The organism is Micromonospora sp. CPCC 205558, from assembly GCF_036902955.1.
Classification (GTDB): domain Bacteria; phylum Actinomycetota; class Actinomycetes; order Mycobacteriales; family Micromonosporaceae; genus Micromonospora.
The window spans coordinates 227,764-284,789 of record NZ_JBAKHR010000002.1 but is presented as its reverse complement, the minus strand read 5'-3'; the positions used below and the strand labels follow the sequence as shown (position 1 = coordinate 284,789).

Below are 57,026 nucleotides of genomic sequence, written 5' to 3'. Positions count from 1 at the left end.
CGGCGGCGGTGGCGGTGTTGCAACCCGCCGGCGTGTACCGCAGCGCCGCCCAGTCAGCGGAGGGGGACGGCGCGGGCGTCGGGGCCGCTTGCGCCCGGGTGCCGGGCAGCGCGGTGGCGAGCAGCGACAGCGTCACTGCCACGACCAGCCCACGGAGACGACCCTTGTGGGCCCGCCTCCGCTGTAAGGGCTCAACCATCCAGTTACTCCTTAACAGAAGATTCATGGACACGGCTCGCCGTTGAGGCCGCGAACGCACCACCCGCCAGGCCGGGCGTGATCCCTGACACGAAACCGGCGTACGTCGAGGCGTGATCTTGGCATGGGCGCGAAAGCACGGACAATGATCCGGGACATTCATGTTCCGGACAGCTGGCCGGTTTCCGACGGAGGCTTCGGATGTGGCATGCGGTGGGCGTGCCCGAGCCCGAAGGGCTCGTGTACGAGGCGCTGGCCCTTCGACGCCAGGCGACGCTCAACGACCTCCTCGGTGACGTCGCGCTCTCCCGGTCGCAGTTGAGAAGCGCGCTCGGCCGCCTGGTCGACAGAGGTCTGGCCAGCCGGCTACCCGGACGCCCGGCCCGCTATGCGGCGACGTCACCCGACCAGGTCGCGACCTTCCTGATCGCCGAGCAGGAACGCGACCTGCTCCGGCTGCGCCGGCACGCCGACGAGTTGGCCAAGGACATCCGGCGGCGTGAGGGGCCGGGGCGACACCCGGCCGAGCTGGTCGAGGTCATCGAGGGGGCCGCGAACCTCCGCGCCACCCTCATCCGACTGCAACGCGAGGCGCGGGTGCAGATCCGCGGCCTGGACCGACCGCCCTACCTGGACAATCCGACCAGCGGCAACACCGAGGAGACCCAGCAGCTCGCCGACCGTGGCCTGACCTACCGGGTGATCTACGACCGGTCGGCGTTGTCCATTCCGGGGCGGATGGCGGAGATCTGGCGGGGCATCCAGTCCGGCGAACGCGCCCGGGTCGCCAGCAACGTGCCGATGAAGATGCTGCTCTGCGACGACCGGTTCGCGCTCATCCCCGTCATGGCGGCCGGGCAACTGACCGACGCCGCGTACCTGGTCCACCCGTCGTCGCTGCTGGACGCGGTCGGCGGGTTGTTCGAGGCGCTCTGGGAGCGGGCCGTCGCCATCAACCGCTCCGTCGGCGGCGGGCGGAACGGCCCGCTCGAACGGGTCGAGGACGGCGGCGGCCCGACCACCGAGGAGCAGCCGGACCGGATCACCGACAGCGACATCGAACTCCTCGGACTGCTGGCCGGCGGGGCCACCGACGAGAGGATCGCCCGGACCCTGGGCTGGAGCGTGCGGACCGTGCACCGACACGTCCATCGGATCATGGCGATGGTCGGTGCCGAGACCCGATTCCAGGCCGGGATGGAAGCGGTCCGGCGGGGTTGGGTGTGACCCCCGGGTCGATCAGCGGCCGGTGAAGCCCGGCTTGCGCTTTTCAACGAAGGCCGCCATGCCCTCCCGCCGGTCATCGGTGGCGAACAGCGCCGCGAAGAGCTGACTCTCCCAGGCTAGGCCCGAGTTCAGATCCATGTCCAGGCCGCCGTCGACCGCCAGCTTCGCCGCGCGCAGCGCCTGCACCGGCCCGGTGAGGTACGGGGTGATCAGCGCGACGGCCGTGTCGTACACCTCCGCGGCCGGGGCGACCCGGTCAGCCAGGCCGATCCGCAGCGCCTCCTGCGCGTCCACCATCCGCCCCGACATGATCAGGTCCTTGGCGCGGGCCGGGCCGACCAGGCGGGCCAGCCGCTGGGTGCCGCCGGCGCCCGGGATGATGCCCAGCTTGATTTCCGGCTGGCCGAGCTTGGCGTCCTCGGCGACCACCCGCCAGTCACAGGCCAACGCCAGCTCACAGCCGCCGCCGAGGGCGTACCCGGTGATCGCGGCGACCACCGGCTTGGGGATCCGGGCGATCGCGCCGAGGGCGCTGGACAGGTTCGCGGCCCGCTCGGCCATGTCCACGTACGACATCTCGGCCATCTGCTTGATGTCCGCGCCTGCGGCGAAGACCTTCTCCCCGCCGTACACGATGACGGCGCGGACCTCGGGATCGGCCGTGGCGGCCGTGGCCGCGGCGCGCAACTCCTCCTGCACCTGGGTGTTGAGCGCGTTCATCGGCGGCCGTTCCAGCCGGATCGTGCCGATGCCGTCAGTGGTCTCCAGCCGAACGAACTCGCCCACGCTGCCCTCACTTCCTCGTCGAAGTCGCGTGCCAACCTTACGACCCGGCTCGTTTGGGTAAGTAGTGTGGTGTCAGCCCCGTGGGCGGGAGTCCAACCATGGTCACGTATTACGACGACAGATCAGTGCAGGTCACCTCCACCAGCGTCCGCGTCGACGGTCGCAGCTACGCGCTGGCCGACATCACCATGATCTGGCACCGCCGTGGCACCCGTTCCTGGCGCGTGCTGGTGGGGCGGGGCGCCCTCGGTGCCGCGCTCGCCGGCCCACTGGTCGCGGCGGTGCTCGGCATCGGCCTGGCCGTCTGGCTGCACCGCTCACCCACCGTGACGATCGCAATCGTCGGCGCGTCGGTGCTGGTCGGGTTGGCAGTGGGGCCGGTGGCCGACTTCCTCTTCGAACACCTGGACCGCTCGTACGCCCGGGGCAGCCGCCAACTGGAGATCTGGGCGCGTTGGCGCGGCCAACCGGTGCGTCTGCTGCGCACCGGTGACGCTCTGCGTTTCGGGCAGATCTACCGGGCCGTGCAGCGCGCGGTCGAGCACAGCCAGCCGGCCCGCCCCGGCATCCGCCGCTGAGAGCGCCTGACCTCCGACACAACCTGATCGGGGAGGCCACGCCGTCGCCGGTGGCAACGCTGCTCGTGCCAGCTGCCGCACCTCGGCTCAAGGAGCGGCTGTTCGAGGCCGAGGCGTCAGCGCGGGCGGGGTGCCGCGAGCCTTTGAAGCTGATGTCGCAAACGAATCAGGCGGGGAGACGCCGCTTCGGCCAGGGTTCTTGGGAGCGGGAGAGCCCGCGATGTCGTAGACGATTCAGCTCCAAAGGACGACCCCACCACCCCGCGTCCCGGCCGCGCTCACGATGGGACACACGAGGCGAGGGTTGCCTGGCGGTGGTTAGGCTTAGTGATGACCCTCTATTACCGGGACGACGCGGTGCAGGTGACATCCGAGTCGATCCGGGCGGGGGGTCACGTGATCGCCCTGTCCGACGTGACGTTCGTGTGGCACGCACGGGGGCAGAAGACCCTCGCCGTACGCGGCCGTGTGCTGGGGCGCGGTGTCCTGGTCCTGCTGCTCTCGCTGCCACCGTTGGTCGCCGTGGTCTGCGTGCTGTCGTTGGCCTGGTCGGCTCAGGACCGGGGCAACTGGCAGCTGGCGCTGATCATTCTCGCCGCCTGCGCGGTCGGGGCGCTCGCGTTGGCACCGTTCCTGGAGATCCCGCTCGGCTGGCTGGACCGCTCCTACGAACGGGGCAGCCACGTGCACGAACTGTGGGTGCAGCACCACGGGCGCGAGGACCTGCTGGTGCGCACCCCGGACGCGCTTCGGTTCGGGCAGATCTACCGGGCCGTGCAGCGCGCCGTCGAACAGCAGGGAGATCATTGATGCCAGGCTCAACGGGCGGTTGTGGTGCGGCCGACGCACACTTGATCCCATGGCGATTCCCCTCCCCACCCCGTCCGCAGTGGTCGGCCTGACCCGCTCCGCTGTCGACCAGGCGCTCGGCTCGGCCGCCTCGTTCGCCGCCGTGCCCGCCCGCGCTTTCGCGGTGCTGGACGGGGTGGAAGCGCTGCTGGCCCGGATCAACGGCGTGGTCGACCGGATCGAGACGACCCTGGACCGCACCGATCAGGTGCTCACCGAGGCCGAGCGGGTGACCCGGACGGCCGCCACGGTGGTCACCGAAGCGGACGGGGTGGCCGACCGGGCCGCCGTCACCGTGGGCACCGCGGCGGAGGCCGCCGCCACGGCGGCCGAGCTGCTGGCGGCGTACGAGCCGGCGCTGCGTCGGGCCGCACCAATGACCGAACGGTTCGTCGAGCAGCTCAGCCACGAGGAGATCACCGCCGCGATCCACCTGATCGACGAGCTGCCCAAGCTCAAGGAACACCTGACGGCCGACATCCTGCCGATCCTGGCCACGCTGGACCGGGTCGGGCCCGACCTGCACGACCTGCTCGACGTGACCCGCGACCTCAAGCTCGCCGTGGCCGGCATCCCCGGGCTGGGCATGCTGCGCCGACGCGGCGAGAAGCTCGCCGACGAGCCCGCCGGCTGAGCGCTCGCCAGCCCGGGTGGGCGGAGGGCCGGGCGTGCGGTCAGACGGGTACGTACAGCTCGTCGATCTCGGCGCGCTGTGGCAGCGCCACCGACGCGCCGAGCTTGCGGACGCAGGCAGCGCCGGCCGCCGATGCCCAGCGCACCGCGTCGACCAGGTCGCGCCCCTCGCCCCAGCCGACGGCCAGCGCGGCGGTGAACGCGTCACCTGCGGCTGTGGAGTCGACCACGTCGACCCGGACCGCCGGCACGTGCACCTGGGTGCCGTCCCGGTCGACGTACCAGGCACCCTCACCGCCGAGAGTGAGCACGGCCCGAGGGCTCAGGTCGAGCAGCGCACGGGGCTCCTCCCGACCTCGACCGGCGAGCGCCTGCGCCTCGCCCTCGTTGACGACCAGCAGGTCCACCGCGGCGAGCAGCTCCGGCGGGAGGTCCCGCGCCGGGGCGGCGTTCAGGATGACCCTGGTGCCGGCGTCGCGGGCGGCCACCGCGGCGGCGGTCACGGTCTGCACCGGAATTTCCAGTTGGGCGACCAGGACGTCCGCCGCCCGCACCGTGGCCAACTCCTCCTCGGTGAGACCGATCAGGGCGTCGTTGGCGCCCGGGGTGACCACGATGGCGTTCTCCCCCTGGGCGTTGACCATCACCAGCGCCACCCCGGAGGCACCGTAGACCACGCGCAGCTGATCGGTGTCCACGCCGGCAGCGGTGATGCGGGCCTTGAGGGTGACGCCGAAGGCGTCCGAGCCGATCGCACCGAGGAAGGCACAGGAGGCGCCGGCCCGGACCGCGGCCACGGCCTGGTTGGCGCCCTTACCGCCGGGCAGCATCACGAAGTCGGTGCCGAGGATGGTCTCGCCCTGTCGCGGCAGCGCGGGCGCCATCGCGACCAGGTCCATGTTGGCGCTGCCCACCACGGCGACCCGGGTCTGTGGCACGACTGTCTCCGGTTGTCCGACGCTCAGGCGGCGCGAGCCGTGAAGCGGTCGCCCGACCGCTCGACCACCAGGGGCAGCCCGAAGGTCTTGGAGAGGTTGTCACCGGTCAGCGTCTCGGCGAGCAGCCCCTGCGCGACAACCCCGCCCTCGCGCAGCAGCAGCGCGTGGGTGAACCCGGGCGGGATCTCCTCGACGTGGTGGGTGACCAGCACCATCGCCGGGGCGTCCGGGTCGTACGCCAGCTCGGCCAGCCGGGCGACCAGGTCTTCCCGACCACCCAGGTCGAGCCCGGCGGCGGGCTCGTCGAGCAACAGCAACTCCGGGTCGGTCATCAGGGCCCGGGCGATCTGCACCCGCTTGCGCTCGCCCTCGGAGAGGGTGCCGTAGCGGCGTTCGGCGAGACCGCCGACGCCGAGTTGACTCAGCAGTGACCGCGCCCGCGCCTCGTCGCCACGGTCGTAGTTCTCCCGCCAACGGCCGACCACCGACCAGGCGGCGGTCACCACCACATCGCTGACCCGCTCGTCGGCGGGCAGCCGCTCGGCGATCGCGGCGGTGGTGAGCCCGATCCGGGTACGCAGCTCATTGACGTCGGTGCGGCCGATCCGCTCGCCGAGCACGTGCGCGACACCCGTGGTGGGGTGCAGCCGGCCGGCGGCGAGGTTGAGCAGTGTGGTCTTGCCGGCGCCGTTGGAGCCGAGCACGACCCACCGCTCGTCCAACTCGACGCGCCAGGTCAGGTCCTGTAGGAGGGCGGTGCCAGAGCGGCGTACACCGACGCCGTCGAGGCTGACCACCAGATCCGGGTTCACCGCACCATCCAACCACGCATCGCCTGGGTGCCCCCCATGGGCGGCACCTCGGCCATAGGGTGGAGCACCGTGTCGTTGATCACCAAGCCCGAAGGACGGCCCATGCCCCGTCGAGGTACGGATCCGCGCGGATGAGCGCGGTCATCGAGATCGAGGGTCTGCGGAAGACCTTCCACAGCCTGCGCAGCGGCCGACGGGTGGCTGTGGACGGGTTCGACCTGCTGGTCGAGGCGGGCCAGGTGCACGGCTTCCTGGGCCCCAACGGCTCGGGTAAGACCACCACCCTGCGGGCCCTGCTCGGGCTGGTACGCGCCGACAGCGGCCGGATGACCGTGCTCGGCGAACCGTCGCCGGAACTGCTGCCCCGGGTGGCGGGCCAGGTCGGCGCCATCGTGGAGAGCCCACAGTTCTTCGGCAACTTCACCGGTCACCGCACGCTGCGGTTGCTGGCCCGCGCGGGTGGGGTGCCGGTCTCGCGGGTGGACGAGGTGCTGGATCTGGTGGGCCTGCACGACCGGGGCGATGATCGGGTGAAGGGCTACTCGCTGGGCATGAAGCAGCGTCTGGCGGTGGCGTCCGCGCTGTTGAAGGACCCGCGGTTACTCATCCTGGACGAGCCGGCGAACGGGCTGGATCCGGCGGGCATCCGGGAGATGCGGGACCTGATGCGGTCGCTGGCGGCGAACGGTGTGACGGTGCTGGTGTCCAGTCACATCCTGGGCGAGATCCAGCTGATCTGCGACCACGTCACGATCATTTCGCGGGGACGTCGGGTGGCGGCCGGCCCGGTGGACGAGGTGCTGGCGGGTTACGACAGGCATGAGTACCTGGTGCGGGTGACCGAGCCGGAGCGCGCCGCCGAGCTGCTGCACGCGGCCGACCTGACGGCTGTCGTCGACGGCGAGGCGCTGGTGGTGAGCGGGGTGAGTGACCCGACGGTGGTCAGCCGGGTGCTCGGCGAGCAGGGGCTGTGGGTGAGCGAGCTGACGCCGCTGCGGCCGGATCTGGAGAGCGTCTTCCTGGAGCTGACGGGCGCGTACGAGCATCGGTCGGTGCCCCGGCAGGTCGACGACTCGTCACTGCCGCACGATGAAGCTGTGATCGACCTCGATCGGGGAGTGGACGCGTGAACCTGGTTCGTGCCGAGTTGGAGCGGCTGTCCGCGCGCCGCTTCGTGCAGCTCATGGTCGTCCTGTTGGTCTTCGCGTTCGCCGTCACGGCGGCAACCACGCTGGCTGGCTCCCACAAGCCGACCGCCAGTGAGCTGAACTCGGCGCGGCAGCAGGCCGTCGACGCGCGACGGAGCATGGAGACCACGCACCAGGAGTGCCTGGACCGCATGAAGGACAGGTCGCCGACCGACACGAGCGAGTATTTCGCCGACTGCGCGGACCTCGACCCGATCCGGCAGGAACGGCTGCCGATCGCCGCCGACTATCTGCCGGGGGTGTTCAGCTTCGCCGACCAGGCCGAGTCGTTGCTCTCTTTCCTGATCGCGTTCCTGGTGCTGTTCGGGTTCCTGGTGGGCGCCTCCTACATCGGCGCGGATCTGACCTCGGGCGGTGTGGTGAATCTGCTGCTCTGGCGACCGCGCCGGTTGACGGTGCTCACGGCCAAGTTGGGCACCCTGCTGGGCTCGGTGCTGGTCCTGTCCCTGCTGGCGTCGGCGGCCTACCTCGCCACCTTCTGGGTGATCGGGCAGAGCACTGGGTTGCCGGGCCGATTGGACGGCGACTTCTGGCGTTCGCTCGGCGCGGTGCACGGCCGGGGCCTGGTGCTGGTGCTGCTGGCCTCCGCCGTGGGCTTCGCGATCGCCACGCTGGGCCGGCACACCTCGGCGGCGCTGGGGGCGGCGGCGGCGTACGCGGTGGTGTGGGAGCTGGGCGGCCGTCTGGTGCTGGAAATCATTGACGTTCGACGGTCGGACCAGCTGATGCTCTCCAGCTACATCGGAGCGTGGCTCAGTGGCGAATCACGGTTCTTCGACCCGCGGCTCTGTGCCGGCACCTCGGGCACCGGCTACTGCTCGGGCCTCTACACCCTGACCTGGGCCCCGGCGCTGCTGGTGCTGCTCGGGCTGACCGGCGGGCTGACCGCTGCGGCGTTCGCGGTGTTCCGTCGCCGCGACCTGATCTGAGTCACGGTCCGCCGAGGGCTTGCGCCACCTTCGGGCGGCCCTCGGCGGGCCGGACCCGGCAAGGGCTTGCGACTCACCGAGAACCGATGAAATATTCCTTCATGTGACCGCCGCGACGGGCTCAGCCGACGGTGGAGCCGAACACCTCGTCGCGCACCGCGTCCAGGGCGGTGCGCAGCGCGCCGTGCAGGATCGGTTCCTCGGTCAGCCCGGTCGGCACCACTCGCGGCTGAACCAGGGTGATCGCCGCGACCTCCTGCTGCACCCGGTCGGCGAGGGCGGCGCCACCGGCCTGGCCCACCTCGCCGGCGAGCACGACCAGCGGTGGGTCCAGCACCACGCAGGTGCTGGCCACGCCGAGCGCGAGCCGACGGGCCAGCTCGTCGAGCATCGGGCCGCCGTCAGCACCGGCCGCGACGGCCGCGCGGACGGCCTCGGCGGCGTCGGCGTCCGGGTAGCCGTGCTCAGCGGCCACCGCGCGCACCGAGTCCGCACCGACCAGCTGCTGGAAGGCCGGCTTGGCGCGCCGGGAGACATCGCGCGGAATGGGCGCGCCGGGCACCGGCAGGTAGCCGATCTCGCCGGCCGCGCCGCTGCTGCCGTGGTGCAACCGCCCGCCCAGCATGATCGCCAGGCCGACGCCGGCACCCACCCAGACCAGCACGAAGTCTCCCAGCCCCTGGGCGGCGCCGGACTGCGCCTCCGCCACCGCGGCCAGGTTGACGTCGTTCTCGAAGACCACCGGCGTGTGCAGGTCGTCCCGCAGCGCGGCGAGCAGACCGCTGTGCCAGCGGGGCAGGTTGAAGGCGAAGGTGATGTCGCCGGTGCCGGGGTCGACCAGGCCCGGCGTGCCGAGCACGATCCGTCGTACGCTGCTCAGCTGCGCCTGGGCGCTGCTCGCCGCCTGCACGACGGCGTTGTGCACCACGCCCACCGGGTCGTCGGTGTCCCGGGTCGACTGCTCCACCCGGCCGATCACGGCACCGGTGATGTCGGCGCACGCGGCCACCACCCGGTCCGGCCCGACGTCCACACCGACCACGTGCGCGCTGCCCGGACGGACCGCGTAGAGCTGGGCGTTCGGCCCTCGCCCGCCAGCCTGCTCACCGACCCGCGCGACGAGGCCGCGCTCCTCCAGCCGCTCGACCAGTTGCGAGGCGGTGACCTTCGACAGGCCGGTCAGCTCGCCGAGTCGGGCCCGGGTCAGCGGGCCGCGTTCGAGGAGCAGCTCCAGCGCGGCACGGTCGTTGAGCGCCCGCAACAGGCGGGGGGTGCCGGGCAGCCGGGTCGCACTCATGAGCCGTCCTCTAGTTTTAGTAAACTTTGCTAACTGTAAACCAGCCTGCGAATGGGTAGCCGTAGCGTAACGGTCACTCGGCGGTGGGACGCTCGGCCAAGTCGGCAGGGCCACGACCACCACCGGTACGACGTCGCGTACCCGCGGGTCACCGAAGGGGGAAGATCACGTGGGGTTGGATCCAGGACTGCGCCGGCTGACGCTGGGCACGCTCCTCGCCGCGTACCCGGGACCGGTCCCACCGGACTGGGCAGTCGACCTGCTTGCCGACGGGCTGGCCGGGCACACCCTGTTCGGCACCAACGTGCACGACCCCGCGCAGGTGGCGGCGAGCACCGCCGCGCTGCGTGCCGGTCGGCCGGACGCGCTGATCGCCATCGACGAGGAGGGTGGCGACGTGACCCGGCTGGCGCACGCCACCGGCAGCCCGTACCCCGGTAACGCCGCCCTGGGGGCAATCGGTGACGTGGCTCTCACCCGACGGGTCTACCAGTCGATCGGTGCCGAACTGGCCGCGCTCGGCATCACCGTCAACCTCGCCCCCACTGTCGATGTCAACACCGCCGACGACAACCCGGTGATCGGCACCCGGTCCTTCGGCGCGGATCCGGTGCGGGTGGCCGCCCACTCGGCCGCCGCCGTGGCCGGGTTGCAGGCCGCCGGCGTGGCCGCCTGCGCCAAGCACTTCCCCGGGCACGGTGCCACCGTCAAGGACTCCCACCACGAGCTGCCCACCGTGGACGCTCCGCTGGGCCTGCTCCGCCAGCGGGACCTGCCGCCGTTCGCGGCCGTCGTCGCCGCTGGGGCGCGCGCCGTGATGACCGCGCACATCCGGGTGCCTGCGCTCACCGGCGCCGACCCGGCCACCTTCAGCCGAGCCGTCCTGGTCGACCTGCTGCGCACCGAGTACGGCTTCACCGGCACCGTGATCACCGACGCGCTGGAGATGAAGGGGGCCGCCGTTGCCGCCGGCGGCGTCGGGCCAGCTGCGGTCCGGGCCCTGAGCGCGGGCGCCGACCTGCTCTGCATCGGCGCGAGGGTCGACGCCGAACTGGTCGAGCGGGTGGCCGCCGAGATCGTCGACGCGCTCGCCGACGGCCGGCTCGCGAGGGCACGGGTCGAGGAGGCGGCCGGCCGCGCCGCCGATCTCGCCGCCTGGACCCGGGCCGCCGGCGGGTCGTCGACCACGGAGGACACCGAGCTGGGGTACGCGGCGGCGCGCCGAGCAGTCCGGGTGGACGGCCTGCTCACCGGCCTGGGTCAGCCACTGGTTGTGCAACTGCACACCGAGTCGACGATCGCCGAGGGTCGGGTGCCGTGGGGCCTCGGTCCACACCTGGACGGGGTGCCGGAGATCCGGGTGATCGCCACCGAGACCGACCCGGCCACGCTGCGCGGGCTGGCCGGCGACCGTCACATCGTGCTGGTCGGGCGACACCTGCACCGGCTGCCCGGCGGCCCGGAGCTGATCGCCGACCTGGCCGCCCAGCACCAGGTGACCGTGGTGGAGATGGGCTGGCCGGCGCAGTGGCGGCCAGCGGGCGTCCGCGCCTTCGTCACCACCTACGGCGCGAGCCACGCCAACGGTCGCGCGGCGGCCGAGGCGCTCGGCCTGGCGAGCTGAGCCACGGCGTCTCTCCGGCTGGTGCTCGACCTCATTCGCACGCTCCGTCACTGACGCCCTGACCCGCTCGAACCAACGAAGAAGCAGGTCAAGTCCACTTCTCGACACTCCGAACCGACAGCTTCAACCTTGCCCAGAGCCCGATCGATACGTAGCGTGATCGACACGTGGCGGCTCGCCAACGGCGGAGCCGCCACACCCGGAACCGGGGCCTGGGGGGAGGTTGCGGACCGTGGATCCGGCCCGGGATCCACGGTCCGCGCCCAATGCCCACTCAGCGCGGATAGACCCCGTACGCACGCCAGCCCCGGTCCGGGAAACCGGCCGCTTCGGCGACCCGGGCCGAGGCGTGGTTGTCTCGCTCGTGCAGATAGGTGGGCACCGCCCCCTCGTCGAGCACCCGCCGCGCCGCTTGGGCGACCAGTCGACGGGCGAGGCCACGCCTTTGGGCGGCCGGCACGGTGCCGACGGCCAACTCGTGCCCGTGCGCGTCGTGCCGTTTGATCCCCGCACCGGCCAGGTAGGCGCCGTCCGGGGCACGGACCACCAGCACCGGCCGGTCGAAGAGTCGCAGCCACGGCGGCAGCCCGGGAGCGGTCGGCTCGGTCCACTCCCCCACATCGGGCAGCGGCGCGGGCGCCACGCTCCACCGGAAGGGGCCGTCGTGTACGCAGAACTCGGGCAGGCCGACGGCCTCCGGCAGCGCGGCGAGCAGCCGAGCCGGCGTACGGCGAGCCAGCGCGCGGACCGCCGCCACGCGGTCCGGTGCCACGGAGAGCACGGCGCTCCGCCCGGTGTCCACGGCGAGCGCGGGGCGCAGTCGGCCATCCCAGGCCGGTTCGGCCCGCCGCTGCGAGGCGACCACGTGCAACCCCGGCCCGGCCGGCCACTGGCCGAGCCAGGTGGCCAGGTGCAGGTGAAGCCGCCGGTCGAGCATGCGCACCTCCCGGTCACCCGACCCGTCGTGGATCACCGTACGCCGGACGGCCGGGCTGGGCGCAGGATACGTCAGAGCCGAGTGGGCCAGGGGGTATGGGAACCAGTCGCCCAAAATCGACCGTCATATGTATTTCCATACCTGGACACCTTTGTTTGGGACGGTGAACGCATGCCGATTCAGCCGAACGACCACTACCAGCAGGACCCCGAGCGACTCTGGCGGGCGGCGGAGGCCGTCGGCGGCAATCCGCCCCAACCGCGCTACCGGAACCCGCGGGCGATCGGCGCAGGAGCCCTGTCGTGGGCCGGGCTGAACAAGCTGCCCGCCGGCTGCTCCAGTCGGCACCGCCCGAACACGCGCTGACGCACCAACCGGCCAGCCAACCGAGTGGGTGGCCCCGAAGGGCAGCCTCTGACGTTCGCCGGGGGCGACACACCGGAGGAGGTCCAGCGGCGGCTTTCGCACACCTGTCGGGTAATTTCTTGTGGTCCCTCATCCCGGCCTACGACAGGAGAAGCTCCGCGCATGGGCAAGAAGACGATCCACGTCTCCGACTTCACCGGCACGGTTCTGCAGCAGGACGACGAGGTGGTCCGCGTCGTCGTGCTGGAGCACCCGGACCTGGTCGCCGGGCCCGTGCAGCTGGATGCCACCCCGGGCGAGGTGGAGAACATCGACGACGCCGCGCTGGACGTGGCGGTGGTCGAGATCCACGACCGGCACGGTGGTGGCGAGCCACGCCGGGTGGTGCTGACCGCCAGCGAGTTCGACGCGATGGCCACCGACGTGCCGATGGCCCAGCTGTTGAAGACGGCCGAGCGGGTCCGCCCACCCAAGGCCCGCAAGAGCGCCGAGAAGATCGACTACGGCACGCTGGAGCACGCCGGCAAGCCACACCGGGGCCGGGTCACCGAGGAGGAGGCCCGCCTGGTGCGCGAGCAGCTCGACGAGGTCAACAAGCGCCTCGCCGACGCGGGCGTGCGCCAGATCGACCCCACCGATCCGGAGCACGCCCTGCGTTACGGCTTTCCTGAGGCGTCCTGACCCCGGGTTCTCACTTCTTCCCGACGGCGGCGGCGAGGGCGGCGGCCAGGTCGGCCTCGACCGCCGCCTTCTCCAGGCCGAGCTCGGTGAGCACGCCGGTGCCGTCCTCCTGCTCCAGCAGGGCGAGCAGGATGTGCTCGGTGCCGATGTAGTTGTGCCCGAGGCGCAGCGCCTCCCGGAAGGTCAGCTCCAGCGCCTTCTTGCCGCGCGCGTCGTACGGGATGAGGTCGGGAACCTGCTCCGCCCGTGGCGGAAGGACGGCGCCGACCGCCTCCCGCACCGCCTCCGGGGTGGCGCCGCGACCAGCCATCACTCTGGCGGCCAACCCCTCCGGCTCGGCCAGCAGGCCCAGCACCAGGTGCCCGGGGCCGATCTCCGCGTTGCCGCTGGCACGAGCCTCCTCCTGCGAGGCGACCACCACGTTGCGGGCGCGAGGGGTGAACCGGCCGAAGCCGGCATTGGGGTCGAGCGCGGCCGCGTCGGTCGCCTTCGGCACGAAGCGCTTCTGGGCGGCCTGCTTGGTGACCCCCATGCTGCGGCCGATGTCGGTCCAGGAGGCGCCCGAGCGCCGGGCCTGGTCGACGAAGTGCCCGATCAGGTGATCGGCCACCTCACCGAGGTGGTCGGCGGCGATGACCGCGTCGGTGAGCTGGTCGAGCGCGTCAGTGTGCGCCGTCTTGATCGCCTGGATCAGGTCGTCGAGCTTGACGGTGTTACCGATCTGAAGAGGATCTGTCATGCGTCAACCATAGGTTGACGCAGTCACCCCGTCAACCCTGAGTTGACGCCATTACCTTTGCTCGGCGGCGTACTCCGGCAGGAGTCGGGCGACGGCCGCGGGCGAGGGCAGGCCGGCGATCTCCTCAGCGATCAGACGGGCCGCGTCGCGCCGCGCATCGTGCCGGGACAGCACACGCCGGGCCTGCTCGGCGATGGCGTCCGCGTCCACCTCACCGGGAAGGAGCCGCAGGGCGACACCGGCGGCGACGACCGTGTCAGCGTTGGCGAACTGGTCGGCGCCCTGCGGCAGCATCACCTGCGGTACGCCAGCCGCGAGCGCGCCGAGGGTGGTGCCGCTGCCCCCGTGGTGCACCACCAGATCGGCGAGCGGCAACAGCTCCGCCTGCGACACCCACGGGTGCACGCTGACGTTGTCGGGGACCTCGCCCAGCCGGTCCACTGGCACCCGGCCCGCCGCGACCACCACCTGCGCGTCCAGCGCCGCCAGACCGGCGACGGCGGTGCGGAGCAGCTCCGGCGTGCCGAACGCGGTGCCGAGAGTCAGATAGATCAATTGTCGGGAGGTTCGACGGTTCACCCGCTCGGGCAGCGGAGCCGGTGTCGAGAAGGCGACCGGTCGCAGCTCGATCCGACGTTCGGTGGCGAGGAAGTCCTTGTCCTGGAGCGAGGGCGGCCAGATGTCCAGGTGCGGCCGACCGACGACCTCGGCGTTGCGGGTGGGGAGTTCCAGACCGATGCCCTCGGGAAACATCCGGCCGAACCCGTGCCACAGACCCGGTATCCCGGCCCGATGGGCCGCCACCGCCGCCCCCGGCAGCCCCCACTCGTGCACCACCAGGTCGGGCCGCAGTCGCGCCAGCTCCGGTGCGAGATCCTCGGCGTACACCTCGTAGAAGGCGTCGCCGGGGCGGAACGGCCGCAGGCCGTGCGCGGCCAGTGGCGCGTGCACCTCCGTACCGGCGGCGAAGTGGACCTCGTGCCCAGCGTCCCGGGCGGCGATCGCCAGCGGGATCAGCGGATAGGTGTGACCGACGGACGCAAGACTGGCGAACAGCACACGCATGGCGTCGGACCCTACCCGCCACACCGCGGGCACGGCGGGGTGCGCCGGCCCGGATACCGTGGGCTCCGGTCGAGCGCGGTCACCGGCGGGAAGGGCGGGTCATGCGTCTGCACGTGGGGTGCGCGATGTGGAGTCACCGGTCGTGGCCGGGCCACCGGCTGCCGCCCACGGAGCGCCTGCGGCACTACGCCAGCTGGTGCGACGCGGTGGAGGGCAACACGACGTTCTACGCGACCCCGGCCCGGGACACCGTCACCGCGTGGGCCGCCCAGACGGCCCCCGACTTCCGGTTCGTCCTCAAGCTCCCCAAGGTCATCACGCACGAACGTCGACTCACCGACGTCGGCGAACCTCTGCGCGCCTTCCTCGACGCGATCGAGCCGCTCGGCCCGCGCGCCCACGCCCTCTGGATCCAGCTACCCGGCTCGTTCGCACCAGGCGACATCCCGGCCCTGGGCCGTTTCCTGGCGCAGCTTCCGCAGTCCCACCGGTACGCGGTGGAGGTCCGCCATCCCGGTTTCTTCACCGACGCCCACGCGGCCCGGCTGCTCGGGGCAACCCTCGCCGCCGTCAACGCCGAGTGGATCCCCTTCGACACGACTGCCTTCTTCGCCAGCCCACCGACGAGCGACGCGGAGCGGGACGCCTGGACCAAGAAGCCGCGCGTGCCGCTGCGGTCCCTCGCGCTCACCGACCGACCGATCGTCCGCTACCTCGGTCGCGATGACACGGCGCGCACGGTCGAGGGGTGGCAGCGCTGGATCGACGTGACCGTCACCTGGTTACGCGAGGGACGCTCGCCGACGATGTTCATCCACACCCCGGACAACGCCGACGCGCCGGTGCTCGCCCGCCGGTTCCACGACGAGGTACGGGCACGCGTACCCGAACTCGACGCGTTGCCCGAGCCGATCCCGGTCGAGCCGCTGACGCTGTTCTGACCGGACCGCTCAGCCCTGCTGGTCGAGCAGCTCGTCGAGGTGGGCCGCGGTGCTGATCAGCGAGAGGTGGCTGAACGCCTGCGGGAAGTTGCCGATCTGCTCACCGGTCGGCGCGATCTCCTCGGAGTAGAGGCCGAGCGGGTTGCTGTAGGTGAGCATCTTCTCGAAGGTCAACCGGGCGTCGTCGATCCGGCCGGCCAGGGCGAGCGCCTGCACGTACCAGAAGGTGCACATGTTGAAGGTGCCCTCCGTGCCGGCGAGACCGTCCGGCGAGGCTTTCGGGTCGTAGCGGTAGACGAGGCTGTCGGAGACCAGTTCGGCGTCCATCGCCCGCAGGGTCGACTCCCACATCGGGTCGGTCGGCGAGATGAAGTTCAGGCCCGGCATCACCAGGAGTGAGGCGTCCAGGATGTCGGAGCGGTAATGCTGCACGAACGCGCCTCGCTCCCGGTCGAAGCCACGGGTCATGACCTGTTCGTAGATGGCGTCACGTTGGGCGGACCAGCGGGCGATGTCACCGGGGCGGCCTCGACGTCGCGCGATGCGGATGGCCCGGTCCAGCGCGACCCAGGACAACACCCGACCGTAGGTGAAGTCCTGTCGACCGGACCGGGTCTCCCAGATGCCGTCCTCGGGTTGGTCCCAGTGCTCGCAGAGCCAGTCGATCAACCCGGCCGTCTTGCGCCAACCCTCGTACGGCGCGATCAGGCCGTTGCGGTCCGCCAACTCCAACGAGGCGAGCGCCTCGCCGTAGATGTCGAGTTGCAGTTGGCCCGCCGCACCGTTCCCGACCCGCACCGGCGCCGAGCCCCGGTACCCCTCCAGGTGGCCCAGGACCTCCTCGGGCAGGTCCGGTGAGCCGTCGATGCGGTACATGATCTGCAGGGGCATGTCCCCGTCCCGTGCCTCACGGATGCGCGCGTCGAGCCAGAGCAGATACTTCCGGGCCTCGTCGGTGAAGCCCACGCTCAGCAGCGCGTGCACCGAGAAGGAGGCGTCCCGGATCCAGGTGTAGCGGTAGTCCCAGTTCCGCTGCCCGCCGATCTGCTCGGGCAGCCCCGCGGTGGGCGCGGCGACCAGGGCGCCGGTCGGCGCGTACGTCATCAGTTTGAGGGTCATCGCCGACCGCTCGACCACCTCCCGCCAGCGGCCCTTGTAACGGGAGCCGCCCACCCACCGCCGCCAGTAGTCGCGGGTCTCGGCGAGCAGTTCGCACGCCTCCTCGGTGCTGAGTGCTCGGGGCGCGTGCGGGCTGGCCGTCTCCAGGGCGACACCGCCGATGTCGCCAGCGTGCAGCGTGAACCGCGCGGACACACCGTCGGCGTCGCGGTGGAAGTCCCCCACGTGGAACGCCCGCTCCACGTTCTTGAAGGCTGCGAGGGTGAGGCTCAACGTCGGGCTCCGGAAGACGTCGCCCTCGGGATGCACCTCCAGCTCGTACGGATCGCGCCCGTAGTTGAACCGTGGGTGACAGTGGAAGCGGAACTGCATGGACCCCCGGACCATCCGGACCAGCCGGATCAACCGGTGCCGGTCGGTGGCCTGTTCACCGGTGACGGGCATGAAGTCCAACAGCTCACCCACACCGTCCGCGCTGTGGAATCGGGTGATCAGGATTGGCGTACCGGGCAGGTAGAGCTGCTTGCTGGTGTAGTCGACGCCGTCGGGCGAGAGCTGGAAGTGGCCCCCGTCGCGGCGGTCCAGCAGCGCGCCGAAGACGCTCGGCGAGTCGAAGCGGGGCGCGCAGAACCAGTCGACCGTACCGTCCGTGCTGATCAGCGCCGCGGTCTGTAGATCACCGATCAGACCGTGGTTCTCGACTGCCGGGTAGCTCTTCACGCTGTCCCCCGCCATTCGTACGGGCAATGGCGCGGACTACCCGGGAGCTGACGAAAGATGCCGCCCGCCGCCAATTGCGGAAGCCAACCCTCCGCGTTCGTCGATAGCGTCAACACCAACGACATCGACATCGACGAGAGGGCGCCCCATGAGCCTGCGAGGATTTGCCACACTGAACATCTGGGCGGACGACGTGGCAGCGGCCACGGCGTGGTACGCGGAGCTGCTGGGGACCGAGGCGTACTTCCTGCGCCCGGGCCCCGACGGACGCCCTGCCTACACCGAGTTCCGCATCGGGGACTACCAGGCCGAGCTGGGCATCATCGACCGCAGGTACGCGCCGGCCGGCGCGACGGCAGGGCCTGGCGGCGTGGTCATGCACTGGCACGTCGACGACCTCGACGCGACCGTCGAGCGGCTGTTGGCGATGGGGGCCACCGAGTACCAGCCGATCACCCCGCACGGGGACGGGGGGTTCGTCACCGCGGCGGTGGTCGACCCGTTCGGCAACGTGCTGGGTGTCATGAAGAACCCGCACTACCTCGACGTCCTCGCCTCGCTGAAGGCGACCTGACGGGGACGTTCGGGTGGGGTGTCCGGTCAGTGGGCGGGATTCGGTGTGTGCGGGAGCTTGCCGAGTTGGCGCCAGTTCGTCTCGGCGACGTCGACACCGTAGTGCGCGGCGGCGGCGAGGATGTTCTGGAAGGCCAGGTCCCGGTCCTTGTCGGTGACGCCCTGCACCTGGTCGAAGCGGGCGACGGCGTTGCGGACGTGGCCCGCATCGGTCATCGGTTCCTTGCGTTTCCCCGGGAACGCGAAGACGCTCTCCGGCAGCTCGCGCTTGTCCTTCTCCGACAGGGTGCCGTGTTTCTCGTGGGGCTTCCAGGTAGGTGTCACCTCCCACCAGTACCCACCAGGAGTCCGGCGGCACCTACCACGCCGACATTTTCCCTGTCGGCAGCCGAGCACCACAAGATCCATACCATGCGGCCAACGCATGTGCAGTCAAAGCCCTACCCCTGTCCGTCCCTTATGGAATGCGAGCATGGCCGGCATGGATATCTACGAGGACGCCCGCACGGTGTCACGCTCGGATCTGGCCGCCTGGCTGCGTCAGCTCGCCCACCAGTTGGAGTCCGATGGGCGGCTCTACTACGGCGCGGCGGGTGCCGTCTCCGTGGCGGACACCGTCCGTTGCGAGCTGGAGATCGAACAGGAGAGCGAGACGGAGCTGTCCGTCGAGATCGAGTTCTCCTGGACCGTGCCGACGTCCGCACCGGCAGTGGAGGACGTCGAGGAGCCTCCGAGCGGAGACCAGCAGGCCGAGGTCGCACCAGAGGCGTGACCTCTGGCCGACAACGTGTCGCACGGCGGCCATCGATGCTGGTGGCCGCCACCGCCGTCACTCCGGTCGAACAATCGGCCCACGCGGCCCCGGAGATGCGGTGATCTGGTCCGCAACATGATCCCGATCGGGTCGAAGAGGAACGATGACGAGCGCAGCAACCGATCGGATGCACCGGCTGGCCGATGCGTGCCAGGAATTGACGGCCGCCCCCTGGTTCAGTCTGGCCAGTTTCGTCGTGATCGTCCTCAACGCGCTGGCGCTGGGACTGGAGACGTACGGCCGAACGATCGCGGTGGCGGGAGCCCCGCTCCAGACAGTCGAGTACGCGTGTCTGGCGTACTTCGTGGCCGAGCTCCTGGCGCGCTTCGGGGCGTACCTGCGACGGCCCGGCGACTTCTTCCGAGATCCGTGGAACGTCTTCGACCTGATCATCGTCGTGGCACCGCTGATACCCGGGGTACGCGAGAACATCACGATGCTGAGGCTGTTGCGCCTCGCCCGCATCGTCCGCGCGTTCCGCCTCTTCCCCAGTCTGCGCGTGATCCTCGTCGGGATCCGGCGCAGCCTTCCAGGGCTGGGCAGCTTTCTCCTGGTCACGGTCCTCGTGCTGTACGGGTACGCGATGCTCGGCTGGATGTTGTTCGGTACGGCGATTCCCGAGCGGTACGGCACGGTGGGGCAGGCGATGCTCACGCTGTTCCTGCTGTTGTCGCTGGACGGCATCACCGACACCCTCCAGGCTGGCCGGGAGGTCACCGAGTGGGCGGTGTTGTACTACGTCTCGTACATGGTCGCCGCCTGCTATCTGCTGACGAACCTCCTGGTGGGGGTGGTTTTGAACGCCCTGGACGAAGCCCATCAGGAGGAGCGCGCGGCAGCGGCTCGTGCCGCCCAGCCGGAGATCAGCGATGACGTCGGCGAGCCGTCCGTGCACGAACAGTTGGCACAGCTGCACACCATCATCGCCGACTTGGAGCACCGGCTGCCGAAGGCCACGGGCAGGGCACGGGAAGCACAACCGTCCCCTGTGGACTCTATTCGTCCGTGATGATCTAATTCCCCCGCTAGTTCCGCTTCCGGGTGAGATGCCCCGCCCACTGTTCCGAGGAGATCGCATGAGCGTTACCGCCGATTTCAGCAAGCTCGTCGTCAAGGCCTACCAGGACAAGACCCTCGCCGAGCTGGTCGACTCCCCGGTGAACGCCCTCACCGGCGTCAGCGCCGGAGACGCCAAGCTGCTCAAGGAGGCTTTCAACATCACCACCGTGGGCGACCTCGGTCGCAGCCCGTACTTCCGCACCGCCCAGGCACTCGTCGCCCTGAGCGCCGCCAAGTAACGACGTCGGCAGCGCCGGCTGGGGCACAGTTCCCCCGACTGCTGGGACGGCAGGCACGTGGACAGCCCTGACCACAGGGGCGTCGGACCGGCGACAGCTACGGGTATAAGAAACAGCCGGGGCCAGGCCCGTGTCGGCCTGGCCCCGGGGTTCGGTTGGTCAGCTACGCAGCGTCCACTGCTGGTTCGTGCCGCCGTTGCAGGACCAGAGGATGAGCTTCGTGCCGTTGGCGGTTGCGGCGCCGTTGGCGTCGAGGCAGAGCCCGGACTGGGCGTTCGTGATGGTGCCGTTGGTGTTGACGTTCCACTGCTGGTTGAGCCCGCCGTGGCAGTCCCAGATGATGACCGCGGTGCCGTTGGCCGTGCCGGCCCCTGACGCGTCCAGGCACTTGTTGCCGTAGACGGTCAGCTGCTTGCTGGCGGTCTGGGTCCACCGCTGGTTGGTGCCGCTGGAGCAGTCCCAGAGTTGCGTCTGCGTGCCGTTGGTGGTCGAGGAGTTGGGCACCTCCGCACAGCGACCCGACTGGCCGCCCACGAGTTGCCCGTTCCCCGTACCGCTGCCACCGCCCTGCTGCTGCCGGACGATCGAGGTCGACTCGGCCGACCGGTTGCCCTGTGCGTCGACGACGTAGAGCCGGTACTCGCCCTGAGTGCTCGGCACGGCGATGGACGTGGCGGTGCCGGCCGCCCTGGTCATCGTCGCCCCGGCGGTGAAGGTGGTCGTGCCGTACGGAGCCAGCCAGACCGACTTGGTGGCGTCGCCGATGCTGCGGATCGGAATCGACGCGGTGGCACTGGTGACGAACGTGCTGGCCGGCAGCACATAGTTCGGCGCGGAGAAGGTGCTCGCGGGAATGATGTTCCGGTACGCGTCCTCAAGGCCGGAGTTCGCCGCGATGCTGTACGCCGCCGACGGCCAGACATAGTCGGAGGAGACGAGGATGTCGGCGACAGTGCTGTTCGGCAGAATCTTGTTCGAGACCTTGTTGATCGGGCCGTAGGTCTGCGTGATGCTCAGATCGTGCTTCCGACCCCAGTCGTCGGAATTGATCATCCAGGTGACGTTCTTGTCGATGCTCAGGACGTTGTCCCGGAACGTCATGAACGCCGATCCCTCGTCCGGGTGCAGCCCGTACTTGTGACCCGAGGGAACGCCCTGGAGGTAGTTGTTGGTGATCGTGGTCCCGGGCTGGCTGCCGAGCGTGTAGATCGGCGCCGTGTCGCTCAGGCGCTGCACCGTGTCGATGATGTGGTTGTAGCTGATGGTGTTGTTGCGCGCCGTGGTGGTCGGTCGGTTCGGCGTGATCGAGCCCGACGATCCGTCGAAGTTCCACCAACCCCAGCCGAGGGTGATGCCCGACCACGGAGCCTTCTCGATCCGGTTGCGCTGGATCGTGAGGGTGTCGACGAAGTACGCCGAGATGGGGCTGTGCCCGTTGAACAGGACGGCGCTGTCGTAGAGGTAGTTGTTCCTGATGTCGATGTTCTTCGGCAGCCCCTCGACCTGGGGAGAGTACTTCTCGTTGTTGCCCGACGTACCGTCGCCGATGAAGACGTGCTGCGGGTGACCGATGTTGATGGCCGACCCGGCGACGTCGTTGGTGTGGTTGCCGATCAACTGCGAGTTCTGCACGTCGTTGACCATGCTGATGCCGTCGCCACCGGTGTGCTGGATCCGGTTGCGGCTCAGGAGGATCCCGTCGGCGTTCTGCACCTGGACGATGGCGGGAGTGACGTCCACGTTGCGGTAGTAGTAGACGTGGAAGTTGCCCTTCGCGTACACCTGAGCGCCGAGGTTGCCCTGCTGCGCCTGCTTGAAGGACGAGCCGGCGACGTTGAACAGGTTCCAGTCGGAGTGCTGCACCGTCAGGCCGGAGAAGGTGATGTTGCGCGCGTGGCTGCTCGTCGAGGTGCCGGCGACCCGCAACAGGGTGCTGACGTTGCTCGGCGCGTAGACCGTCGCTGTCGACATGTTCTCCGAGCTGGCCTTGTAGTAGTAGACCGTCTGGGTGCCCTTGTCGAAGTAGAACTCACCGGGCGCGTCCAGGAACTCGTAGGCGTTCATCAGCTTGTGCGTGCCACCCGACTGGGCGTTGCCGTTGAACGCGCCCTGGGCGATGGCCCCGCCCGGCTGCTGGAGCAGGGCGACGCGGCTCGTGCCGTCGGTGGTCACCTGACGGACCCCCACGATGGCCGTGGTCCAGGTGGTGCCCGTCTCGATCTCGATGTCGTCCTGGTTGCGGGGGATGGCGGGGAAGTCGTTCTGGCTGTACCTCGCGCCGTCGCACTGCGACCCCGACTCCCAGGCCCAGGAGGCCTGACCAGCGGTGACGTTGTACGTCCCGTAGCAGCCCGCCGAGCTGACCGTCTTCGACGCCATGTACGCGCGCTTGTCGTTGACGTAGAGCGCCCGCAGCTTGTTGGCGCGGCTCAGTGGCGCCTTCCAGATGTTGCCGCTGTGCTGGCTCCACCCGGTCACCTGGACACCGCCGTCGAGGATCGGCGTCTCGTTGGGGTAGGCGGCATAGCTGACCCGGAACCCATTGGCCCCAGAGTCCGCGGCACCGAACTCGATGGTGCTGCTGACCGGATAACGACCACCGCGCAGGTAGACCTCAATGTCGCCGGTCATGCTGGCGTTTATCGTCCGAACGACGTCGCGCGCCCGTTGGAGCGTCTTGAACGGGGACTGCAACGTGCCCGGGTTGGCGTCGTTACCGTCCGGGGCCACATAGTAGGTCGCCTGGACCGCGGCCGACGCCGGCAGCTGGTTTGTCAGCACTGCCGGCAGCGTGGCGGCGACAAGCGCCGCCACCGCCAACAATGACGTTCGAGCGGTGGATATGGCTGACTTCACGCTCTGTTCCTCTCACTGGTCGTCGACGTGGGTTGCCCAACGTGCGTATCGAGCGACGAGTACGGAACAGGGACGCCACCAAGGGCCGGTGGGGACTTCCGTCGCCCCGACCGCACTCTTTGTTAACCGCCCCGAAATGCTTAGTGGGAGCGTAGGTCACACGTCTGACCAATGCAACAGTCAATTGGAGGGCGTCTATGCAGAAATACTCACCGATCGGGCAGATCGGCCATGTTGCCCGCGCGCCCCTGACAACGTCGTCCGACGAATTCGCAGTGACGGTCTCAGCAGCGCTCGATGGCCCGCCGACCACCGGCCTCCCCCGCTCGCGCGCAGGGGGCGCAGGTGGCGCGGCGTTCCTTTGGAGCTGAATCGCTGACGACATCACCGCCGCACGGTCGCCCGGGCAGCCACCCGCCACGTGGGCCTGCCGCGCCCGATTCGTTTACGGCATCAACTCCATAGGCACCGCGGGGCCGGTTCGACGATCGAACCGGCCCCGAACCCTGGTCAGCTGATGGAGAACTCCGCCAGCCGCAGCGGGGAGTCGAACACCAGGTACACGTCGCGGGTGCCGACGGCACGGGCCAACGCGGTGCTGGTGCTGACGTACCGGTAGTCGTCGCCGGTGCTGGGCACGGTGGCCGTGCCGAGCAGCCGGCCGGTGGGCGACCCCAACCGGATCTGGATGGTGCCGGCACCCGCGCCGACCCTGGCGACCTTCGCGGTGAAGGTACGCGCGTCCGCACGCAGCGCGGAACCGTCGAAGGAGATCCACTGACCGGCTGCGGTGGCACCGACCGCCGTACCGCTGGGCTTTGTCTCGTCGACCAGCCGCACCCCCGCGTACCTGTCGAAGCTCTCCGCTCTGGTGGGCCGGGACAGGTTGCGGGCCGGGATGGTCTCACCGCGGACCCGGACCGCGGCGCGGGCCCGGATGTCCTCGGCGGACGCCCCGACCATCAGGTCGTGCACCGACGACTCGACCACCCACCGGCTGCGGGTGACGTCCCAGTGCGCCAGGTCGGCGGCGGGCAGGCGCAGGGTCACGGTACGGGTCTGCCCGGGCGCGAGTTTCACCTGCTGGAACGCCTTGAGCTGGCGGATGGGGGTGGTGTCCCGCGAGGTGCGCTGGTGGGTGTAGAGCTGGACCACCTCGGTCCCGGCCCGGCTGCCGACGTTGGTCACGTCGACACTGGCCGTGATGGTGCCGTCGGCAGCGACCGACTGGGCAGCGGCACGCAGCTGGCCGTACCGGAAACGGGTGTACGACAGCCCGTGGCCGAACGGGTAGAGCGGCTTCGCGGTGCTGTACAGGTAGGTCTGCCGGGACGAGATGATGTCGTATTCCAGCAGGTCCGGCGGCAGTTGCGAGTCCGAGCGGTACCAGGTCTGGGTGAGCCGACCGGACGGGTTGCGGTCGCCGAAGAGGACGTCGGCGACGGCGTGACCGGTCTCCGCGCCCGCGTGGGTGGTCCAGACGATGGCCGGAACGTGCTCCTGCTCCCATCGGATGGTGACCGGGTAGCTGGTCTGGAGCACGAGCACGGTCCGCGGGTTGGCCCTGGCCACGGCCTTGACCAGCGCCTCCTGGCCGGCACTCAACGCCGTGGAGGTCCGGTCGTGCGCCTCCCGGCCGTTGATGAACGGGTTGCTGCCGACCACCAGCACAGCGGTGTCGGCCGCCTTGGCCGCCGCCACGGCCCGGTCGATTCCATTGCTGATCACTTCGCGACTGAAGTGGGCCGCGGCGGCCGGGGTCGATGCACCGAGCTTCAGGGCGCCATCGTCGCCGACCGTCACGTACGTGTCCGCGCCGAACCAGCTCTCCTTGGTCTCGTAGCCCATGTAGCGCAGCACCACTGTTCCGTCGGCCTGCGGTTCCAGCTTGAACTGCTGCTGGACGTACCAACCGTTGGGCTGCTCGTCGCGGGTGAGGAACGGCCCCCAGTTGTAGCCGAGGTAGCGGCCGTTGGCGGCGTTGCGCATCGTCACCACGTCCTGCCCCCAGTCGACCACGTCGAACTGTGCGTCGAGCGCGGCCGTGGCGCCGGTCGCGGTGACCGGGTTGGCGTCGGTGGTGCCGGTGGCCGTGACGTACCGGCCGGTCGCCGCGTCCTTCAGGGCGATCCGGTCCGCCCCGTCGAGCCCGCTCACGCTGGCCGAACTGCCCAGTCGTTCACGGATGCCACCGAGCGCCGTCACCTGGTAGGGCAGGTCGCCTCCGTACCAGTCGGAGTAGAGGGTGTCGGCCAGCGGGCCGAGCACCGCCACCTTGCGGGTGCGGGCCGGGTCCAGCGGTAGCGCCTGCCGCTCGTTCTTCAGCAGCACCATCGCCTCGCCGGCGGCCTGCCGGGCCAGTCGCTGGTGTTCGGGGCTGTTGATGACGTCCGGGGTGATGCCGCCGTACCGGCCGCCACCCGGGTCGAACTCACCCAGCCGGAATCGGACGTTGAGGATCTCGCGGATCCGGGCGTCGATGTCGGCCTCGGTCAGCAGACCGGTGGCGAGGGCCTGCTTGATCGCGGTGATGGTCGGCTGCGCGTTCGTGTCGTCGGTGATGAAGCTGCTCAGGCCGGCCTTGATGATCGCCGCGTTGCCCTCGGCCTGGGTGGCGTAGTACTTCTGGGTGTTGACGAGGTTGTTCGGCGCCCAGGCGTCCGTGACGTTCATCAACGGCCTGTCGGTCCAGTCCCGGAACACCGTCATCGGGTCCGGGTCCACTGTCGCCGGACGACCGTTGACCAGGTTGTACGACGCCATCACCCCGGTCGCCGCACCGGCCGCGATGGCCGGCTTGAAGGCGGCGCGGTCGTACTCGTTGAGCACCCGAGGCGGCACGTTCGAGGAGGTCACGTCGCGTCGGACCTCGTTGTTGTACGCCAGGTAGTGCTTGAGGGTCGGCGCGCTCTTCAGGTGGTTCGGGTCGCCGCCGGTCATTCCCGACCCGTACGCGGTGGAGATCGCGCCGGTCAGCAGCGGGTCCTCGGAGTAGCCCTCCTCGTTGCGGCCCCACCGGGGGTCGCGCAGCAGGTTGACCACCGGTGCCCACAGGTTGAGCCCCCAGACCCGGGGGTTCTGCGCGTGGTAGCCGCGCGCCTCGTCGCCGACGGCGGAACCGACCTGCCGGATCAGGTCCGTGTTCCAGGTGCTCGCCATGCCCACCGGCTGGGGAAAGGTGGTGCCGCGAGCTTTGACCACCGCGCCGTTGTTGTCGATGTCGGTGGACCAGGCCACCCCGTGCAGCGCCTCGGTGCCGGTCTTGAACAGGCCGATGCCCAGTCGGGGAACGGCCGGCTGGTACTGGTGCAGCCAGGAGATCTTCTCGTCCAGGGTGAGACGGCCGAGCAGGTCGTCGACCCGGGCGTTCACGGGCAGGTGGGGATCTCGGAACGGGTAGGTGGGCTCGGCGAGCGCGGTGCCGGGAACGGCCGGTAGGGCGAGCAGGGCAAGCGCGAGCGCGGTGATTCCGCGCCGAAGGCGCCAGTTCCGCATGCGGTTCTCCTCAGGTCGTACGACCGACGCCCAGCGGGCGTCGAGGCCGGCGTGATCAGGCTCGACACCCGGCTGACGGGCCTGTACGACGAATCGTCGAAGCGCTTCGACGACCCCGCCGCGTCACCACGGCCATGATTGTTGTGATCCGCGCAACTATAGATGTGCACCTATGGCTCGGCAATACCGTAGGCTGCTGCTGCTGATCATCGTCGATTCGCCGCCGCCGACCGGACCTCACCGTCCGGTCGGCGGCAGCATGCCGGAAGGCCACACGATGGGGGCATGGTGGATCGATGCTGGGGATAGCCGCGTCGCAATGGCGCGTACGGCTGCGCCGGTCGCTGGCCCTGCTCTCGATGATCGCCGTCGCGGTAGCCGGGTTCACCCTGCTCACCGGGGCCGCGGTGACGTCCCGGCTGGATGCGGTGGGCGCGGTCAGCGCCAACTACCGCCCGGTCTACGACCTTCTGGTCCGCCCGAAGGACGCAGTGTTACCGCTGGAGCAGGAACGCAATCTGGTCCAGTCGGGCCAGTTGGCGGGTATGCGTGGCGGCATCACCCACGACCAGTGGCGCGAGATCCAGGCGGTGCGTGGGGTGTCGGTGGCGGCACCGGTCGCGATGGTCGGGTACGTGATGCGCACGGTGCCCGTGACCGTCGACCTGTCGGACCACCTTGACCCGACCGCCGAGCGTCAGGTGTTGCGGGTCCAGCCGACCTGGGTGACGGACGCCGGGCTGAGCCAGATCCCGGACGGGCCGGCGTTTCTCTACGCGACGCGCAACCGGCTGGACGTGGTGCCCAACAGCGAGCTGAAGAGCGGCGGGGGCCTGCCACCACCGGAGGAGGTCGACGCCGACGGCCAGCGGGTCAAGATCTGCCCAGCGGCGGCGGCCATCGCCACGGACGACTGGCTCGCACCGACGGACCTGCGCGCCCGATCGTCGTTGACGTGCGTCGGTGGCATGGGTTCGACGGATCGCGAGGGAAAGGTGACGCGGCCGACCGTCAGGTTGGCGTGGACGGTGCCGCTCCTGATGGCCGCGGTCGACCCGGAGTCGGAGGCCGCGCTGGCCGGACTGGACCAGGCCGTCACCTCGGGCCGATACTTCACCTCAGCCGAAGCGCCGACGTCGCGGCGACTGGACGGAATGCCGTACCCCTACTCGGTGCTCCCGATCCTCATCGCGGACCGACCTCAGGTCGACAGGACGCTCGACGTCACCGTGCAGCGCCTGAACCCGGACGCGACCGAACTGGTCCGGACGTCCGCCGACGACCAGCGGCTACGCGCGGCTCTCGGCGACGAGTCCGGCACCCCGATCGCCCAGAAGTCGACGTCGGTGGCGGAGCCGTACCAGGACATGGTCAACCGGATGCTCCACCCGGGAGACCTGGGCGTCGAATACGACTTGGCGACGGCGAACACCATGTGGCTCCACCAGTTCTGGACCGTCGGGCCGGCGAAGACGACGCGCGACGGGGACGGTCTGCGTGCCCAACCGGATCCGTACGACCTGAAGGTCTGGGGCCAGGGGGCCGACGACGGCGGGTCGTCCCGGCACGTACCGATGGAGTTCGCGGACACCAGCGTCCGCAGTGGCGTGGCCGTCCACCGGAACCTGGCCCACGGGTACGAGCCGCAGCCCGGGGACGTGAGCATGCCTGACGCGGCGCTGGGCGCGGTGGGCACCTTCGACCCCGCCAAGGTTTCGCTGGGCAGCGCGCTGTCGGCGGTGCCCATGGACACGTACTTCAACCCGGGCGCCGAGGGCGCCGACGAAGCGTCACGGCAGGCGCTGGGCGGCCGACGCCTGGCCCCGAATTCGAACGTCACCGGCCTGCTCAGCCAACCACCGCTGATGCTGACCACGATGGCGGCCCTGCCGGCCATCTTCGACTCCGGCGCGTACAGCACCGAGCCCAGCTACCCGGAATACCAGCTCAACACCGCCGCACCAATCAGCGTGGTACGCGTCCGGCTGGCCGGAGACGTCGGCATCGACCCGGTCTCCCGGGAGCGGGTCCGTGTGATCGCCGAGGAGATTGCGCAACGCACCGACCTGCAGGTCGACATCACCCTGGGCGCCTCCCCCACCGCGATGACTGTCCACTACCCGGCGGGCAACTACGGCCGGCCCGACCTCTCCGTGGCCGAGCCCTGGGTGCAGAAGGGCGTCGCGTCCGTGCTTGTCCGCGCGGCCGACCGCAAGAGCGTGCTGCTGTCCGTGCTGGTGCTCGCGGTGTGCGCGCTGGCGGTGCTCAATGCCAACACCGCCGCCATCCGCGCCAGACGCACCGAGTTCGGCATCCTCACCTGCCTCGGATGGGGCCGGCGACATCTTCTCCAGCTGATGTTCATCGAGATTGTCGGCATCGGTCTCGCCGCGGGCCTCGCTGGCAGCGGGCTGGCGCTCGGGATCGCGCTCGGTCTCGGGCTGAACATCGCGTGGAGCCACACGCTGCTCGCCGTACCCTCAGCGGTGGCCCTTGCCCTGCTCGCCGGCGGCTGGCCGGCCTGGCGGGCGGCCCGCCCGGACCCCGGCGAGATCATCCGACCCGCCGTCTCGGGTCTCGCCCTCCGCCGGCAGGCGCCGCGCGGGCTGGCTACCCTCGCCCTGGCCAACCTTGCCCGCACTCCCGGTCGGACCAGCCTCGGCGCGCTGAGTCTGATGATCGGGGTGGCCGCCCTGACCATGTTGTTGGCGATCACGTTCGCGTTCCGTGGGGCGATCACCGGCACCCTGCTCGGTGATGCCGTCACCCTCCAGGCCCGCACCGTCGATCACATCGCCGTCGCGGTCACGATCGTGCTCGGCATCGTGTCGGTCGCCGACGTGCTCTATCTCAACATCTCCGAGCGCGCCGCCGAGTTCGCCCTGTTCGGTGCCGTCGGCTGGACCGACGCGATGCTGAACCGGCTGGTCGTCATCGAGGCCATCGGCATGGGCGCCATCGGTGGCACGCTCGGTGCCGCTGCCGGCCTTGGCGCGGCAGCGGTCTTCGCCGGGGGCGTCACCGCTCCGATCCTCTGGTGTTCCGGAGCCGCCCTGGTGTTCGGCGTCGCCGTCTCCGCCCTCTCGGTGGTGGTGCCGATCGCCATGCTCCGCCGACTGCCCACCGCCCACCTGCTCGCCGAGGGGTGAGCGGCAAAGGAGTAGCTCCGATGGAACGGACGTCAGCTGCGGCGTCGAGCACGCTCACCATGCCGCTTGTGTGTCTCACGCGGGTACGGAAGTCGTTCCCGCTGCCCGACGGAGCACCGCTGGTCGCGGTCAACGACGTCAGCCTCACGATCGCCGCCGGCACCGCGATCGCCTTGACCGGGCCGAGCGGCTCGGGCAAGTCGACGCTCCTGCACCTGATCGGCGCCATCGAACGGAGCGACGGTGGCACGATCGACGTCGGCGGCCAGGAGGTGACCGGCTTGTCCGGCCGGGCATTGGCGGCCTACCGGCGACGGGTCGGCTTCGTGTTCCAACGGTTCCACCTGCTGCCCACGCTCACCGCCCTGGACAACGTCACGGCGCCGCTGATTCCGTTCCGCACCGATTTCGACAAGGTCGCTCGTGCGCGTGAGCTGCTGGCGATGGTGGGGCTCGCCGACCGCGCCGCCGCCCTGCCGTCGCGGCTCTCCGGCGGGCAACAGCAACGGGTCGCCATCGCCCGCGCGCTGATCAACCAACCTGCCCTGTTGTTGGCCGACGAACCCACCGGCAATCTCGACAGTCAGACCGGCAACGCGATCGTCGACCTGTTGCTGAGGCTGCGCGACGAGCAGGGTACGACCCTCATCATGGCCACCCATGACACCGGTATCGCCGCCCGCTGCGACCGGGCCGTCCAGATGCGGGACGGGTGCCTCACCAGCTGACGGGAGCCGACGCCAGGGCGAGCGGGAACTACGCCCTCTGCGGGCCCTCGCCGTGCTCGCTCGACCCCATCCGCCCGCTGCGCGACCAGGTCAGCCTCAAGGTGCCCTGCGAGGCTGCGGTCGACTCGTCCAACCTGCCCGGTGACCCCCTCGGCGACTGTCTGATCACCAGCGCGCGGTCCCGCGCTGATGCAGCGGTACGAGGTCTGGGCGGACCAGATGACCGCCGGGCTGCACCACGAGCGGGTGCCGTGGATGAACGACACCCTCATGGGCTTGCGCATCACCACACGGCTGACCCACCCCAACTGGCCCACGCGTTGCCGGCGTCTCCGGACGCCGGCAACGCGTCAGCCCGTCGAGGACGTGTGAGAGGCCGAAGCGACGCGGTGATGATCACCACGTTCAGTGAACTCTCCCCTGACGGGAGGGTAGGTTCGCTGTCGCTGTCAGGGCGAGGCCGCAGGGCTCCCCGGCGACCGTGACGCGTCCGGGCAATGACGCCCTGAGGCCGTTCAACCGGCTGTCGCTCATCGGTGGGTAGTTGCCCGACCTCGGGCGGAACTGTGCGCGTCCACGGGACGCCCGAGTGGAAATGGCTGTATGTCTTCTGTGCTGTCCGCGGTCAACCTGCCGCGTCTGTCCCGTCCGTCCTGGCTGTCGCCGAAGGTGTTCCGCACGGAGGTCCTCGCCGGCCTGGTCGTCGCCCTGGCGTTGATCCCGGAGGCGATCTCCTTCTCGATCCTCGCCGGGGTCGACCCCCGCGTGGGCCTGTTCGCCTCGTTCACCATGGCGGTCACCATCGCGATCTGCGGCGGCCGGCCGGCGATGATCTCCGCCGCGACCGGGGCCATCGCCCTCGTCGTCGGGCCGCTGGCGAAGGAACACGGGCTGAACTACCTGATCGCGGCGGTGATCCTCGGCGGTGCGATCCAGATCCTGCTCGCCGTGCTCGGCGTGGCGAAGCTGATGCGGTTCATCCCACGCAGCGTCATGGTGGGTTTCGTCAACGCCCTGGCCATCCTCATCTTCGCCGCCCAGGTCCCGCATCTGCTCGGCGTGCCGTGGCTGGTCTACCCGCTGGTCGGCGTCGCCCTGGCGATCATGGTCGGGTTGCCCCGGCTCACCCGCGCCATCCCGGCGCCGCTGGTCGCCATCGTGGTCCTGACCCTGGTCACCGTCCTCGCCAGCGTCGCGGTGCCGACCGTCGGCGACGAGGGGGCCCTGCCGGACAGCCTGCCCACCCTCGGGCTGCCGCAGATCCCCTGGACCATGGACACCCTCACCCTGATCGCTCCCTACGCTGTGGGGATCGCGCTGGTCGGGCTGATGGAGTCGCTGATGACCGCCAAGCTGGTCGATGACATCACCGACACCCCCTCCAGCAAGACCCGTGAGTCCTGGGGCCAGGGCGTCGCCAACATCGTCACCGGGTTCTTCGGTGGCATGGGGGGCTGCGCCATGATCGGCCAGACGATGATCAACGTGAAGGCCTCCGGCGCCCGTACCCGCCTGTCGACGTTCCTGGCCGGAGTGTTCCTGCTGGTCCTGGTGGTCGCGCTCGGTGACGTGGTCGCGGTGATCCCGATGGCTGCGCTGGTCGCCGTAATGATCATCGTGGCGGTGTCGACGTTCGACTGGCACTCCGTCGCCCCGGCCACGCTCAAGCGGATGCCGTACGGCGAGACCATCGTCATGCTCGCCACCGTCGCCACCACCCTGGCCACCCACAACCTCGCCATCGGCGTCGTGGTCGGCGTCCTCACCGCCATGGTGATCTTCGCCCGGCGGGTCGCCCACCTGGTCGAGGTCACCAGTGTCCTCGACCCGGACGGCACCACCCGGATCTACTCCGTGCACGGCGAGCTGTTCTTCGCCTCCAGCAACGACCTGGTGGGGCAGTTCGACTACACGAACGACCCCGAGACGGTGGTCATCGACATGACGCACGCCCATGTCTGGGACGCCTCATCCGTCGCCGCCCTCGACGCCATCACCACCAAGTACGCCGCCCGTGGCAAGACCGTCGAGATCACCGAGCTGAACAAGCCCAGCGCCCGTATCCACGACACCCTCGCCGGCCAGCTCGGCGTCGGCCACTGATGGTCGCCACCAGCCGGGCCAGCGGGTCGGAGCGGCACGGCGCCGCCTCAGCCACCGGCCGCCTCATGCAGATCGGCGAGGCCGCCGAACGGGTCGGGCTGAGCATCCGCACCATCCGCCACTACGAGGAGGCCGGCCTGATCGTGCCCTCCGCCCGCAGTGAGGGTGGCTTCCGCCTCTACACCGAACCCGACCTCGACCGCCTCGCCGTGGTCAAACGCATGAAACCCCTCGGCTTCACCCTCGACGAGATGCGCGACCTCCTCGCCGTGCTCGACGCCCTCGACACCGCCACCGGCGCCGACCGCGCCGCCCTGCTCGACCGGCTCGCCATCTTCCACACCGCCGCCGCCACCCGCGTCACCGCCCTGCGCGCCCAGCTCGCCCTGGCCGAAGGCTTCGCCGACACGCTCCGCAGCAAACTCGACCACCACAGCGACCCCACCGCCTGACCACCCCCGCCAACGGACGTCGTCAGCCTCGTTGACCTCGACGGTTGCGCCAGCGGGCGCCTCGGTACGGTCCACCGATGACCGTCGTACGCTCGATCCTGCTGTTCACCGTCGCCGCCCTGTTCGAGATCGGCGGGGCGTGGCTGATCTGGCAGGGCTGGCGCGAGCACCGCGGCCTGTGGTGGATCGCCGCCGGAGTCATCGCCCTCGGCGCGTACGGATTCGTCGCCACCTTCCAGCCCGACCCGAACTTCGGGCGGATCCTCGCCGCCTACGGTGGCGTGTTCGTCGCAGGCTCCCTCGCCTGGGGCGTGATCGTCGACAAGTTCCGGCCGGATCGGTGGGACGTCATCGGCGCCGGCATCTGCCTGATCGGCGTCGCCCTGATCATGTACGCGCCGCGTTCGACAGGCGGCTCCTGACTCGGGTCGCCGGAGCGCGTTCACCCACGTCCGGCAGGCGGCAAGGTTCGGTTGATCAAGCGGGTACGCTCGTTATTGCTGCATGCTGCGCTGCCCGGGCACCAACGGCGCCGAACGGCAGGCTCGGCCGGAAGCGCGCAGTGGATCCGCAGAATTTCGCGCCGCTCCAGGGGGAAGTCACCAGGTGAGCACCCATTCGACGTTGTTGTTCGTGCTCGCCGCTGTCGCGGTCATCGTCGGCGTGCGGTGGGTGGCGGCCCGCACCGGTCTGCCGGCCGCGGCGCTTCTGCCGCTCATCGGCATCGTGTACGCGCTGCTCCCCGGCCCCAACATCGGCCTTGATCCCGACCTGGTGCTCATGGTCGTGCTGCCGCCGCTGCTGTACAGCGCCGCGCTGGACTCCTCGCTGCTGGACATCCGCCGGAACCTCCGCATCGTGGTCAGCTTGTCCGTGCTGCTGGTGCTCCTCACCGGGGTACTGGTCGGCATCGGGTTCCACCTGTTCGTCGCCGGGGCGACCCTCGCTGCCGGGATCGCGGTCGGTGCCGCCATCGCGCCGCCCGACCCGGTGGCCGCCCTGGCGGTGGGGCGCCGGGTCAACCTGCCACCGAAGTTGGTCACGATCATTCAGGGCGAGGGGCTGCTCAACGACGCCACCGCGCTGACGATGCTGAGCGTCGCGGTAGCCGCCGCCGTGGGCGGCGAGTTCTCGTTTCCGGCCGCCGTCGGCCAGTTCGTGCTGGCGGCGGTCGGTGGGGTGGCAGTGGGAGTGACAGTCGCCTGGCTGGTACGTCTGGCCCGACCGCTCACCACCGACCCGCTACTGTCGAACGCCATCTCGCTCGCGACACCGTTCGTGGCCTACCTGGTGGGTGAGGAGCTGCGCGTCTCCGGGGTGCTCGCCGTGGTGATCGCCGGGCTGATCGTCGGCCACCAGACGCCTCAGCTCGGGTCCGGCGCCGCCCGGTTGCAGACAAGCGCGGTGTGGCGGCTTGTCGACTTCCTCCTCGAGGGCTTCGTCTTCCTGCTGATCGGCCAGCAGCTCCCCGAAGTCATCAAGGGTCTGCGCCAGTACGAGACGTCCACCATCGTCATCGCCGTCGCGGTGTCGGTCGGCGTGGTGCTGCTGCTGCGCCCCGCCTGGCTGGTGCTGACGCAGTCCCTCCCCCGGTCGCTGCACAGCCGGTTGGGCGGCATATCCGAGCAGGACGACCCGAACGAGCCCGGTAGCGCCCGGCAGGTCGCCCGCGCCGACCGCGACGCCCGACGGCTGTCCCGGCGCGAGGTGACGGCGCTGAGCTGGTCGGGCACCCGTGGGGTCATCAGCCTGGCCGCGATCTTCACCTTGCCGCTGACCACCAACAGCGGGGCACCGTTCCCCGACCGGAACCTGCTTCTGTTCTGCACCTTCGTGGTCGTCCTCGTGACGCTCGTCGGGCAGGGCCTGACGTTCGCGCCGCTCGTGCGGATGCTGGGCCTGCGCGCCAACAAAACCGACCAGGCCCGGGTACGCAACGAGGCCCGTTCGGCGGCGGTCGAGGCGGCCCTGGCCCGCCTCGACGAGGTTGCCGCCGAGGAGCCGGACAGCGCGGCGGCCGTCAACAAGACCCGTACGCAGCTGCAGGCCCGACTGGCCCGTTACCGCGGGCGGCTGGACCATCTGGAGCAGAGCGGCTCAGCCGAGATGCCCACCTCACCGGAGTACGAGACGGCGCTTCGTGTCCGGCGGGCGGCCATCGACGCGCAGCGCGAGGAGCTCGTGCGCTGGCGCGACTCCGGCCGGTTGCCGGACGAGGAACTCCGCGTCCTGGAACGCGAACTCGATCACGAGGAGCTGCTACTCCCGAAGCGGACCAGCTGATCTGCCACGACGGCGTGTCGCGAGCCGTCACCAGGGCACCACACCGGCGTCCTCGAAGAATCCGCCGGTGGGGCCCCCGTCGGGCAGTGTGGCCAGGCGGATGGCGATCGCTGCGCCCTGCTGGGGAGTACGCACCCCACGGAAGCCGTTGAGGTCGGTGGCGACGAAGCCCGGGCAGGCGCAGTTGATCAGGATGTTCGTGTCTGCCAGTTCCCGGACGTACTGAAGGGTCACGGCGTTCAGAAACGACTTGGAGGGCGCGTAGGCCACGGCGACCGGACCCGTGGTGGTCTCACCACCGGGGCCCGACTGTCGGGCCAGAGAACCGACGCTGCTGGACATGTTCACGATGCGCGGCGAGGCCGACCGGCCAAGCAACGGCAGCATGGCGTTCGTCACCCGGATCACGCCGATGACGTTGGTTTCCACCACCGTGCGGATGACCGCCGGATCGACGCTGCTCGGCTGCTGCGGCCGTCCGCCGGTGATTCCGGCGTTGTTGACCAGGGCATCGAGGCGTCCGGCACGTTCGGCGATCAGATCGGCGGCGGCGGCGACACTGCGGTCGTCGGTGACATCCAACGGGACACCGAAGGCGTCGACGCCGGCGTCCCGCAGCCGCGCCACCGCCTCATCCCGCCGGGTCTGCTCGCGCGCCCCGACACCCACGCTCCAGCCCAGCGCACCCAGGCCCGCTGCAATCTCGTACCCAATGCCCTTGTTGGCCCCGGTGACCAGGGCGATCTTCGTGTCATTCATGTCTTCGACTGTGAATCACGGCCCGCAGGCCGTCCAAGACCACCTGAGTCATGAGCGATACCGTGACGGTATCGCCGCACCTCCGTGCCCGGCTAGGCTTCAGACGTGGAGACACGAGAGCTGCGGTACTTCGTCGCCGTGGCCGAGGAACTGCACTTCGGCCGAGCGGCGCAACGCCTGGGCATCGCCCAGCCGCCATTGTCGCGGGCGATCAGTCAGCTCGAACGCCGCCTGGGTGCCGCCTTGCTCATGCGCGACAGCCGCTCGGTGACCCTGACCGAAGCTGGCGCGGTCCTGCTGCACGAGGGACGAGCAGCACTGGACGCCGTGGAAGCTGCCGAACATCGCGCCCGACGCGCAGCTCTCGCCGCCGCTGGTCGGCCCAGCGTCGTCCTGGCGACCAAGGCTGGGGCGTCCAGCGAGTTGCTCGCGAAGCTGCTGCACGCCTACGCCGCCGAACCTGGATCGGTCGACGTCGACGTGGCGCTGTGCGGCCCCGGCGAACAAGAACGACTGCTGCGGACCGGCCGTGCCGACGTCGCGATCCTCCACCACCCGTTCGACGACCTGACCGGGTTCGACACCGAGGAACTGCTCACCGAGGGCCAGGTCGCCATCCTCCCGGCCGGCCACCCCCTCACCACTCGTACGAGTCTGCAGCTGAGCGAGGTGACCGACCTGCCCGACCTGCCTCTCCCGCGCTGGCCCGAAAATGACGGCACCTATCCCGACGGCCCAGGTCCTGAGGCACAGAGCCACTCACAACTTTTCCAGCTGATCTCCCTTGGCCGGACCTTGCTGGTCGTGCCTGACTCCGCCCGATCCCAGTTGACCGATGAGCTCGTCGCCGTGCCGATCGCGGACGCGCCGGCAGTCACCACGGTCATCGCCTGGCCCCCGCACAGCCGTTCCCGAGCTGTGGCTGATCTTGTACGAGCCGCACTGCGCCTCTAGCCGGCTGCACCAGGTCGATCCCCATCGGGGGCTGACCGAGCACGACTTCACTGTGATCGAAAGCTGGCTCCGGCAGGCGTGGTAGGGCGAGCTCCACGCCGTCGCCGGCTGTCTGGCCACTCGGGATCGACGTCGGCGAACGGTGCGCCGCAACGGCGACACCGGTGGCCGGCTGAGCTGCTCTACGGGGACGGAACGTTCGGTAGCAGGTCGTCGTCGCGTCCGGTCTGGGGTAGCCCAGCCACAGCGGCGATGGCCTTGACGGCTTCGTGAAGCCCGGTGGTCTCGGGTAGGACGAGTTCGTCGGGCCAGCCCAGGACGTCATGGGCGGCGTACCAGCCGCTCATGTGCTCGGCGGTGAACTCACTGGCCTGCGGGCGGGTGAGGTGCCGGCGCAGGGTCTCGGCTAGGGACACGTCGAGATAGCAGAACAGCGACCGCCCGCGGTGGTCGTCCCGCAGGGAGGTCAGCATGCTTCGGTAGCGGCTGCTGTGCATGATGCCCTCCAGCACGACGTGATAGCCGTGGTCCAGCGCGAACCGGACGGTCTGCCCGATCAACGCCGGCGCCGCGCCGCCGGGCTTGTCCCGCTCGCGCAGCAGGATGCGGCGCAGGTAGTCCTGCTCGACCAGGGCGCAGCCCCGGCCGTGCCGGCGTCGTAGCTCGCGGGCGATGCTGCTCTTGCCGGAGCCGGAGTTGCCCCGGACGCAGACGAGGATCGTGTCCGGGCTGCCAGTGGGTTCAGCGAACACGATGCCTCCTCAGCTCTAGGTGTTGCGGACAGTGAGGCCGAGAGCGGCGACGGCCAGCTGGGTGAGGTCAGGAAGTTGGTCCTCGCCGAGGGTGACGCCGCGCAGGTTGTCCAGCGGCGTCTTGAGTCCCTGGAGCCGGCTGCCGCGCAGGTCGGTGCTGTCGAGGTGGCAGGAGTCCAATTCCAGTCCGGCGAGGTCACACGACCGCAGCGCGATGCGAGGTAGCCGGCAGGAAGACCACGCGCCGTTGGTGAGAGTGCAATCGGTGAAGGCGACCGAGCCCGCGGCGGTGACGCGGTGGAAGGTGGCGTAGTCGAAGCGGCAGCTGTCGAACAGAACGTCCTTGAGGCGCACGTCGGTGAGCCTGGTGCCGGTGAACCGGGAGCCGGTGATCGCGCAGCGTTCGATGGTGACGCCGGTCAGGGTCGCGCCGGAGAAGTCGGTACGGGTGATCTCACAGCCGTAGAGGCTGCCCGCTTCCCAGGTGCTCTCGCTCAGGTCCACACCGGTGATCAGGCTGCTGCGGATGCGGGCGTCCTCAAGGTGGACACCGTGCCACGCTGTACCCTCGACGAGTGCCTCGGTGAGGCCGCCGGCCAGGTCCGTCGTGGTGTCGAGGTCGCCCGGTTCGAGGTCCGGCAGCAGAACCTTCACGTCGCCGACCGTGGTGGTGCGCATGTGTCCTCAACCTGTGTGGGCGCGGGGTGGGCACGCCACCCCGCGCGTCCCGTGGTAGGGCTACTTCTTCTTGTTCCAGTTGTCCCAGCCGGGTCGACTGTCGAACTTACCCTTGTTGTCCCAAGCGGGGCGGTTGTCGAACTTCGCCGCGTCGATCGCTACCGACCGCTCAGGGTCGACGCCGAGGCGAGCGAGTTGCTCGGGTGCGGCGTTGACGAGGACCGCGAGAGCGTTGGTCATGGTGCTTCTCCTTGAGGGGCGAGGTGATCCGCGGCGGCGCGGACGAGGCCTGTCGGGTGGTCCGGCAGTAGGCGGTTTCATGGGCGGTGAACGTCGCGTGCTCGAAGTAGCGGTTGCCGGCCTGGGCGCCGCGGCAGAAGTCGTAGAAGGCGCAGTGGTCGGCGCAGTCGTTGAGGGCCGCAATGAACTCGGCGACGTAGCCCAGGTCGCCGGCGCCGGCGAGCATGGCGGTGATGGGCTGATGAAGGACGTTGCCGGCGATGAAGTCGCCGTATCGCGGCTCGGTGATGCCGAGCAGTTCCGGTGACAGCAGCACCACCTGCCCATCCAAAGAGACGGTCGGGATCGGCTCGTACGGCGCGTGGTTGACGCGGCCAGCGCGGGTGGCGGCGAGATAGTCGGCCAACCGGTCCACGTCGCGGATCCGCAGCGGACTGCCGCCAACGCGACGTTCGATCAGGCGCTGCCAGAACCGGTACGCGGCGTCCTCCGACACCGGTGCCCGGTCGGCGCCCTCCTGCTCTTCGATGTTGAAGCCCACCGACTCGCAGCCGGGCAGGCCGGAAGAAGTCGATGAGGGCTTCCGCGTGGTCGATGGTTTCCGGGGTGGCTACACAGATCACCGAGTACCTCAGCCCTGCCTCGGCCAGGGTCTGTATGCCGCGCAGAGTGCGGGCGTCTGTTGACGTGCCGGCCCGGTCGAGGCGGTTCCGGTTCAAAGCGCCCGGTCCGTCGATGCTGACCCCGACCTCGAACCCATAAGCGGTGAAGAGCTCGCACCATTGCCGGTTGATCAACGTCGCGTTCGTTTGGATCTCGTGACGCACCATCCCCGCGCGCCGAAGCTCCTCGAACGGGGCCAATAAATCACGGAACAACCCGATGGGAGTGGCGATGGGTTCGCCCCCGTGCCACACGACGCTCACCGGATGACCGCTGTTCTGCTGGGCGATCGACTCGGCGCAAGCCTGCGCGACCGCGCCGCTCATCAGGCGGAGGGATCTCCGGTCGGGCAGGTAACAGTAGGTGCAGTCGAGGTTGCAAAAGCTCGTCGGCTGCACGACCAGGGTGTGGAAGCTGCCGGCGACCGCCGGCTGGCCGGTGACGTTGATGAAGCCGATGCCGTTCACGAGGAGGCCTCTTCGATGCTGCTGGCCGTGGTGGTACTGACGCGGTAGGCGTGGGTATGGCGGGCGGGCCAGCCGAGGAACCGGTCGAACATGTCGGCGGCGCTGCCCGTGACGCTCGGGTTGAGCCGATGCAGGTCGTCGATCGCGTCGTGCAGGCAGCCGGCCAGGTAGAGGAACAGGCTCACCGGCTCTTCCCGGTACTCGGCGAGGAGCGCGAGCTTCGCCGCGCCGCAGGGCCATGGCTGCCCGCACCGGCGGCACAGCCACAGCGGGCGCATCGGCAGATGTTCCACCTCGGCTGGCGCGAGCCCGTTCGCCGCCAGACGGCGCTGCTGCCCGGTCACCGGCGACCGCCCTCGCGGGCCTGCTGCTCGAACAGCCGACGCCACACGAAGGTGAGCAGCGGAGGATCAGCGCGCCGCACCGGACCCTGTGAGGACGTCCACTTGGGCTCGGGGCGCCGGGACTGGCTGGCTATCGCGTTACGCGAGACGTACACCGTCATGCCTCCACCCCCACCAGGATCGATGAGCGGCGGGCTCGCCGGGGGAATGGCGAGCCCGCCGCCGCATCACGGCGGCTGGGAGCAGGCCGCCGATCACCCACCCACGCAGCCCTAATGGCGGTACGCAGGCGGGGAGAACACCGAGACAGTTCGTTCCAGGACGGGCCGAGCCTGCGGCCCAAGCCGTGGTGTGGTGCGCCGCTCATCGATCCCTCCATCTGCAGCTCCCTGTTAGTCATCCCCAACACCGGCATCGACACGCGCCGGTGATCTGGGGTGAACTGAACGTAGGGGCGGTCCGTACGGAGGACCGGGAAAATCCGTACCGGGTCCGGCGGCCTTCAGCGGGCAGGGTGATGGTGTGCGAGGGATGACGGAAGACATGACCATCGGCCAGCGCGTCGCCTTTTATCGACGTCGACGAGGCCTCTCCCAAGAGGTGCTAGCCGGTCTGGTCGGCAAGACCCAGGAGTGGTTACGCAAGGTCGAGACGAACCGGGCCGACCTCGACCGGCTGTCAGTCATACGCACGATCGCCAAAGCCCTCGACGTGTCCCTCGGCGACCTGATCGGTGCACCGAGCCTGTTCGAGTGGTCGGACGACTCAGGGCGCGAGACCATCCCGGCCTTGCGGGCCGCGCTTCACGACTATCGTCACCTCGCGCCGACGCTGACCAGCACGAGGGACGCCGAAGCGCCCGCTCTGCGCGAGATCGAGAACGATGTCGCCGAGATCTGGACCGCCTACCAGCACTCGCGGTACGGCACCCTCGCCCGCCGGCTCCCCTACCTCATCCACGACTGCCTCACCGCCACCGAGGCGTACGACGGAGACGACGGCCAGCGCGCGCACGCCATGACCGCCTACGCCCACCAGCTCGCCGCGTTGTTCCTCACCAAGCTCGGCGAAGGTGACCTCGCGTGGACCGCCGCCAGCCGAGGACTGGCCGCCGCCAACGCCAGCCACGACCACGTCGTCATCGGCTCACTCAGCCGCTCCGCCGCCCACTCGCTCGCCTCCATCGGTGAGTACGCCCAAGCCCGCGGCCTCGCCGCCACTGCGGCACAGTTCCTGGAAACACGGCTCGCCAAGCCGACTCCGCAGCTGTTGTCGGTATACGGCAGCCTGCACCTCGTCTGCGCACTGGCCGCCGCGCGAGACGACGACCGCGCCTCGGCCGACACCCACATCACCGAGGCCGATGCCGCCGCGCAGCGGCTCGGTGCCGATGGCAATCACGTGTGGACCGCGTTCGGGCCGACCAACGTGTCGATCCACAAGACGACCGTGGCGATGGAACTCGGCGACGTGCAACGCGCCATCGCCATCGGCGCCCCACTCGACACCAGCAACGTGCCCGTCGAGCGGCAGGTTCGCCACGCCATCGAAACCGCCCGAGCCCTCGCCCGCTGGAACCGCATCGACGACGCGCTCACCGCACTCCTGGACGCCGAGGTCATCGGCCCCGACCAGGTGCGCTACCACCAGCTCTCCCGCGACCTCGTCCGGGACATCCTCACCCGCCCCCGAGCACCTCGACTGGCCGTCGAACTCAGCGACCGCATGGGCGTCCGATCGGGAGGGCCGCGCTGGTAGCTGGGCTCAGATAAGCCGGCTCGTGTAGCCGGCCGCCACCAGGCGCGCGAAGGCCGCCCGTACCTCGTCCGGCATCTCCTGCGGGATCGCGAACCCGCGATCCGCGTACACCTCGATCCGCTGCGTGTCGCCGACCAGCATGTCCACCACCCGCCGCGGGTCGCCGATGCTGCGCACGTAGTCGTCCAGTTCGAGCGGGTTCGAGGCGCACACCACATCGACCTCCGGCCACATCAGCCTGCAGGTGGCGTAGGCCCGACGCTGTTGGTAGGGCCGCGACATGATCAGCACCGACTTCACCGGAATCCGGTGTTCGGTCAGGAGCTGACGGGAGTACTCCAGGTTCTGGGCGGTGTTCGTGGCACGCGGCTCCACGAGAATCGCTTCCGCGGGTACGCCCTGCTCGATGGCGTACTCGCGGTAGTGCACCGCCTCTCCACGCGGGAACCTTTCGACAGTGGTCGGGGCGTTCGCACCGGTGAAAACGATCCATGGGAACAGGCCTGCTTGAAACAGCCGCGTTGCGACCACCGCAACGCCGAGGTCATGGCTGCCCAGCCCGATGCCCACGTCGCACGGGCTGAGCTCGTGGCGCATGTCGTGGTATCGCCACAGCGTCTCCACGTCAGCCCGGACCTCGTCCGGGAACACGTGAGTCGGCACCGCGGCCTGCCGATCCATCAGCGCCCGCCAGGTGGAGCAAGTGCTGGAGTCTGATCCATGCCCCGTTCCCTCATAGCGTCAGCGTAGGGCAGGCCGAACGATCCAGATCAGCACAGCTCCTCTGTCCACCGGGGGACACTCAGGCAGCGCCGACGCCATCAGCGCCATCGGCAGCCGCTCCCTCCGCCGGCGCCAGCTCGCGTACCTGAACCCACAGCGCCATCTCGCCGGCCTCGCAGATCGCCGTACCAAGCCGCGCATTTTGCGGCAGATTGGTGCGTTCGTCAACGGGCTCGCACGGAGCGATTTACCTCGCGCGCATCCGCCCCTGACCAGCGACGTATACACGCTCAGATCCGAACGTTGCGACGCTAGTCTCGGCTAATGAAGACGTACCTGCAGAGCCCGAACGCGCTCTCCAACGCGGAGATCGCAGAGGTCTACTCCCTGGCTGAGCAGCACAACGTAGGCATCTGCCTGTACGGCGGCACCCAGTCGCCGTCCAAAAGGGCTGCGGAGTGGTCAGCCTCCGGGAGCATCCTCGCGCTGCGCCGCTTCATGAAGGTGGTGGGGTTCAGCACCATCCCCAAGCCGTCGTATCCCGCGGTCCGGTGGACCGACAAGAACAGGTGGGAGTGACGACCGCTCATCTGCAGAAGCGGTTGCTGCATACGGTCGATGCTCGCTCCTCGGGACGCCGGACCCATGACGGCTTCCAAGCATTCGCTTACTGCGGTCCGGCTGCCTTCGAATCATCGGGGATCGCCCCGGCTGAAGGAAAGAGGTCGATCAGCCGGTGGCGTGCGGCACCTGTCGTCGGGACCATCCATACCTGCTCGTGCGGCCAGTGCCGGTGAAGCAGGTCGACGGTGGTGGCCGCGATCGGCGCCCGCAGTGGCCGGTCCGCCAGGTCAGCGAGAAGCTTGGCCTCTCGGGCTGCGTCTCGGGCGAGGACCAGCACCGCGCCGACCGGAACGATCGGATCGGTGCGCCGGTATCCGGCCAGTACCGCGCCGAGCCCCGCGGTCGACCGCTCGTGTTCGGCGATCACCTCTCCGACCGGTCCCGGATCCACGTGCACCAGGAACCGCAGACAGCGGCCGTCCTCCACCCACGCCCCGTACCCGTCGGCGCGCAGATGCGCCAGTCCCCGCTCCCGCAGCCACACCGACGTGTCCACCGTGGTCAACCACTGGAGCAGCCCCCACCGGCCCGGATCCTGCCGCGACACGGCCAGCAGCGGGAGGAACAGCAGGTAGTGCGCCGCACCCCAGCCCCGCTGCCCTAGACGTAACGGCACCCGCCGCCCCGCCGCGACAAGATCACGGTTCAACAGGTCGGTGCCCTCATCGGTGATCCGGTACCACCACGCGTGCGCCCGGTCCTCCGCCGCCCGCTCCCGGCCCACCAGACCTGCGGCGTGCAACCACGTCAGGTCCCGGTGCGCCGTCAACCGGGGCACGCCCGCCACGACCGCGATGTCGCTCGTGGCCGCCATGCCGTGCAACGCCAGGAACGACAGGATCCGCCACCGCCGCGGGGCCAGCTCACGGCTACCAGCCATCCGTCGATGATCCCCTGCCTGCCGACGCGCCACTATCCCGGCGACGCGGCAGTACGGTGGCGCCCCGAAGGAACTCCCGCACCCTCAAAACGGGGTTTGTCAGACGTTTTCAATGATCACTGTTCACCAATTCAGCCGAAGAGTCGATGACGGAAGCCGTAGAACCGGCATACCGCACTCCGTCAAGATCTGCCCATCGCCCTACATCGCAAGCCTGATAAAACCACCGCAGCCGGCCCAGTAGCCACCGTGAGCCGATGCGCGACCACCAGCATCCGTAACCCGGGCCGCCCGGCCATCCTCCACCGGTAGCCACCCGAGGGGCGTCCCAGATCATCCCGCCACGTCCCACCGACGCCGCTTCGGTCCATCGGCTCCCGAGCACCCACCGAGCCACCATCACCCACCGGCAGACACGAAAAAGGCCCCGACCCGGTGTGAACCACCAGGCCAGGGCCTTGATCGTTGGTGCGCCGCCAGGGACTCGAACCCCGAACCCGCGGATTAAGAGTCCGCGTCGAATCGATGCCTCGCGTGCCCGCGCGTCCCACCAGTCCACGCATCGGCAGGTCTCGGCTGATCCCACCGGCCGCACGTACCACACAATCCATACGACGCCGACCCTGTCCACGGCGACCGAGCACCCGCCGAGCACCCGGATGTACGACCATCCGGTTTCCGGGAATGTCAGCCATGAGCGGTCGATCAGCCGTTACGTGTACACGCCCATCGTCGGTGCCACCAACCCGAAGCGAGTAAGGTGACATCGCTCGCCAGCCCGCCACCATGATCAACGACGGAGTCGGTGGCCCGGGGGTGTGCACACCATCTGGAATGTCGGACGTCGCGACGAGACCGACCCCAAGCGCCAGTCAGTCGAGGAACCCAGTCACCGGACCCATACCGGCCAGAAGGCCGGCAGCACGACCGTAGCGGACCATCTCCTGGTCGAAGTTCGTGTGCTGGTCCCGCATGTGCGCGACGCCGGGGTCGTCCGGGAAGCCTCGGTAGGTGGCGAACATCGCTCCGGCGCGCTGCGCAGCCAACAACCCTGTCAGCGCCGACGCGCTCACGTCGATGACATTCGCGGACCAGGCCGCCTCGTCTCCGTGCATGCTCATGCTGTCCGACAACCCCCAAGCGCGGGCGTGCGCGGTCCCGGACAGCAGGTCGTAGAGGGCGGGCAGGTCAGCGAACGCTTCCGTCACCAGAGTGCTGACCTTCGTGCCCGTCGAGGTCTCCTCGCCGTCGCGGACCACCCGCACGCCCTTGAGGCGTGTACCTGGCCGGTCAGCGATCGTCTCGATGCGCGCATCCTCCAGCCGGTCGAGGAGTGCCTGGCGCCGCCGCTTGATGCCGTCGACGGGCGCGGCCATGTATGCGGCTGAGGGAACCTGCTGGGCGGCCCTGATCGCGAGGGTCGCGTCCTCGACCAGGAACGCGACGCCGCGACCCAGCCGGGTGGCGAACGGCTCGCCTTCGGCGAGCAGCCACCACAGCCATGACGCCGACTCGACGGCTCCGCGCGTCAAGGCTGCGTGCGCGTAGACGGGAGCGCCCTGCTCTCGCACGTGGGTCAGCAGTAGTCCAAGGGCGCGTACGTGATCGGCGACGTGCACTCCCATGCTCATCGCGGTGAGCACGCAGTCGCGCCAGATCTGCCGGCGGGCCTGGGCGCGGACCATCGTGTTGAGCGCCCGGTCGTCGCGGTTACACCACGCGTCCGGCGCTGGGGTGGCGTCATGCACGCGGGTCAGGGTCTGCTGCAACGTGTCGGCCTGCTGCTGACAGGCGCGGGCCGCGCTCAGCAGCAGCCGCATGGCAGGATCCGGCACCACTTCCTCCTCACCATCCGCCACCATGAAGGGGCGAACGAGGTCATCGTGCACCTGAGCACCGGTCTGGCGCCTGCGGTTTCTGCGCCGGGCTGATCGTGGCTTTCATCCTGAGGCGGCGAGGTAGGTAAGCAGGGTTCTGGACAGCGGGGCCGCGCATCCGGTGTCGGAGCAGGGCTGATCGCAACTCCATATCGAGAACGCGAATCATTGACGGTTCGTCGCTGCTATGCGCCGGTAGTGGCCTCACGCAGTCTGCGGAGGCGATCGAGGAGCTGAGGCGGCTTGGCCCCGGGAGCATGTCTCTGCCGCGCGAATCGTTCAAGCACGGCGACCTCGGCAGCGGGGTCGGCCAGTCGGGCGAATATGATGGCGGCCCTCTCGTAGAACCAGGGAGCCACCCCGTATCCGTTGATTCGTGAGTCGTTCTCTACCGCGTCGATGCATCGGACGGTCAGGAGCAGCGCCGCGTGGATGTCGTTCTTCTGCATCGTCATGATCTGGTCCACGAGGGTGTGCGGCTGCTGGCCGTCGACCAGGCCGCCCGTCGTGGGCGCGCACCACAGCGGTAGGGCAGTGCTGTCCGACCACGTACGGCCGTCTCCGCCGCTGACCTTCTCGGTCCAGCCCTGGCCGTCCCAGAATCGGTAGGTCCACCGCCCTGACGGGTCCAGGTACCAGCCAACGATGACCTGCGGTACACGTTGAGTGGGCACGTGCGCCGCAGCAGCCGGTGTCGGCACCGTACGAGGCCCGGTCCCTTCGGCGCCCACGGCGGCGGCTGTACTGCCGGTCTGCTGGGATGCCAGGGAAGGCGTGGCGGCGGTCCCAAGCATGTCGTCGAGGGTCAGATCGGAGCGGATAGGTATGGCGAGTATGCGTGCTCGCGCGACCTTCGTGTTGTCCTGGTCAGCGGCAGCGACAACGGCGGTAACGACGTTGCGGGTCAGGTTCAGCGCCAGGACGAAGCCAGCCTGGGTGAGGCGATCGCGGACGTCAGCGGCCACGGACGGGCTACACCAGACGCGTTGTCCCCTCTGCTTGGCGGCCTGGATGCGGTCCGTGGTCTCTATCTCGGGCGCGGTGAGGTCCGCGAAGTAGTCCGGTTCACCGAGAATTCGTGCGGCCGTGACGAGCTGCCGGTACTCGGTGCTGGTCAGGATGTCGTCGGCGAGTGCCACGTCCCGCAGTCCGTCGAGGTAGCGATGATGCAAAACGCGTACCTGCTGGGCGCCCATGCCGGACTGCCCGGCCAGTCGTGCCAGCGCCTTGGCTTCGACGCCGGTCAGTTTACCGTCGCTGAGTACGCTCCCGACGGCGGCGAGGTACGCTTCGGCCGAGGCGGGGTCGGCGTCGCCAGTGGAGTAGGGCAATTTTCCTAGCAACGACTGGATCCAACCGTCCGCGCCCTTGCGCAGGCCGGTGACCCGGGTACGTGGCCGGGCATGGCGCGGGTACCGCGGCAGCGGGACAGGAGCGGACGGGAACCGCAGGGCGGGCGCGTGGGCCAGGAGTCTGGGTAGAAGTTGGGCGGTTGCCCGGGTGTCACCGAGAGCGGTGTGGGCGTCATGCAGCTCGATGCCGTACACGGTGCAGCAGGACACGAGCTGGAAGTTCGGCGCGGCCAGGACCTGTCGGGCCAGCCGCAGAGTGCACACCGCCGGCAGGGGCGCGGTGCTGATGCCGACTCGAGCGAACTCCTGCGCGATGAACCCCTCCTCGAAGCGGGCGTTATGCGCCACCGCCACAGCGCCGTCGAGCCTGGACAGGATCTCCCCCGCCACGTCCGCGAACGTCGGCGCTCCGGACAGCATGTCTGCGGTGATGTGGTGGACGAAAGTCGGACCTGGGTCGCGGCCCGGGTCGACGAGGGTGGCCCACTCGTCGACCACCCGACCTCCTTCGATGCGGACCAGGGCGATCTCCACGATCCGGTCGGACGTCGATGACAGCCCGGTCGTCTCCACGTCCACCACCACGAACGGGACCTCACCCAGGTCGACACCGTCCCTTCCGCCCGCTGACCCGTAGGCGAACAGTCCGACCGACGACATGTGTACCTCTCTATCTCAGCAATTCGGCTTGATCCTGGCTAGAGCGGCTGGCGCTCCAGCGACGGATGCTCACGGGTCACCAGAACGGCCGCGTGCACGAGTGATCCGTTGGACCAACCGGGTTAGCGGGCACCCGTCATCCAAGGCCTCGGCATGTCATGTGGTCGCAACTGGTTGCTCCTGCGCCTGGTTGAGGCTCTGCCGGTACTCCAGGGCCTCCGGGACCTCCTCGTACTGCAGCAGGCTGCCGGTCAACGCCAGCAGGTGTTCCTTGGCCTCCTCCGGCGTGGCGTAGAAGAACTCCCGACGGTGGTTGACCAGGTTGACTCGCCGGTCGGCCAGCCGTGCGTGCATCTGCGCCTCAATGCCGACGGCATCCTCCGAAAAGAACAGGGCGTGGACGTCAAAGTTGAAGGGCACCGAGGCGTCACTGAGTTCGCGGACCCGGTCCAGCGGGTCCAAGCGACGGGTCATGCCGACCTTGACCATCTTCTCACCGAACGCACCGAGGTTGGAAATTACGTACACGTAGCCAGCGCGGACGTTGGCGGCCCGCCGGTCGACGTCCTGGATCGCGGTGTCGATCTGCGCCAACCGGTCCTGCATCTGGGCGGCACCGTCGGCATCGCCCTTGGACTGCAAGGCGGCCAAGGCGTTGGCATAGTGCTGGCGTTCCTTGTCGAGCCGAGCGCGTTCGCGTTCGATTTCCTGCTGGGCGCGTCGCTCGTCGCGCAGCCGGGCCTTCTCCTCCCGATCCCGTTCCTTCTCCTCGGCCAGCTTCTCCTGGTAGTCGGCCGTGAGTTCCAACTCCTTGACCCGTAGCCGGTGGTAATCCTCGGCGATCCGAATGTCCATCGTTTTGCCGAGCTTGGCGATGGTCGCCGCCACCTTTCCCAGCCGGTCGACGGCCGAGTCAAGCTTGTACGGCCTCAACCCTCGTACCAGGTTGTCCGCCTCGGCGTTGTAGGCGCGGAGCATGAGATTCGAGAAGTCCCGGACCATGACCCGGCCCTCGGCGGCCGAGCCGTTGACCGTCCATCCGGTGGCGGCCTTGACCGCTCCCCCGTCCTTCCTGGTCATGGCCTTGATCTGGTCCTGAAGCCGGCTGAGCTGGCTCTGGTAGGCAACCGCGTCCGACAGGGGATGCCGGTACTGATAGACACCGGCTTCCTGCAGCAGGGCGGCCTCCTCGGTGACCACGATCTGCTGCCGGAGTCCGCGCAGGTACCGGTCGAGCTCGGCCTTCTGGGCTTCGCCCTTCGCTGTCAGGTCGGCGACCTCACGGCTGAGTCGGACCCGGTGCTGCTCCAACTCCATCGCGGACAGCACGCCGAGCCGTGACATCTCCGCCCGCAGGCCCGTCAGCTCGACGAGTGCCTGGTCCAGCTCGCTCCGGAGCTGGGCATTCTCCACAGCCAGTTCACGCGCCTTGCCCCGGGCACCGAACAGAGGAATGTCCGGACTCCCGTTGCGCTGCTGTGGGCCGACTGCGGGATCACCAGCAGCCTGCGCGGCGGCCGTGACGGGCGCCGCCGGGGCCGGAGCCAGCAAATCCGGAATCCACAATTGCCATCCCGGCGGAGGAGGGCCCCAGGCGGGATCCGGCGTCCAGCCCGAAGGCGGCACCCATCCAGCAGGCGGCGCCGGCCAGTTCGGTGGTGCGTTGAAACGGTAACCCATTGTCCCCCCAGGCATCACCACTGCCCGACGAAAGTAGCGCCGTGGCCCTCGGACGGACATCGACGACTCAGATCGGCAGGTCAGCCATCCAGACGGCCATAGATAGCCGAGCGGGGACTTCAGTCTGGTTACTGACAAAAGTGAGCGTTGCTGTGAAATGAGGGTCACTTGACCGTGCCGGTATGCCTACCGCATCCGGGGTTTTCGAAGTCGTGAATCTTCATCCTGGGCCGGCACCGGTGTCATGTCGTACCGATGCGGAAGAGTGCATGGAGGTGATGCGGTCGTCGGACGAGGATGGCCTGCACGATCGCGGTCGCGTGGCGGGGACAGCAGCGCAGCTTGGTCTGGACTCTCCTACACTTGAGCGTGGCGATGGCGCTCTCGCCGCGGGGCGCGGATACGGACGTGTGCAGTTGACGGCCTTCTGCCCGCAGGACAGCTTCGGCCGGTACCGGTGACGCTTGAACGGGGTGCGCACGCTCCCGCCGGCTCCTTGGTAGCCCCTTGTCCGCGAACATCATCACGTCGGCGCTGCTCAGAGCGTCGATGATGCCGTTGAAGGCGGGCGGCGCTCAGGTCGTCGGTGGCGCCGGGCAGCGCCGGCGAGGCTCAGGCCAGGCGACCTGCTGCGTCCGCGATGACCTGCACGTTCACGCCGTGCCGCTTGTGTTTGCCGGAGTAGTAGGGCTTCTGGTCGGCGACCCGGTCGATCGGGATCAGCGTGCCATCGCGATCGCGTATGCCAGCTTGCGGATGCGGCCCATCGCAGTAGCCAGATCGTCGGCGGCTGCGGCGAACAGGTCGACAGCTTCGCGGACGTAGCGCCAGGCGGTGGCGACGCCGATGCCGAACCCGGCTGCGAGGCGGGTGTAGGTGTCGCCGTTGCGCAGGTGAGCGAGGGTGAGCAGAGCCTGTCGGCCGGGGTCCAGGCGCCGCCACCGGGATCGACGCTGCTGGCGGTGGTTACGGACAAGGTCGGCGAGGTGGTTCAGGGTTCGGCTGGACAGCGGGATCGTGGCGGGGTAATACAGCACGGCCAGGCTCCCGATCGGGGCATCGGATCTTGGTCGACTGCTGTCCTACCTAGAGCCTCGCCCTCATCGATCTCCGGGGTCCTCGCACGCGCCGTGACCAGCATGATCACGATGAAAAGGGCTCACTGCTGCCGGTGGCGTGATTTCAACCTATTTGCGCTCTAGCTCCCGCAGCATCGCGGGCAGCGCCGGGAGAACGTGTTCATACAGCGTCTCCTGCTCACAGCAGTCGCCTGTCTTGGAGATTGCGGTAGCCAGCTCGCGTAGTGCGAGGGGCCCGTTCAGGGAAAGCGCGGCGGCGATTTGTCGCGCCATGGCCAATTGCCGATCGTCTTGGATCCGTTTCGTTCCGGCGCGCCACAGGTTGACGCACATGCCAACGGGAGTTATTTCCCTGCCGAGCTCCCTCTCAAGGTTTGCGATCATTCGTATTCCGTACGCGTCCAGGTCTAGCCACGCTGCCATGGGGAGCTTCAGATCCGCCAGGAACCTCATCAGCCTCTTGCTGGGGTTTCCCTGATTCCAGACGCACAGCCACCGGTTGGTAACGCCGTCCAATAGGCACACCTTCTCAAACGCCTCGGTATTCTCGACTAAGAGAATGCCACGGGCTGTGCAGTCAACATATCCGAGTGTTCTTACGCCCTGGGCTGGCACAGCTATCCACGGGCGGGCGGCAGCAGCGTCGGCTACAGTTCCGTCGATCACCCACGCGAGCGGGCCACTCAACCTGATCGGTATGTCGGCCTCGTCGACCGCTTGGTCAAACGGCCGGTGCACCAGATTGGCGAACGCAAGGCGGCGTTGGTCGGTCCATCCTTTCGTATCGCCGAACGCCTGTCCGGCGAGCTGCTTGGCCGCCAGACGTCGACCTTCCCGGTCAGCTGTCCACCAGACGCAGGCGGCCCTCATCGCTAGTTCATACACTGGCCACGAGGTCGTACCGGCTAAGGTTCCGCCGGGCAGGCGCGGAATCGGACCATCCGGAGTCGCCTGCAGCAGTGCCCTTTCCGAGGCCAGTTCCGGGACGCGTGCCATTAGTTCGAGCAGTTCAAGTTTGATGCGCCGGTTGGCGGCCGTCCGGGCATCTAGGCGGAGCTGTCTCTGTAGCAACGGCTCGCCGGTCAGTGCCACGACGATATCGGACAGCCCTTGCTGGGCTGGGCCGGCGCGGAGTAGCTGGTCGAGGCTCGCCAAGTCGACCCGGATGCTTCGTCCGACGTGGCGAGTCAGCCGCCGGCCGAGAACGGCGCCCAGCTCCGATGCCGTGGGGAGGTCGATCACCTGGATGGTAATCGCTCCGCGCGGCTCCGCGCCGGTTCGTTCCAGCTGCCGACGCACCCGCTGCCACAACATGCTCAGCTCGGGTCGATCAAGGGCGCGTCGAACCGGTTCCGGCAGTGATGCGATCATGAGCTGCGCCGGAGCTCGATGCCATCCCAGGTGGTGTGTACGAACGCGATACCGGGAGCGCCCTTCGGCCGGAAGATGTCATAGACCTGCATGCGGTCGATTTTGGGCGAGAACGCCGACCCGCCTGGCCAGGTAATGATCCAGTCCATGTCGAGGTCGGCAAGCAACTCCAGCAGTCGGGTAGTGGTGGGGTCGTCGAGGCGTTCGAACGCCTCGTCGAGGAGGACCAGCCGCAGCGGATTGGTGCCCGGGACGGTGAGCGCGTCGTAGAAGGCCGCTGCGGCAGCGAAGAGGGTGACGTACGAGATTAGTCGGGTCTCGCCTGATGAGAGCCGGCGCAGCAGCCGATTGCGCGACTGACCATCTGGCCCGATGTCGCGTACGCGGACGGTGAACGCGTACCAGGTGCGGTAGTCCAGGGCCTGAGTAAGAACCTGGCTGTAGCGGGCGTCGCGGAGATCGCGTTCGGCCTCAATGCGCTCCTGAAGGGCTCGGCGCAGCTGGGCGTCCTGTTCCGGGCTTCGGGTGGCGAATGACTTCCGGACCAATGCGAGCGCCTCACGGGTGGCGTCATCCAGCGCGGGTGAGGGGTCCCAGCTGAGTTGGACGTGGACGCCCTGGCTGGACCGGGCGTCGGCCAGGATTGCGTTCATGCGACCGCACAGGTCGTCGGCGGCGTCGATCTGCCGACGCAGGTGCTCGGCGAGGTCGCGCAGCAGGTACTCCTCGAGAATCTCCCGGTAGCGGGTGTCGAGCTGTTCCTTGTGCTCGGCAAGACGGTGGGCGGTCCGGCCCGCGGCAGCGGCGATGGGACGGGCACCTTCACCGTCGCTGACCAGCACGGTGAATACGTCATCCTCGTTCCGCACGGTGGCGTCGTGGCCGTCTGGGAGATGCTCGCGGAAGGTCTGAAGCGCGTTAATCAGATCTGCCTGCTGCAAATCCGAGTGCCAGCCAGCGGCGGTCTGCAGGGCGCTTTGCCGATCGACGGGCGGCTGCTCGTCTCCATCGCTTGCAGCCGCCCAGACGCCGAGTGCCCCGGCGGCGGCGGCGAACCGTCGCTCCGACTGCGCTAGCTCGTCCCGTTTCTGTTGTTCGTTCGGCTCATCAGCCTTCTGGGCGGCCTCCAACTCGATCACCGCCTTAACGGCCTTGTCCCGCTCTGCGCGCAGCCGGGGAAGGGCCGTGCGCGTGCGCTCCAGCCTCTGACGCAGCTGTGACAGTCGCCTGTCGTACTCCTCTCCGTCGATACCGAGGCTGTCGAGGTAAAGCGCCATCGCCTTGGCGGCCTGGGCGTAATCGCCGTGGGAGGTGGCTGCCTGATCCTCCGCCTCCTCCCGATCTGCGAGGGTCGCGGTGTAGGTCTGCATGGGGGCCGCGGCGTCGTGGATTGCCGGAAGGTAGAGGTCGTTTAGGTTCGCGGATAGCGCGCCTGCTGCCTCGATCGCGCTGGTGATCTGGGTCAGGCGCTGCCCGAGCGCCGCAGCTGCGTCCGGCAGGTTCACCTCGGCTGCCTGGCGACTCAACTCGCTGTGCTTAGCCTGCCATAGCCCCTGGGCCTGAGCGTGCACCTGAATTTTGGCTTGAGCCTGCAGCTCCGCCGCCTCGCGGTGCTCCGCAACTGCTATTGCCGTCGCGTGCGCGGCTACGACCGGGGCGGTGTCCGGAAAGTTTTCGACATGCTTCTCCCAAGTGGCAAGGTGAACCTCGGCGTCTCGGCTGCGCTGCTGCTGGTTGGTCAAGCGACCGTCGAGGTCCTTCAAAAGTGCGAGCAGTTCCGTGATCCTGCGCTGGCGGTACGCCTGCCGGGTGCTGGCCCCGATGTGCTCGGCGATGTCCTTGGTCCACGCGCCGGCAAGGCTGCCCGCCCGCCAACGACCGGTCAGCGATACGGCAAGGCCGCCATCGCCAGCTTCGGCCGGGTTATCGGCGATGCGGACCCCTACCAGCAGACGCGCCACGGCGTCGGCTGCCACGGAGCAGCCGTCATCGGGTGCGGGTACGAGCATAGAGGCCAGAGTCGGCGAGGGTCCGGCGTTGGGCGGTGCCGTCTCAGTGACCGCCAAGACGTCGTGGAGGTCTGGGTCGGCGATGGTCCCATCGGCGGCGACCCAGGCGTCAAGAAGGCCGCTGGCCTGCAGCGCCGCTTCCAACCCGGCCCGCTGCTGCTCAGTTACATGCGGGTGGAAGTCGACCAGTTGGTAGAAGGCCGCACCTGGCCGTTCCTTCCTGTCAGCCGAGGCGTACCGGAAGGGGGGTGGCGGAGCATGGACGCCAAGGCGGCGGGCATGCAATTCATCGGCGACGCGTTCTCGCTCCTCAGCCATGGTTCTGAGATCCAACCCGGCTGCGCGAGCGGCATCGCGCGCGTGCGCGACGGCCGGGGCAGCCCACGCCCGATGAGCGGTGCGGCTTTCGGCAGCGCCGCCTGGGTCGTCAACGAGATCGTCCTTGCCCGGTAGCGAAGGCTGCTCGCCGAGATCCACAGCGCTGGCTGGGGCGACTTCCGCCCACCTGCGTGCCGCGTCAAGCCAGTCCTGGGCGGTCGCTGTGGCATTCTCCACCGCGATGCGGTGGTCGGTGGCGGTCTGGTCGGCAGCCGCGGCTGCCTCCTCCGCGTGCGCCTTGAGTTTAGTAATCTGCTGATGGTCCTGCTCTAGTTGCGAGGCGGTGCGCTGCAGCGTGGCAGCAAGAGTATGTCGTTCATTGGCGGCGTGTATCGCGCGTTGGGTTTCGGCGGCTACCTGCTGCACGGTGGTAGTCAGCGCGTCGAAGTCGACAGGGGGCGGGGCCACTCGCTCGACGGCTCCCGGGGCAGCCTCGGGGCCGACATTGATCTGGACGTAGCCGGTGCTGCGTGTCAGCTCGGCGGCTGGTGGCGCGGGTGGTGCCGGCAGCAGCCGCGGATCCAGCCCTGCCCGGCCGAACCGCTCGCAAGCGTCCTTCGCGGCCTGTACGGTCCCTTCCGCGGCCCGCTTAGCTGACAGGAGCACGGACAGCACAGCGCGGGCGGCGGTGTTCTCGGCGTTGCGGCAGTTTGTCGCGTTACGGAGGGCGGATTCTGCCACTTGTTTTAGCGCATCGACGAGTTGGCGCCTGACGTTGAGGTCTCGGTACTCCTGGGTGCCATCCAACTCCCGGACCTGCGCGTTTAGCTCCCGCTCTAGACGCTCGTGCGCCGCACCGTCCAGCGCTGCCTTGTCCCTTACCCGGCATTGCTGGCTCACCTCTCGTACACGCGCCTCGACTACCCGCAGGTAGCCGGTGAGCGCGCCCTGCGCTTGGACAACGGCGTTGGCACGGTCACGGAGGGCCCCGGCCGCGTAGGCGGCGTAGACCCTGAGGAACTCCGACAGCGCCCTATCGGCCTCGCGCAACCGCCCGATGTTCTCCCTGATCGCTTCGAGGTCCTGGAACTGGTTCGCCAGCCGCTTGACTACGTCGGGATCCAGTGGTGGCAGCGCGCGTCCGAGGTACTCCTCTAGCTGTCCCTCCACGGCCTTGACACCGACATCGGGATTGCGGAGCGTCCGTTGCAAGTGAAGCAAGTCGTCGTAGCGGTGTAGGTCGCCGATGCCATAGACAACCGTGGCAATCCGTTGCTGCATGGCCTTCGGGTCCTCGTCGAACACGGCGTCAGCACCGATGCGCTCCTTGAGTCCCTTTTGGTCCAGGGGGGTCTTGTCGGTTCCAGCCAGATTGAAGTCAATGCCGACCCGAGCACCAGTCACGAACCTCCACGAGCTGGCCACACCCTGGGTGGTCTTCGATGCCTTCACCCCGATACCAGCGGTCAGGAACTCCGCACCACCATCGGGTACTTCACGGCGTAGCTCAATCCAGGCGTAACCGATGCGATTGGGTCCCTCAGCGTAGTCGTCCAGCATCAGCCGCCGGATGCTCACTGTGTCATACCCTTTGGCTCCGAGATGGTGCAGATCGCCATCGAGGCACAACGGCAGCAGCAGCTCCAGGGTCCGGGACTTGCCCGACCCGTTGGTGCCCTGAAGGATTACCCGGCCGCCCGCCAGGTCGAGCGTGCGCTCGCCATACTCCCAGATGTTGACGATCCCGCCGCGGTACAGCCGCCAGCGCGACCCGTCCGCCTGAGCCCCCGGACCGACGATCACCAGGGCACCTCCCCCTCGCCGAAAAGGGTCAGCTCATCCACGTTGTCTGAAGCCGCCGGCTCGGCAGCGTTGCTCTTTTCCTCGACCTTGGGCAGCCAGCGGTGAGCGGCCGGTACGAGAACCACGACGTCGTCGGAGACGCGTCGGGCGATGCCCACTTGCAGGACCAGGCCGGTCACCTTCGAGGCCAGCGCGTCAAGGTTGGCCAACTCGCTCTTTGCCCAGCCCGATGGGTGTCGTTTGACCAGGTCGGCACAGACCGGCCGGATCTGACTGACGCTGACGGCGTGACAGCCGTCGACCTCGCGTGGTTTCGACATGGCCAGCAGCGGCTCCAACGCCAGCAGGGCCATCCGAGCCACTGTCGAGCCGCCGGGAAAGGACAGATCAGTCAGATACTCGTCGGGATCGGTCGCCACCATGCCCTCGGCTCGCGCCTCGACCTGGAGGCCGAAGTAGCGATCCAGCCAGTAGGACTCCTGCCGATGGTGATAACGCAGGTAGTCGGCCTCCTCGATGGGCAGATCAGCGTACAGCACGACCGGATCCTCTGCGAGCCGACGACGAGCCAGCACGCCAACGACGCGGCCGACAGCGGGAGGTTGGTGCCCGGCCCGGTCGGTGGAGTCGACGTCAG

50 protein-coding genes, 1 tRNA gene and 2 pseudogenes (2 of these 53 only partly in view) are annotated in these 57,026 nt (G+C 69.2%); 24 read left to right on the top strand and 29 right to left on the bottom strand.

Features of this window, described 5'->3' with window-relative positions; genetic code table 11:
- Positions 1 to 199, bottom strand: the 5' portion of a protein-coding gene (locus V6U86_RS03740; RefSeq protein ID WP_334498405.1) for a kelch repeat-containing protein. 3,698 nt of this gene lie to the left of the window's left edge; only the first 199 of its 3,897 coding nucleotides appear in the window; its start codon is at positions 197 to 199; its stop codon lies off the left edge, out of view.
- A gap of 200 nt (positions 200 to 399) precedes the next feature.
- Between V6U86_RS03740 and V6U86_RS03735 the strand changes: the two genes are divergently transcribed.
- Entirely contained in the window at positions 400 to 1,425 is a 1,026-nt protein-coding gene (locus V6U86_RS03735) for a helix-turn-helix domain-containing protein (RefSeq protein WP_334498403.1), read from the top strand.
- 12 nt (positions 1,426 to 1,437) lie between these two features.
- On the opposite strand, the gene V6U86_RS03730 is transcribed toward V6U86_RS03735, so the two are convergent.
- Complete coding sequence (locus tag V6U86_RS03730; protein WP_334498401.1) at positions 1,438 to 2,211, bottom strand: enoyl-CoA hydratase/isomerase family protein; 774 nt, start codon at positions 2,209 to 2,211, stop codon at positions 1,438 to 1,440.
- A gap of 98 nt (positions 2,212 to 2,309) precedes the next feature.
- On the opposite strand from V6U86_RS03730, the gene V6U86_RS03725 reads away from it, so the two are divergent.
- The 3 genes from V6U86_RS03725 to V6U86_RS03715 all read left to right on the top strand — a co-directional run bounded on the left by V6U86_RS03725 (position 2,310) and on the right by V6U86_RS03715 (position 4,272).
- A complete protein-coding gene (locus V6U86_RS03725) occupies positions 2,310 to 2,789 on the top strand; it encodes a DUF6232 family protein (protein ID WP_334498399.1) in 480 nt (159 codons plus the stop codon).
- Positions 2,790 to 3,119: 330 nt separating this feature from the next.
- Positions 3,120 to 3,599, top strand: a complete 480-nt coding sequence (locus V6U86_RS03720) for a DUF6232 family protein (RefSeq protein WP_334498397.1) — start codon at positions 3,120 to 3,122, stop codon at positions 3,597 to 3,599.
- Positions 3,600 to 3,648: 49 nt separating this feature from the next.
- Complete coding sequence (locus V6U86_RS03715) at positions 3,649 to 4,272, top strand: hypothetical protein (RefSeq protein WP_334498395.1); 624 nt, start codon at positions 3,649 to 3,651, stop codon at positions 4,270 to 4,272.
- A 40-nt stretch (positions 4,273 to 4,312) separates the two neighbouring features.
- Here V6U86_RS03715 and V6U86_RS03710 read toward each other — a convergent pair whose 3' ends face one another.
- Positions 4,313 to 5,209, bottom strand: coding sequence for a ribokinase (locus tag V6U86_RS03710; RefSeq protein ID WP_334498393.1), 897 nt, complete (start codon positions 5,207 to 5,209; stop codon positions 4,313 to 4,315).
- 23 nt (positions 5,210 to 5,232) lie between these two features.
- Complete coding sequence (locus V6U86_RS03705) at positions 5,233 to 6,021, bottom strand: ABC transporter ATP-binding protein (protein ID WP_442934870.1); 789 nt, start codon at positions 6,019 to 6,021, stop codon at positions 5,233 to 5,235.
- 131 nt (positions 6,022 to 6,152) lie between these two features.
- On the opposite strand from V6U86_RS03705, the gene V6U86_RS03700 reads away from it, so the two are divergent.
- Both V6U86_RS03700 and V6U86_RS03695 read left to right on the top strand, forming a co-directional pair.
- Complete coding sequence (locus tag V6U86_RS03700) at positions 6,153 to 7,151, top strand: ABC transporter ATP-binding protein (RefSeq protein ID WP_334498388.1); 999 nt, start codon at positions 6,153 to 6,155, stop codon at positions 7,149 to 7,151.
- Positions 7,148 to 8,158, top strand: a complete 1,011-nt coding sequence (locus V6U86_RS03695) for an ABC transporter permease subunit (protein ID WP_334498386.1) — start codon at positions 7,148 to 7,150, stop codon at positions 8,156 to 8,158. The genes V6U86_RS03700 and V6U86_RS03695 overlap by 4 nt, the downstream gene beginning before the upstream one ends.
- Positions 8,159 to 8,279: 121 nt before the next feature.
- On the opposite strand, the gene V6U86_RS03690 is transcribed toward V6U86_RS03695, so the two are convergent.
- Complete coding sequence (locus V6U86_RS03690; RefSeq protein ID WP_334498384.1) at positions 8,280 to 9,455, bottom strand: ROK family transcriptional regulator; 1,176 nt, start codon at positions 9,453 to 9,455, stop codon at positions 8,280 to 8,282.
- A 169-nt stretch (positions 9,456 to 9,624) separates the two neighbouring features.
- Here V6U86_RS03690 and V6U86_RS03685 point away from each other — a divergent pair, with 169 nt between their 5' ends.
- The gene (locus V6U86_RS03685) at positions 9,625 to 11,079 is read left to right on the top strand and encodes a glycoside hydrolase family 3 N-terminal domain-containing protein (protein ID WP_334498383.1); all 1,455 of its coding nucleotides are present in this window, start codon (positions 9,625 to 9,627) and stop codon (positions 11,077 to 11,079) included.
- Between the two features lie 274 nt (positions 11,080 to 11,353).
- Here V6U86_RS03685 and V6U86_RS03680 read toward each other — a convergent pair whose 3' ends face one another.
- Positions 11,354 to 12,016 carry a GNAT family N-acetyltransferase gene (locus V6U86_RS03680; protein WP_334498381.1) on the bottom strand — a complete coding sequence of 221 codons (663 nt, stop codon included), beginning with the start codon at positions 12,014 to 12,016 and terminating at the stop codon, positions 11,354 to 11,356.
- A gap of 171 nt (positions 12,017 to 12,187) precedes the next feature.
- Here V6U86_RS03680 and V6U86_RS03675 point away from each other — a divergent pair, with 171 nt between their 5' ends.
- Both V6U86_RS03675 and V6U86_RS03670 read left to right on the top strand, forming a co-directional pair.
- Entirely contained in the window at positions 12,188 to 12,382 is a 195-nt protein-coding gene (locus tag V6U86_RS03675; RefSeq protein ID WP_334498379.1) for a DNA repair protein, read from the top strand.
- A 162-nt stretch (positions 12,383 to 12,544) separates the two neighbouring features.
- Positions 12,545 to 13,063, top strand: a complete 519-nt coding sequence (locus tag V6U86_RS03670) for a hypothetical protein (protein ID WP_334498377.1) — start codon at positions 12,545 to 12,547, stop codon at positions 13,061 to 13,063.
- Between the two features lie 10 nt (positions 13,064 to 13,073).
- On the opposite strand, the gene V6U86_RS03665 is transcribed toward V6U86_RS03670, so the two are convergent.
- Together V6U86_RS03665 and V6U86_RS03660 are read right to left on the bottom strand one after the other, a co-directional pair.
- Positions 13,074 to 13,802 carry a Clp protease N-terminal domain-containing protein gene (locus V6U86_RS03665; RefSeq protein WP_334498375.1) on the bottom strand — a complete coding sequence of 243 codons (729 nt, stop codon included), beginning with the start codon at positions 13,800 to 13,802 and terminating at the stop codon, positions 13,074 to 13,076.
- Positions 13,803 to 13,853: 51 nt separating this feature from the next.
- Positions 13,854 to 14,867 carry a glycosyltransferase gene (locus V6U86_RS03660; protein WP_334498373.1) on the bottom strand — a complete coding sequence of 338 codons (1,014 nt, stop codon included), beginning with the start codon at positions 14,865 to 14,867 and terminating at the stop codon, positions 13,854 to 13,856.
- 125 nt (positions 14,868 to 14,992) lie between these two features.
- Between V6U86_RS03660 and V6U86_RS03655 the strand changes: the two genes are divergently transcribed.
- Entirely contained in the window at positions 14,993 to 15,808 is an 816-nt protein-coding gene (locus tag V6U86_RS03655; protein WP_334498625.1) for a DUF72 domain-containing protein, read from the top strand.
- A gap of 9 nt (positions 15,809 to 15,817) precedes the next feature.
- Here the strand turns inward: V6U86_RS03655 and V6U86_RS03650 are convergent, their stop codons facing one another.
- On the bottom strand, positions 15,818 to 17,647 hold the full coding sequence (locus tag V6U86_RS03650) for a glycoside hydrolase family 15 protein (protein WP_334498371.1): 1,830 nt from the start codon (positions 17,645 to 17,647) through the stop codon (positions 15,818 to 15,820).
- Positions 17,648 to 17,795: 148 nt separating this feature from the next.
- Between V6U86_RS03650 and V6U86_RS03645 the strand changes: the two genes are divergently transcribed.
- Positions 17,796 to 18,221, top strand: coding sequence for a VOC family protein (locus V6U86_RS03645; protein ID WP_334498369.1), 426 nt, complete (start codon positions 17,796 to 17,798; stop codon positions 18,219 to 18,221).
- Positions 18,222 to 18,247: 26 nt separating this feature from the next.
- Here the strand turns inward: V6U86_RS03645 and V6U86_RS03640 are convergent, their stop codons facing one another.
- Positions 18,248 to 18,544, bottom strand: coding sequence for a DUF6582 domain-containing protein (locus V6U86_RS03640; RefSeq protein WP_334498367.1), 297 nt, complete (start codon positions 18,542 to 18,544; stop codon positions 18,248 to 18,250).
- 148 nt (positions 18,545 to 18,692) lie between these two features.
- Here V6U86_RS03640 and V6U86_RS03635 point away from each other — a divergent pair, with 148 nt between their 5' ends.
- From V6U86_RS03635 to V6U86_RS03625, 3 genes are all read left to right on the top strand, one after another.
- On the top strand, positions 18,693 to 18,992 hold the full coding sequence (locus tag V6U86_RS03635) for an amphi-Trp domain-containing protein (protein WP_334498365.1): 300 nt from the start codon (positions 18,693 to 18,695) through the stop codon (positions 18,990 to 18,992).
- Between the two features lie 145 nt (positions 18,993 to 19,137).
- Positions 19,138 to 20,043: an ion transporter gene (locus V6U86_RS03630; RefSeq protein ID WP_334498362.1), complete on the top strand. Its 906-nt coding sequence runs from the start codon at positions 19,138 to 19,140 to the stop codon at positions 20,041 to 20,043.
- A gap of 67 nt (positions 20,044 to 20,110) precedes the next feature.
- Entirely contained in the window at positions 20,111 to 20,332 is a 222-nt protein-coding gene (locus V6U86_RS03625) for a hypothetical protein (RefSeq protein WP_334498359.1), read from the top strand.
- Positions 20,333 to 20,491: 159 nt separating this feature from the next.
- Here the strand turns inward: V6U86_RS03625 and V6U86_RS03620 are convergent, their stop codons facing one another.
- Complete coding sequence (locus tag V6U86_RS03620; protein WP_334498357.1) at positions 20,492 to 23,188, bottom strand: RICIN domain-containing protein; 2,697 nt, start codon at positions 23,186 to 23,188, stop codon at positions 20,492 to 20,494.
- Between the two features lie 510 nt (positions 23,189 to 23,698).
- Complete coding sequence (locus V6U86_RS03615; protein ID WP_334498355.1) at positions 23,699 to 26,683, bottom strand: glycoside hydrolase family 3 protein; 2,985 nt, start codon at positions 26,681 to 26,683, stop codon at positions 23,699 to 23,701.
- A gap of 296 nt (positions 26,684 to 26,979) precedes the next feature.
- Here V6U86_RS03615 and V6U86_RS03610 point away from each other — a divergent pair, with 296 nt between their 5' ends.
- From V6U86_RS03610 to V6U86_RS03580, 7 genes are all read left to right on the top strand, one after another.
- Entirely contained in the window at positions 26,980 to 29,832 is a 2,853-nt protein-coding gene (locus V6U86_RS03610) for an ABC transporter permease (RefSeq protein WP_334498352.1), read from the top strand.
- A gap of 20 nt (positions 29,833 to 29,852) precedes the next feature.
- Positions 29,853 to 30,560, top strand: coding sequence for an ABC transporter ATP-binding protein (locus V6U86_RS03605; RefSeq protein WP_442934869.1), 708 nt, complete (start codon positions 29,853 to 29,855; stop codon positions 30,558 to 30,560).
- Between the two features lie 189 nt (positions 30,561 to 30,749).
- Entirely contained in the window at positions 30,750 to 30,932 is a 183-nt protein-coding gene (locus V6U86_RS03600; protein ID WP_334498349.1) for a hypothetical protein, read from the top strand.
- A gap of 231 nt (positions 30,933 to 31,163) precedes the next feature.
- Positions 31,164 to 32,663 carry a SulP family inorganic anion transporter gene (locus V6U86_RS03595; protein ID WP_334498346.1) on the top strand — a complete coding sequence of 500 codons (1,500 nt, stop codon included), beginning with the start codon at positions 31,164 to 31,166 and terminating at the stop codon, positions 32,661 to 32,663.
- Positions 32,663 to 33,115, top strand: a complete 453-nt coding sequence (locus V6U86_RS03590) for a MerR family transcriptional regulator (protein WP_334498344.1) — start codon at positions 32,663 to 32,665, stop codon at positions 33,113 to 33,115. The genes V6U86_RS03595 and V6U86_RS03590 overlap by 1 nt, the downstream gene beginning before the upstream one ends.
- Before the next feature lie 77 nt (positions 33,116 to 33,192).
- The gene (locus V6U86_RS03585) at positions 33,193 to 33,537 is read left to right on the top strand and encodes a YnfA family protein (protein ID WP_334498342.1); all 345 of its coding nucleotides are present in this window, start codon (positions 33,193 to 33,195) and stop codon (positions 33,535 to 33,537) included.
- A 184-nt stretch (positions 33,538 to 33,721) separates the two neighbouring features.
- Positions 33,722 to 35,398 (top strand): Na+/H+ antiporter, encoded by a 1,677-nt coding sequence (locus tag V6U86_RS03580; RefSeq protein ID WP_334498340.1) that lies wholly within the window; start codon positions 33,722 to 33,724, stop codon positions 35,396 to 35,398.
- A 27-nt stretch (positions 35,399 to 35,425) separates the two neighbouring features.
- Here the strand turns inward: V6U86_RS03580 and V6U86_RS03575 are convergent, their stop codons facing one another.
- Positions 35,426 to 36,157, bottom strand: a complete 732-nt coding sequence (locus V6U86_RS03575; RefSeq protein WP_334498338.1) for an SDR family oxidoreductase — start codon at positions 36,155 to 36,157, stop codon at positions 35,426 to 35,428.
- A gap of 105 nt (positions 36,158 to 36,262) precedes the next feature.
- On the opposite strand from V6U86_RS03575, the gene V6U86_RS03570 reads away from it, so the two are divergent.
- Positions 36,263 to 37,111, top strand: coding sequence for a LysR family transcriptional regulator (locus V6U86_RS03570; protein ID WP_334498335.1), 849 nt, complete (start codon positions 36,263 to 36,265; stop codon positions 37,109 to 37,111).
- 182 nt (positions 37,112 to 37,293) lie between these two features.
- Here V6U86_RS03570 and V6U86_RS03565 read toward each other — a convergent pair whose 3' ends face one another.
- From V6U86_RS03565 to amcA (V6U86_RS03540), 6 genes and pseudogenes are all read right to left on the bottom strand, one after another.
- Entirely contained in the window at positions 37,294 to 37,863 is a 570-nt protein-coding gene (locus V6U86_RS03565) for a kinase (RefSeq protein ID WP_334498332.1), read from the bottom strand.
- A 15-nt stretch (positions 37,864 to 37,878) separates the two neighbouring features.
- Entirely contained in the window at positions 37,879 to 38,541 is a 663-nt protein-coding gene (locus tag V6U86_RS03560) for a pentapeptide repeat-containing protein (RefSeq protein WP_334498328.1), read from the bottom strand.
- 60 nt (positions 38,542 to 38,601) lie between these two features.
- On the bottom strand, positions 38,602 to 38,781 hold the full coding sequence (gene amcA, locus V6U86_RS03555) for a multiple cyclophane-containing RiPP AmcA (RefSeq protein ID WP_238645117.1): 180 nt from the start codon (positions 38,779 to 38,781) through the stop codon (positions 38,602 to 38,604).
- Positions 38,778 to 39,911, bottom strand: a pseudogene (gene amcB / locus V6U86_RS03550) (cyclophane-forming radical SAM peptide maturase AmcB). Before amcB ends, amcA (V6U86_RS03555) begins: the two are co-directional and overlap by 4 nt.
- Positions 39,908 to 40,255: a hypothetical protein gene (locus V6U86_RS03545; protein ID WP_334498323.1), complete on the bottom strand. Its 348-nt coding sequence runs from the start codon at positions 40,253 to 40,255 to the stop codon at positions 39,908 to 39,910. The pseudogene amcB and the gene V6U86_RS03545 overlap by 4 nt, the downstream one beginning before the upstream one ends.
- A complete protein-coding gene (amcA, locus tag V6U86_RS03540; protein WP_334498320.1) occupies positions 40,252 to 40,416 on the bottom strand; it encodes a multiple cyclophane-containing RiPP AmcA in 165 nt (54 codons plus the stop codon). Before amcA (V6U86_RS03540) ends, V6U86_RS03545 begins: the two co-directional genes overlap by 4 nt.
- 370 nt (positions 40,417 to 40,786) lie before the next feature.
- Between amcA (V6U86_RS03540) and V6U86_RS03535 the strand changes: the two genes are divergently transcribed.
- Positions 40,787 to 42,013: a helix-turn-helix domain-containing protein gene (locus tag V6U86_RS03535; protein ID WP_334498317.1), complete on the top strand. Its 1,227-nt coding sequence runs from the start codon at positions 40,787 to 40,789 to the stop codon at positions 42,011 to 42,013.
- A 6-nt stretch (positions 42,014 to 42,019) separates the two neighbouring features.
- Here V6U86_RS03535 and V6U86_RS03530 read toward each other — a convergent pair whose 3' ends face one another.
- Positions 42,020 to 42,694: a YdcF family protein gene (locus V6U86_RS03530; protein ID WP_334498315.1), complete on the bottom strand. Its 675-nt coding sequence runs from the start codon at positions 42,692 to 42,694 to the stop codon at positions 42,020 to 42,022.
- A gap of 366 nt (positions 42,695 to 43,060) precedes the next feature.
- On the opposite strand from V6U86_RS03530, the gene V6U86_RS03525 reads away from it, so the two are divergent.
- Complete coding sequence (locus V6U86_RS03525; RefSeq protein WP_334498311.1) at positions 43,061 to 43,315, top strand: hypothetical protein; 255 nt, start codon at positions 43,061 to 43,063, stop codon at positions 43,313 to 43,315.
- Between the two features lie 88 nt (positions 43,316 to 43,403).
- Here V6U86_RS03525 and V6U86_RS03520 read toward each other — a convergent pair whose 3' ends face one another.
- The 9 genes and pseudogenes from V6U86_RS03520 to V6U86_RS03480 form a co-directional block, all read right to left on the bottom strand.
- Entirely contained in the window at positions 43,404 to 44,240 is an 837-nt protein-coding gene (locus tag V6U86_RS03520) for a hypothetical protein (protein WP_334498307.1), read from the bottom strand.
- A 466-nt stretch (positions 44,241 to 44,706) separates the two neighbouring features.
- Positions 44,707 to 44,801 (bottom strand) — tRNA-OTHER (locus tag V6U86_RS03515).
- A gap of 311 nt (positions 44,802 to 45,112) precedes the next feature.
- The gene (locus V6U86_RS03510) at positions 45,113 to 46,075 is read right to left on the bottom strand and encodes a hypothetical protein (RefSeq protein ID WP_334498305.1); all 963 of its coding nucleotides are present in this window, start codon (positions 46,073 to 46,075) and stop codon (positions 45,113 to 45,115) included.
- A gap of 227 nt (positions 46,076 to 46,302) precedes the next feature.
- Positions 46,303 to 48,129 carry an exonuclease domain-containing protein gene (locus tag V6U86_RS03505; RefSeq protein WP_334498303.1) on the bottom strand — a complete coding sequence of 609 codons (1,827 nt, stop codon included), beginning with the start codon at positions 48,127 to 48,129 and terminating at the stop codon, positions 46,303 to 46,305.
- A gap of 156 nt (positions 48,130 to 48,285) precedes the next feature.
- A complete protein-coding gene (locus V6U86_RS03500) occupies positions 48,286 to 49,695 on the bottom strand; it encodes a DUF4041 domain-containing protein (protein WP_334498301.1) in 1,410 nt (469 codons plus the stop codon).
- A 356-nt stretch (positions 49,696 to 50,051) separates the two neighbouring features.
- Positions 50,052 to 50,846: pseudogene (locus V6U86_RS03495) on the bottom strand (transposase family protein).
- A 150-nt stretch (positions 50,847 to 50,996) separates the two neighbouring features.
- Positions 50,997 to 52,202 (bottom strand): Wadjet anti-phage system protein JetD domain-containing protein, encoded by a 1,206-nt coding sequence (locus V6U86_RS03490; RefSeq protein WP_334498621.1) that lies wholly within the window; start codon positions 52,200 to 52,202, stop codon positions 50,997 to 50,999.
- 53 nt (positions 52,203 to 52,255) lie between these two features.
- Entirely contained in the window at positions 52,256 to 56,389 is a 4,134-nt protein-coding gene (locus V6U86_RS03485) for a TIGR02680 family protein (RefSeq protein WP_334498299.1), read from the bottom strand.
- Positions 56,386 to 57,026, bottom strand: the 3' portion of a protein-coding gene (locus V6U86_RS03480; RefSeq protein WP_334498296.1) for a TIGR02678 family protein. The gene runs 577 nt beyond the window's last position; the window shows 641 of its 1,218 coding nt (coding positions 578–1,218); its start codon lies off the right edge, out of view — the gene reads right to left on this strand; the stop codon is at positions 56,386 to 56,388. The genes V6U86_RS03485 and V6U86_RS03480 overlap by 4 nt, the downstream gene beginning before the upstream one ends.

Coding starts and splice junctions, on each gene's coding strand:
- V6U86_RS03700 (WP_334498388.1), top strand. CDS start 6,153: ATGAGCGCGGTCATCGAGATCGAGGGTCTGCGGAAGACCTTCCACAGC.
- V6U86_RS03660 (WP_334498373.1), bottom strand. CDS start 14,867: ATGCGTGTGCTGTTCGCCAGTCTTGCGTCCGTCGGTCACACCTATCCG.
- V6U86_RS03605 (WP_442934869.1), top strand. CDS start 29,853: ATGGAACGGACGTCAGCTGCGGCGTCGAGCACGCTCACCATGCCGCTT.
- V6U86_RS03630 (WP_334498362.1), top strand. CDS start 19,138: ATGACGAGCGCAGCAACCGATCGGATGCACCGGCTGGCCGATGCGTGC.
- V6U86_RS03675 (WP_334498379.1), top strand. CDS start 12,188: ATGCCGATTCAGCCGAACGACCACTACCAGCAGGACCCCGAGCGACTC.
- V6U86_RS03520 (WP_334498307.1), bottom strand. CDS start 44,240: ATGGCTGGTAGCCGTGAGCTGGCCCCGCGGCGGTGGCGGATCCTGTCG.
- V6U86_RS03725 (WP_334498399.1), top strand. CDS start 2,310: ATGGTCACGTATTACGACGACAGATCAGTGCAGGTCACCTCCACCAGC.
- V6U86_RS03595 (WP_334498346.1), top strand. CDS start 31,164: ATGTCTTCTGTGCTGTCCGCGGTCAACCTGCCGCGTCTGTCCCGTCCG.
- amcA (WP_334498320.1), bottom strand. CDS start 40,416: ATGACGGTGTACGTCTCGCGTAACGCGATAGCCAGCCAGTCCCGGCGC.
- amcA (WP_238645117.1), bottom strand. CDS start 38,781: ATGACCAACGCTCTCGCGGTCCTCGTCAACGCCGCACCCGAGCAACTC.
- V6U86_RS03615 (WP_334498355.1), bottom strand. CDS start 26,683: ATGCGGAACTGGCGCCTTCGGCGCGGAATCACCGCGCTCGCGCTTGCC.
- V6U86_RS03525 (WP_334498311.1), top strand. CDS start 43,061: ATGAAGACGTACCTGCAGAGCCCGAACGCGCTCTCCAACGCGGAGATC.
- V6U86_RS03665 (WP_334498375.1), bottom strand. CDS start 13,802: ATGACAGATCCTCTTCAGATCGGTAACACCGTCAAGCTCGACGACCTG.
- V6U86_RS03585 (WP_334498342.1), top strand. CDS start 33,193: ATGACCGTCGTACGCTCGATCCTGCTGTTCACCGTCGCCGCCCTGTTC.
- V6U86_RS03535 (WP_334498317.1), top strand. CDS start 40,787: ATGACGGAAGACATGACCATCGGCCAGCGCGTCGCCTTTTATCGACGT.
- V6U86_RS03720 (WP_334498397.1), top strand. CDS start 3,120: ATGACCCTCTATTACCGGGACGACGCGGTGCAGGTGACATCCGAGTCG.
- V6U86_RS03645 (WP_334498369.1), top strand. CDS start 17,796: ATGAGCCTGCGAGGATTTGCCACACTGAACATCTGGGCGGACGACGTG.
- V6U86_RS03610 (WP_334498352.1), top strand. CDS start 26,980: ATGCTGGGGATAGCCGCGTCGCAATGGCGCGTACGGCTGCGCCGGTCG.
- V6U86_RS03600 (WP_334498349.1), top strand. CDS start 30,750: ATGCAGCGGTACGAGGTCTGGGCGGACCAGATGACCGCCGGGCTGCAC.
- V6U86_RS03560 (WP_334498328.1), bottom strand. CDS start 38,541: ATGCGCACCACCACGGTCGGCGACGTGAAGGTTCTGCTGCCGGACCTC.
- V6U86_RS03735 (WP_334498403.1), top strand. CDS start 400: ATGTGGCATGCGGTGGGCGTGCCCGAGCCCGAAGGGCTCGTGTACGAG.
- V6U86_RS03530 (WP_334498315.1), bottom strand. CDS start 42,694: ATGGATCGGCAGGCCGCGGTGCCGACTCACGTGTTCCCGGACGAGGTC.
- V6U86_RS03655 (WP_334498625.1), top strand. CDS start 14,993: ATGTGGAGTCACCGGTCGTGGCCGGGCCACCGGCTGCCGCCCACGGAG.
- V6U86_RS03490 (WP_334498621.1), bottom strand. CDS start 52,202: ATGTTGTGGCAGCGGGTGCGTCGGCAGCTGGAACGAACCGGCGCGGAG.
- V6U86_RS03625 (WP_334498359.1), top strand. CDS start 20,111: ATGAGCGTTACCGCCGATTTCAGCAAGCTCGTCGTCAAGGCCTACCAG.
- V6U86_RS03670 (WP_334498377.1), top strand. CDS start 12,545: ATGGGCAAGAAGACGATCCACGTCTCCGACTTCACCGGCACGGTTCTG.
- V6U86_RS03505 (WP_334498303.1), bottom strand. CDS start 48,129: ATGTCGTCGGTCGGACTGTTCGCCTACGGGTCAGCGGGCGGAAGGGAC.
- V6U86_RS03715 (WP_334498395.1), top strand. CDS start 3,649: ATGGCGATTCCCCTCCCCACCCCGTCCGCAGTGGTCGGCCTGACCCGC.
- V6U86_RS03575 (WP_334498338.1), bottom strand. CDS start 36,157: ATGAATGACACGAAGATCGCCCTGGTCACCGGGGCCAACAAGGGCATT.
- V6U86_RS03635 (WP_334498365.1), top strand. CDS start 18,693: ATGGCCGGCATGGATATCTACGAGGACGCCCGCACGGTGTCACGCTCG.
- V6U86_RS03590 (WP_334498344.1), top strand. CDS start 32,663: ATGGTCGCCACCAGCCGGGCCAGCGGGTCGGAGCGGCACGGCGCCGCC.
- V6U86_RS03680 (WP_334498381.1), bottom strand. CDS start 12,016: ATGCTCGACCGGCGGCTTCACCTGCACCTGGCCACCTGGCTCGGCCAG.
- V6U86_RS03690 (WP_334498384.1), bottom strand. CDS start 9,455: ATGAGTGCGACCCGGCTGCCCGGCACCCCCCGCCTGTTGCGGGCGCTC.